The organism is uncultured Bacteroides sp., assembly GCF_958445495.1.
Classification (GTDB): Bacteria; Bacteroidota; Bacteroidia; order Bacteroidales; family Bacteroidaceae; genus Bacteroides.
The window spans coordinates 1-56,090 of sequence record NZ_CAUCSQ010000027.1 but is presented as its reverse complement, the minus strand read 5'-3'; the positions used below and the strand labels follow the sequence as shown (position 1 = coordinate 56,090).

Below are 56,090 nucleotides of genomic sequence, written 5' to 3'. Positions count from 1 at the left end.
CGAATCGCAAGTACTACCGATAGATTACGAATTCCCTTAAGACGAATCGCAAGTATTACAGATAAATTACAAATCCCCTTAGGATGAATTCCAAGTACTCCTGATAGATTACAAATTCTTTAAGACGAATCACAAGTACTACAGATAGACTACAAATCCCTTAAGACGAATCGCAAGCACTCCTGATAAATTGCAAATTCCCTTAGGACGAATCGCAAGTACTACCGATAGATTACGAATTCCCTTAAGACGAATCGCAAGTACTCCTGATAGATTACAAATTCTTTAAGACGAATCACAAGTACTATAAATAGACTACAAATTCCTTAAGACGAATCGTAAATACTACAGATAGATTGCAAATTCTCTTAGGACGAATCGCAAACCCTCCGTAATAAACCGCAAATTTTCCTGTTACAAATTGTAAACTACCCCTGCGGCGTTTTAATCCGAAACAATCTCCTCGCCTTTCAGCGTAGCCGAGCTGGCCTCCGTGATACGCACGTTCACCAAATCACCGACACGATGCGTTCCCCGGTCGAACACCACCACCCGGTTCTGCTCGGTACGCCCGAACAACTGGTCACGCGAACGTTTGGAGACACCCTCCGCAAGCACCTCGTAAGTCTTTCCGATGCAGCGCCGGTTGGATTCGGCGGACAAGCGGTTCTGCAAAGCGATAATCTCATTGAGCCGGCGGACCTTCACCTCTTCGGGCACATTATCTTCCAGATGCTTGGAAGCATACGTCCCCGGACGTTCGGAATACTTGAACATGAAAGCGGCATCATACCCGCATTCCTCCATCAGGGAAAGTGACAAAGCGTGGTCCTCTTCCGTCTCGGAATGGAAGCCGGAGAAAATATCGGTAGTCAGCCCGCAATCGGGGATGATGCGCCTGATGGCAGCCACCCTGTCCAGATACCACTCGCGGGTATATTTGCGGTTCATCAGTTTCAGGATGCGGGAACTTCCGCTCTGTACGGGCAAATGAATGTGCTTGCATACGTTGGGAACCTGCGCAATCACCTCCAGCGTCTCGTCGCTCATATCCTTCGGATGGGAAGTCGTGAAGCGGACACGCATGCCCGGAGCAGCTTCCGCTACGGTGCGCAGCAACATCGGAAAAGTCACCACCTCGCCTGTCGGTTTCTCGAAACGGTAGGAATTGACATTCTGCCCCAGCAGAGTCACCTCCTTATAGCCTTTCGCCGCCAGGTCGGACACCTCGTTCAGAATGCTTTCCACGTCACGGCTGCGCTCGCGCCCGCGGGTATAAGGCACGATGCAATAGGTACAGAAATTATTGCATCCGCGCATGATAGATACGAAACCCGAAATATGGTTGCCGCAGATACGCGACGGAATCACATCCCGATAGGTCTCGGTGGTGGAAAGCTCCACATTAATCGCCTTCTCACCGGCCTCCACGGCGGCAATCAGGTCGGGCAGCGTCAGATAAGCGTCGGGCCCCACCACAAGGTCAACGTGATGGTTCGTAATCAAATCGTCTTTCACCCGCTCAGCCATGCAGCCCAGCACCCCTACAATCAGATGCTTCTTCTTTTTCTTCAACGAATGGAAGAACTCCAGGCGGTTCAGGATTTTCTGCTCCGCATTGTCGCGGATGGAACAGGTGTTCATAAACACGGCGTCCGCCTCTTCAAGCGTCCCGGCTACGGAATAGCCCGCCATTTGCATCACCGAAGCTATCACCTCGCTGTCTGCCACATTCATCTGGCAGCCGTAAGTTTCGATAAACAACTTCTTGTTGTCGTCAGCAGTTGCGGATTTAAAGTCCGCTCCCGTCAATTCGTTCATCATAAATAATTATTTAATGTATTTTTTATACCCGTGCGCCGATTCACCTGCCGGCGCGCCATTTCCCCGCAAAGATACGGCTTCGGTTTCAATAAGCGGCAAATTGATACGAAAATAACACAAAAACAGGCGCTTCGGCAAGCTATTCTGTAATTAATGTTAATGCCATAAACATTTCAAAGCAGATTCCTTGGCAATTTTAAATTTATTTTTCACATTTGTGCAATGAAAGAAACATTAGATTTTTTCATAGTTAAGGTTTAGGTTAAAAAAATTAAGGGGAGCTGTGAAGCTGCCCTTTTTTCATAGCCGGATACCAGCTTTTCATAAGCAAATGTTAGCTTAAACCGGATAAAATGCTTACCTTTGGCGGACAACTATTTAGAAGTGAAGCGTAATGGAAGATTATTTGAAATTTCTCTTGATAGCAGGCGCCATCCTGGTGGGAATATTCAAAGAGGTGAACAAAAGCGGCAAATCGAAAAAAGCCGGTAACAAACATCGCACCCCGCCGATGACGTCTCCGGACGAGGTATTTCCCGAAAACATTCCCATGCCCGAAGCGTGGACACCCAGGCCTTCGGGCGAGCCGTTCAACCCGATTCCCATCGAACCTCCGGCACGCAAAAAACCTTCCCGGCAGCAGGCGCCGGAAACATCCGGACAGGCGCCGAAGAGAAAAAAAGAAGAAATCTCCGTAGCCGCCTCCATTGCCAACAGCGCCGCACAGGACAGGCGGAACAGCCGGCAAGATTCCCATTACGCGGCTTCCGCCCCCCATGAATCGCCCGACCAAGGAGAAGACTTTGAAATCCGCTCGGTAGAAGAGGCGCGCCGCGCCATTGTCTGGGGAGAGATACTCCGACGGAAGTACTGACATGAAGACGAACACATTGAGCAAATCATTAATATCATTAAATATCAACTGTATTTAACACGAAATTTACTATTTATGTCATTCAATCGTATTTCGGCAGCAGAAGCTGCAAGCCTGATTAAACATGGCTACAATATCGGCCTCAGCGGGTTTACCCCCGCCGGAACGGCAAAAGCCGTTACAGCCGAACTCGCAAAGATAGCAGAAGCGGAACATGCCAAAGGAAACCCTTTCCAGGTGGGTATCTTCACGGGCGCATCGACCGGCGAATCCTGTGACGGCGTGCTGTCACGCGCAAAAGCCATCCGTTATCGTGCCCCTTACACAACCAACAGCGATTTCCGCAAAGCAGTGAACAACGGAGAAATTGCCTACAATGACATACATCTCTCGCAAATGGCTCAGGAAGTCCGCTACGGCTTCATGGGCAAGGTAGACATCGCCATCATCGAAGCGTGCGAGGTGACTCCGGACGGGAAAATCTACCTGACCGCCGCCGGCGGTATCTCGCCGACCATCTGCCGCCTTGCCGACCGGATTATCGTGGAGCTGAACAGTGCGCACAGCAAATCCGGCATGGGCATGCACGACGTGTACGAGCCGCTCGACCCGCCATACCGCCGCGAAATACCTATCTACAAGCCGAGTGACCGCATCGGACTGCCCTACGTGCAGGTAGACCCGCAAAAGATTGCCGGCATCGTGGAAACCGACTGGCCGGACGAAGCCCGTTCTTTCGCTGCCGCCGACCCGCTGACCGACAAAATCGGGCAGAATGTCGCCGACTTCCTTGCCGCCGACATGAAACGCGGCATCATCCCGTCTACCTTCCTTCCTTTGCAGTCGGGTGTGGGGAACATCGCCAACGCCGTACTCGGCGCACTGGGACGTGACAAAACGATTCCCCCGTTTGAAATGTACACCGAAGTGATACAGAACTCCGTCATCGGCCTGATTCGCGAAGGACGCATCAAATTCGGCAGTGCCTGTTCGCTGACTGTCACCAATGACTGTCTGGAAGGTATTTACAACGATATGGATTTCTTCCGCGACAAGCTGGTACTCCGTCCTTCGGAAATATCCAACAGTCCCGAAGTAGTCCGCCGTCTGGGAATCATCTCCATCAACACCGCCATCGAAGCCGACATTTACGGGAATGTAAACTCCACCCACATCGGCGGGACCAAAATGATGAACGGTATCGGCGGTTCGGGAGATTTCACCCGCAACGCCTACATCTCTATCTTCACTTGTCCGTCAGTGGCAAAAGAGGGGAAAATCAGTGCTATCGTACCGATGGTGTCCCATCTCGACCACAGCGAGCATTCCGTAAACATCATCATCACCGAACAAGGCGTAGCCGACCTTCGCGGCAAGAGCCCGAAAGAACGTGCACAAGCCATCATCGAGAACTGCGCGCACCCCGACTATAAACAGCTTCTTTGGGATTACCTCAAACTGGCAGGCGACAAGGCACAGACTCCGCACGCCATACAAGCTGCGCTCGGCATGCATGCAGAACTAGCCAAGAGCGGCGATATGAGAAATACGAATTGGGCTGAATATGCTAAATAATAAATAAAATTATTCTCAAGCAAATAGAATCATTTACAGCATTCCGATTCAAAATTGCAATTGTATTCTTTGACAGACAGAAATACAGGGATTCTGTCTAGCGGAGAATACAATTGCGTTTTTATAGAGAGACCGATAGAGGATATTCAGCAAATTCCGTATTTTTGAAACTTAGTGAAAAGCAAATGTACCCTTTCCACAAACATTGACTCTTCATTTTTATATAATGAATATCTCTCAATAAACGGCTTCCAAAAACTATACACAAGAAACGTTTCAAGAACCACACACAAGAAACGTTTGCAAGAAACACTCACAAGAAACGTTTGCAAGAAACACTCACAAGAAACATTTACAAGAACTACACACAAGAAACGTTTGCAAGAACCACTCACAAGAAATATTTGCAAAGAACTACACACAAAAAACGTTTACAAGAACCACACACAAAAAACATTTGCAAGAATCACTCACAAGAAACATTTGCAAGAACTAATCACAAGAAATATTTGCAAGAACTAACCACAAGAAACGTTTGCAAAAACTACACACAAAAAACGTTTACAAGAACCACACACAAGAAATATTTGCAAGAACTAATCACAAGAAACGATTACAAAAACTACTCACAAAAAACATTTACAATAAAAAACCACCTGCCCCATTTCCGAACTGCAAAGCATGAATCCACCCATCCTTCCCCAAACGGATTCCGCTCCGGATGAAACCTCCCATTCCGGGACGGACTAGCCTACCGTCCGATAATCACCTCGCAAACCTTATCCTGAAACGCCCTTGCTTTGGCAGCCGAAAGTACATTCTGATTCATGATGGCAAATGCAACTTCATGGCCGTTTTTCATTTTCAGATAACCCGCAAGCGCATTAATAGCTGTAAAGGAACCCGTCTTGGCGTGTACATTCCTAAACGCAGGAGTCCCTTTCATCCTGAATTTCAATGTCCCGTCCACTCCGCCGACGGGAAGAGCCTTATATAAACTCCTGAAAATATCCGTCCGGGAATACGCATACTTCAAGAAATCGACCAGTAGGGCAGGAGAGAGGTAGTTATAATTGGAAAGCCCGCAACCGTCGGCAATCTTATAGTCTTTCGGGTCATGCCCCAACTGACGGACCAACTTCATGATTTCGACAATGCCGTCTTCGGCGGCAACCTGTTTCTTCCCCGTAGCCTGCGCCCCCAACCGGCATAAAAACGCTTCCCCGTTGAGGTTGTCACTCTCTTTCATCAGTTGGTCCAACACTTTCTGTACGGGAGTGTTCCAACAAGCCATCCGCTCCGTCTTCACGCTGTCGCGGGGCAGTTCGGCAAACCCATACGGCTGGGAGACAACGATTCCTCTCCCGCGGAGACGCTCCAGGAAAGTATGCATAAAGAAACGGGGAGAATCGTAAATATTGATATCGTCTTTCCGAATCGAAGTGACATTGCCCGAAACGACGAGATGGTTCCCATTCGTCAGCCAATCCCTCGTCAAAGAAAATTTTCCGGCGAAAGGGGTGCGTGTCTGCGTCCGGTTCGCCACTGTATAATAAGAAGATACAGGCCGGCAGGAGACACTCGCCGTATCGCCCCGCACCGTAGAGGGGACTACGGAAACCTGCACAGTCCCTTTGCAGAACATCAGCGGGGACAAATAAGGCTGATAGCCCGCCGGCGTATCGTCCCACGCCCATCCGCTGCCCCAGTAAAGGGAATCCTTCATCGAAACATCGCCATATACCCGCCCGCTAATCACCGAAAAAGGGAAAGCCGCCACCTCTTCTATCAATGAATCCATCGCCTGGCTGTCAAACTCCGGGTCAAATCCGCCTACCACATACAAGTTGCCTTGCAATGTATCACGCTCTATCACACCGTCATGCCATACCTCCGTACGGAAAGGCTCGCGGGCTTCGGGGCGGGAAAGGGCGGTAATCGCCGTCAGCAGCTTCATGGTAGAGGCGGGACGGGAAAGTTTCTCCGCACGGTAGCTGTAAAGCGTTTTTTTAGCCGTCAAATCGTAGACGGATATGCCGACCTCCGATGCTTCGGGAAGCATCCTCCCGATAAGCGAATCTATCCGGGAAAGAGTTGCCTGCCCCCGTAACGGGAGAAAACAGACAGACAAAACAACCAATATAAAAACGTTCCTCATATCACAGGACTTACAATATCACAGGATTTATAAATTGAACCACGCCCGCAAAGATAAGACATTTCCCCGTCCGGACATCGGAATCATCCGAAAACAACAGAAAACAAAGAAAAACAGGAAAAGAGAAGAGAGAACGAAGAAAACAAAAGAAAGAACAGGAAAAACCAAGAGAGAACGAAAGAAGACAAAAGAGAAAACAAGAAAAACCAAGAGAGAACGAAAGAAAACAAAAGAGAGAACAGGAAAAACCAAGAGAGAATGAAAGAAGACAAAAGAGAGAACAGGAAAAGCCAAGAGAGAACGAAAGAAGACAAAAGAGAAAACAGAAAAAGCCAAGAAAGAACGAAAGAGAACCGGTTAACAAATAGTCAGTATTTAAAGGATATCGGCGACAACGGAAACTTAAAAAGCAGAAAAACCACAAAAAAATTTATTCAATAAAAGGAAATACGTACTTTTGCGTCTTTCAGTGAAGGGAAAACCTCCATAAAACGACGGCCCTGCCGGAGTTCATGGCGGAAAAACAGCAAATTGAATGGCAATACCTCAAGAAAACAACAAAAACAATATTGACAAGCTGGCAGCAAACGGAATAAACAGCAAGAAGGAGTTCGATTTATTTTTTAAAAAGTACTATACCTTATTCCTGTCTTTTGCCTGCCGGTATCATCTGGATACGGAAGAAGCGCGCGATATTGTGCAGGAGGTCTTCATCGCCTTTTGGGAACAACGCGGGAATTTCTCCTCCATCGTAACCATCAAAGCCTTCTTCTACCGTTCTATCGCCAACCGCTGCCTCAACTTCCTGAAACATGAGGACGTGAAAAACCGCTATGCCGAGAGCCAGTTACAGAAGATGCAAAGCGAAGAGTTCATCCACGAGAACATCATCCGCGAAGAAATCTCTTTCATCGTGCGGAAGAAAATCAAACAACTCACCCCGCGGGAACAGGAAATCATCATCCTGTCGCTTCAAAACAAATCCAACCAGGAAATAGCGGATTTGCTGTCACTCTCGGTCACCACCGTGAAAACACATAAGATGCACGCCTACGCCCGCCTTCGTGCCGAACTGGAAGAATTAAGATTTTTACTGCTTATTTTATAAAAAAACGGTTTTCGTATCATACCATCCCTCAATCATGTTGTTTTAGTTCATGAAACAACATTGATTCTGGCCGATATGACAAACCGTAAAATAGAAGAGAGCCTCCTGATAGCCGAAGAACTGGCAAAGGAAATCTGCACGGGAGAGCCCTCCGCCTCCTCCCTGGTCCGGAACTGGAAAAAAGAAAATCCCGGTCTGAACGGAGAAATACAGAAACAGGAAAACCTCCTGCAGGAAATCCGCTTCCACGATTCGATTGATACGGAAAAAGAGCTGGAGGCAGTCAACAGGCGAATCGCCCCTCCCGCCGGCAAATCCGGCAGGCGCATCCTGTATCGCATCAGCATCGCAGCTTCCCTCCTGTTGGTTCTCGGAACGGCAAGCATCCGGCTATGGATGGAAAACAGGAAAGAGAGCGCTGTCGAATGGGCCGCCTCCGTCCCCGTCGCCCCCAGAACCTCCATCATCGCGCAAAGCGACAAACCGGTGGAACTGGCGGAAAACAACCTGGCGGTAAAAGGCAACCGGCTGACCGGCAATACGCCGGACGGCAAGAAGAACGTCGCCATCGACCTGAATCCCGACAACCGGTTCAACAAACTGTCCGTCCCGGCAGGCGGCGGATACCGGCTGACCCTGGAAGACGGGACGACGATTCAACTGAACGCAGCTTCAGAACTGCTTTTCCCCACCCATTTTAAAAAGCACATACGGCAAGTGAAGCTGAAAGGAGAGGCCTGCTTCAAGGTAAAATCCAATCCGGAAAGCCCGTTCTACGTATTATTGGGAATGCTGAACGTAGAGGTGACAGGAACCACTTTCAATATCAAAGCCTACGAAACAGGAGAGACCACGCGCATCACCCTGCTCGAAGGCAGGGTCAACGTGCGCAAAGGGCAGGAGATACTCGCCACACTGTCGCCCGGAGAACAGTTCGTCTACCGGCAAACATCGCACACATACGGCATAACCCTGGCAAACCTGCCGGCAACCACCGGCTGGACGGAAGAGAAGTTCGTTTTCCGCAACGAGACAATAAGCAATATCATGGACGAGCTATCCCGGTGGTATAACGTGGAAATCAACGTAAGCGAAGACATCAGGAACATACGTTACAGCGGCATACTATCGCGCAAACAGCCACTCGCAGGCATCCTGAACATACTCCGCCTGACCGGCGAGCTCGATTTCAAGATTCACCGGGACAGGAAAGTGGATGCCGTGGAGAAAAAAGACTGACAGTTAAATCTAATATTATAAACCTGACGTAGTTATGACAAACAAGTTTATTTCCAAAGGACTCATGACAGGCATCGCCTTCATCCTGTCCTGTACCGCCCCGCTGGCATACGCACAGACAGGCCGCCCGGAAAAAATGACGATTGCGGTTGCCGGGAAACCGCTGGAAAATGTGTTGGAGAAGCTAAGTAAACAGTATGATTACCAGTTTTTCTATAACGCCTCCCTGCTGAAAGGAATCAGCGTGTCCGTATCCTTACAGGAAGCGGACATCCATGAAATCATGAAAAAACTGCTGGCGGGAACCGGGCTGCAATACTCCCTGAAAGAAAGGACGATTGTCATCACCGCCATCCCCAAAAAAGCCATCATCCGGACATTGCTGAACGGGCGTGTCACCGACAGCGACGGCAACGTACTGCCGGGCGTCGCCATCTTCACACAAGATAAAAGCCAGGGAACCGTCACCGACATCGACGGGCATTTCTCCTTCCCCAGACCGCTGGCTTACGGGACGGTACTCAACTTTTCTTCCGTAGGCATGAAATCCCATGACGTGGTCTACAGCGGCGAAGGGCTCCTGCAAGTAGTCATGGTAGAAAACGTGCACCAACTGGACGCAGTCATCGTCACCGGCTTCCAAACGATTTCACGCGAACGGTCAACGGGCGCGGCCACCATCGTAAAAAGCGGTTACCTCGACAAGATTCAAGGCATGAACCTGGGAAGCAAGCTCGAAGGCAGCACTCCGGGACTGACTACCTACAACGGAAAGACAAGCATCCGCGGCACTTCTTCATTCGCCATCAACTCGACGCCGCTCCTGGTGCTGGACGGACAGCCCGTCACAGGCGTCAGCCTCAACGAGCTGAACCCCGACGACATTGAAACAATCACCGTGCTGAAAGACGCCGCAGCCACTTCCCTATACGGAGTACGCGCCTCAAACGGCGTCATCGTAGCCAGCACCAAACGCGGGACAAGCAGAAAGGCGAACATCAACATCTCGGCCAACTACTACCTGAATCCGCTGCCGTCTCTCGACTACCAGCACTATGCGTCTACAAGCGACATCATCGGCTACGAACAGGCTTACCTGCTGAACCACCCGACCTACCGGAACAACCCGCTCGACTATTTCGAGAGCCGGAATGAACTCAGGTCTCCCCAATATGTCACCAGCGTAGACAGGCTCTACTACCGCCTGGCAAAAGGCGAGATTACGGAAAACCAACTGAACAGCTCTCTGGACATCCTGCGCAAAAACGATTACCGCAAAGCCTACCGGGAAGCGTTGCAACAGATGAACTTCACACAAGACTACAACGTTTCCATCTCGAAAGGCAGCGACAAGTCGAGCCTTTTCTTCTCCGCACGCTACGAGAACCAGACCACCTACAACAAACACGACAGTTGGGACAGATACACATTCTACCTGAAAAACGAACTGGACCTGGCCAAATGGTTCAAACTGACGCTTGGCGCCAATGTCGCCGTCACCGGCAGCGATTACTCGCAGGCGGAATACCAGGGCGCGACACAGGCAATGCCCTACGACGCGCTCTATAACGAAGACGGAAGCTATGCCTACGTCTATCCGTACAACTACTACCATGCACAAACCCTGAACGAAACCGAAGGTCTGCAATTCATGGGATACAACGCGGCGGAAGAGGCCTCCAAGAATATGCAAAAGACCAGTGACATGTACTGGAAGCTATTCACCCACGCAGACTTCAAGATTGCCAAAGGGCTGGACTTCGGCGTCAAATTCCAGTATGAGAACCGCATATCGGACACGGAACAATACGACGAGGCAGATTCCTACCTCATGCGATACATGATTAACCGGTTCGCTTCCGTCAATCCCAAAGGCGGATTCATTTACAACATCCCGGAAGGAGGAAGGCTGGCGAACTCGAACGCGCGGTATTCATACCTGAACCTGAGAGGGCAGCTCAACTACCAGACCATGATTGCCGGCAAGCACGACATCACCGCCCTGCTGGGAGGGGAAATCCGTGAAGACAAATACCGCGGCAAAAACGGCGAACGGTACGGATACGACGATTTGAAACTGACGAACCAGATGGTAGACTGGGCGACATTACAGAAAGACGGCGTGCTCGGACAACTGAACAGCAACGCCGCCAACAAGACCGAATCCGTCGGAGTCTACGATTCCCACCACCGCTATGTTTCAGCCTATTTCAACGCAGGCTACACGTATGACACGCGCTATGCCCTGAACGCCAGCGTCCGGGTGGAACAGGCCGACCTGTTCGGTTCGGACCCCAAATACCGTTACCGCCCTCTATGGTCGGCAGGCGCCAGTTGGAACATCTCGAACGAAGCGTTCATGAAAGGAACAGAATGGATCGACATGCTCAAACTGCGTGCCACCTACGGCATCACCGGCAACGTAGACCAAAGCTCTTCGCCCTACCTGCTGGGCACTTATCTGGTTTCGCCCTACAGCGGCGCCAACCTGACAGACATCATGGCGCCTCCCAACAAACTGCTCCGTTGGGAAAAGACATCGACCGTCAATATCGGCCTGGACTTCGCCTTTTTCCACCGGCTGAACGGCAGCATCGATTTCTACAACCGCTACAGTTCGGACCTGCTCGCCCGAAAGAGCCTCGACCCCTCCTCAGGCTTCGAGAACGCCAAATTCAACAACGGGGCGATGCGCAACAGAGGGCTTGAGCTGAACCTGTCCTATGACTGGCTCAAAAGCAGGGACTGGTCGCTCAACACCGGTTTCACAGCCGCCTTCAACAGCAACAAAATCAAAAAGACGGGATACCTGCCGACAGACGCGGTTGTCATGATGCAATCGCCCACGAGCAATTACCTGCAAGGGGACACGTACAATTCGGTCTATGCCTACCGTTACGCCGGGCTGACAGCCGAAGGAAACCCTTCCGTGTACAATGCCGAAGGAACCGCCGTGTCACTGGAAGGAGTGCGCGACATCAACGCCCTGGTATGCATGGGGCAGCTCGACCCGAAATGGAACGGCGCCCTCGACATCAGCCTGCAATGGAAAGAGCTCAGGCTTTTTACCAAAATCGTGTATTACACCGGACATACCCTGCGTACGGACGCCACTCCCCTCTATAACGGAATCAATTACGACAGCAGCAAGCAGGTAGGCAATATGCACGAAGACATCGCCAACCGTTGGACGCCGGAACATACGGACACGGACATACCGTCCATGAACGTCTACGGGACGCAAGGCGAAAGGGGCTACCACTGGAAATACGCCGACTACAACACGGCAAGCGCCTCCTTCGCCAAAGTACGCAACATCGGGCTTTCCTACAGCCTGCCGCAACAATGGATCGGCAAAGCGGGATTCAAGGCAATCAGCCTGCACGCACAAGTCAACAATCCCTGCTACTGGGCGGCCAACAAGCGGGATATCGACCCGGAAGCCTTCAACGCCAATGACGGGACACGCGCATCCGAGCAGGCCGCCAGCTACATATTCGGCATTCATATCAACTTCTAAAAACCATTCATCATGAAACGGAACAACATCATAAGCAGCCTGGCGGCAATCATGCTCATGCTCACCGCCTGCGACAATTACCTGGACCTGGTTCCCAAAGGGGAATCGGTCCTCAACGAAACGAGCGACTACCTGGGGCTGCTCGAAGACATATACGGCTATCCCCTAAGCAACGAATGGTATCTCTGCGGAGAACATGCGCCGGCTTATGTGGATAATATAAAAAACTATGCGGACCCGCTCATGTCGGCCTGTTTCTTCTGGGACGAAGCGTTCAACCGCGCTCCTTACATGACTGCCACGGGAAGCGGCGACCTGTACACCATGTGCTACAACAAAATAGCCAAGTACAACATCATCATCCAGAACATAGACGACTCGAAAGGAAACGGGACGGAGAAAGCGGAGGGTAAAGCGCAGGCAAAGATATTGCGCGCCTACAACTATTTCTACCTCATCAACACCTACGCCAAGCCTTATGACCCGTCGACAGCCGGGCAAGAACGGGGAATCATCCTCCGCGACGAGTTCATCCTCGAATCGGAAGGCGTACAGAAAACGGTGGCCGACGCTTATGCGCTGATTCAGCAGGACATAGAAGACGCCCTGCCCGGACTGCCGCACCAGGCGTTGAACGCTTTCCGCCCCGACAAATCATTCGGTTATGCCCTGAAAGCCAAAGTACACCTGTTCAAAAGGGAAACCGACCAGGCGTTAGAGGCCGCCCTTGCCTGTATCAAAGAAGCGGAAGGAGCAGGAAACCACAAGCTATGGGATATGAACGCGGAATACCAGAGCGGGCTGGAACAATTTAAAACGACCATGGGAATGACAACGATGCCGGACATGATGTTCGAATACGGCGGAATGATGTACACCTCTTTCCGTCAAATGGGCTCCATGATGTATTTCAGCCACCCGTATGAAGATGCCGAGAACCTGTTCTACCAGAACGGCCTCAATTATATGTCCCCGCAGGCCGCCCTCGTCCGCAAGCCGGTCCTGGACTTGTTCGACAAAAAGACAGACCTGCGGTACACTTTCTGCATAGGTACGTCCGGCAAGCAGCCTGTCACCGCGGAATCCGGCAGCGAGATGTTCAACAATATGTTCTTCCGGTGGAACTGTGCAGGCATCAAACTCTTCGAAGCCTATCTGACGGTTGCCGAATGCTATGCCCGCAAAGGCGACAAGGACAACGCCGTCAAATACGTCAACGACCTGCGCAAGAACCGCCACATCCGGAAATATTATACCGACCTGGCGGCCGCCGACGCAACCGAAGCCATGAAAATCGTGCGCGAAGAGCGCAAGCGCGAACTGCTGTTCACCAGCAACGGCTTTTTCGATATGCGCCGTTTCTGCACCGAGTTCAACGAGACGCTGACACGCGAATTCGAAGACAAGACCTATACGCTGACACCGGCGTCGCATCTGCTCACGTTCCCGTTCCCCGTCGTTGCCATGCAAAACAGTCATCTGATACAAAACAGCAAGTAATGAAAACATTCACCTTACTTATAGCCGCGCTCCTCTGCACGCTTACTTATGCAAAGGAATTCGCCTCACCTTCCGGCAACCGGGACGCACACGTCAGTTTCGCGGCGGAAACCGGCGGAAAGAGCATCTATTTCCAAAGCGAGAGCGACACCGTCTACGGTTACCGGGAAGTGAAACCGGGCGAAACCGCCGCGCTCCGGCTGGAAAAGCCCGCCTATTACTATTACATGGCGTCCGATAACCGGACGTACACCGTTTTCGTCACTCCCGGTTCCGCCAGCCGCATCACGGAGAAAAACGGGCAGGTATCTTTTGAAGGAGACAATGCGGAAATCAACCGGTTCATCCTGCAACATCCGGCTTTCGCCAAAGTCCCGGAAAACATCGCCATGTATTCCGAAGACTGGCTGGAACTTCAACACCGGAGGGTGGAAGAGTCTGTCGAAGCATTGAAAACATCGGGATTGCCCGCCGGTTTCATACGCATACACGAGTCTTATTACAGGTACTCGTTCCTCCGCCAATTGCTCACCGGGCCGGCGATGGCACGCCTGTTTACGGCCGAACGCCCGGAACTGCCCGCCGGTTATTACGACGATGTGAAAAAGAACCGTTACGAAGACGCCGCGCTGCTGTACTATCCGAAATGGTTCACCGTCATGCGCGAGTCGATGGAGACATTGGAGAAAGCCGGGGAATGGGAAGCGCACCCGACCCGGTTCCTTGCCCAGTATGCCGCCAGAATATCCGACAACGAAGTAAAAGCGGCTTTCCTGGCCCGCTACCTGCAACAAATCCTGAAAACAGGATATTCCGACGATTTCCCGGTATATCTGTCCGTCGCAAAATCATCCGTACCGGGGCATGACGAAGCATTCCTGCAACAACTGGCACGGCTGGAGAAACAATACAGGCAGATAAAAGAACAATACGCCGGCATCACCCGCGGAAACACGGCGCCAGCTTTCACCGCCAACGATACGGAGGGGAAAAGCTATTCTTCCGCCGACTATGCGGGAACAGTGATGGTGCTCGATTTCTGGTTCAGCGGCTGTATTCCCTGCAAAGCGGAACTGCCTTACATGGAAGAGCTGGCAGAGAAGATGAAAGGAAAAAACATCCGATTCTTCACGTTGTCGCTGGACACCGGCGACCAACTGCTCCAGGCATGGAAAACGCTCGTGAAAGGCAAAAACGGGGCAACCCTGCAACTCAATGTCCCCGAAGGGTTCAAGTCCGGGCTGGCAAAACACTACGGCATCCGCTCCGTACCGCGCATTGTCGTCATCGACCGGCAGGGAAAAATCGCAGACGCCTTTGCCAGGCGCCCTTCCGACCCAAAGCTCTACCGGCAACTGGTACAACTGCTGGAGGAGACAGATGAAGCGGAAGCCGGAGAAGCACACGGAAAGCTGACTAAAGAGAAGGTATCCGCCGCCATGACGGCGCTGATGCACGCCGAAACCGCGGGACAGAAAGAAGAGATGCTAAAGGAGCTCATAAAAGAAGTGAAGAAAGAGAAAGCGGATTTCGCCTACCCGATGCTGGACATGATGACGTCATTCACCATACAAGCCCTCTATGCCGAAGGTAAACGGGAGAAAGCAGAGGAATATTTGTCGCACATCGCCGACTCTCCGTTCAAACGCGACATACTGGCTATCTCCGGAAGCAAATGCCTTGAGAACGGCCGTTTCGACACGGCAACGGAGCTGTTGGATAAAGCGGTGCAAATGACGCTTGGCGGGAAAAAAGCCAAAGAACTCGGCAAAGAAGAGAAGGGTAAATATTATCTGATTCTCGGATGGTACGTAGAAGGACTGATAAAAAGCAACCGTATCCGGGAAGCCGCCCCCTATGCCGGGCAGATATACGAATCCGGCGATAAAAAGGATTTCCCCACCATCGACCATTACGTCACGACACTGGTTTTCGAAAAGAAATTCAACGAGGCGGTCCCCATGCTGGAAGAACTGGTACGTACCGGAAAGGCGGCCTCACGGCATATCGGCTGGCTGCGGCAGGCATATATCCGGAACAACAAGGAAGAAAAAGGTTTTGACGCCTATATGGACGGACTGAAAACGGACTACCGCAAGTCCCTGCAAGAGAAACTCGCACAAATCATGGTGAACGAACCCGCTCCCTTATTTACGCTCCGCAACCTGGACGGAAAAGAGGTGTCGCTGGGCAGCCTGAAAGGGAAGGTGGTGGTGCTTGATTTTTGGGCTACGTGGTGCGGCCCTTGCAAAGCCTCTTTCCCCGCCATGCAGAAAACGGCCGGCCGGTATGCCGGCAATAAAGACGTCGTATTCCTCTTCATCCACACGCTGGAAAACAAAAAAGGCATGCGGGAGTCCGTCCGCAACTACCTGAAAGAGAAGGGATATGCATTCAACGTGCTGTTCGACATCCCAGACCCGGATACCAAAGAATATCCGGTCATGAAGAGCTACCGGGCCAAAGGGATTCCCGCCAAGTTCATCATAGACAGGGCCGGCAACATACGGTTCAAACCCGTGGGATTCTCCGGTTCGGACGAAGAAACGGCGGAAGAACTCTCGGCAATGCTGGAGGCGGTGCTATGAGCGCCCTCTGCATCCCCCTGCCACATCGTATCATCCAATCATTAAACTGCTGATAATTATGAAAACAAGAAAGAACCTATTACCCGCCATACTCGGCCTGGCTACCGTTTTCCTGTCGGTATCCTGCAAAGAGGACGCCCGGAACGCCTTCTCAGTCTTTGACATCGACGCCGCACAACTGGAACAAGTCATGGACCATACCCCCAACACCATCGAAATCCCCGTCAACACGACATTCACCGGTTCGGAATGGCGGGTGGAATCGACCGGCAAATGGCTGAAAGCGGAAAAAGGCACTGCTGCCGGCGACCCGTCCGTCAACGCTTCCGCAGAAGAAAATCCCTCCGGCGAGGCACGCACGGCACAGATAAAAGTATATTCTCCCCTCAGGGACTACGTGATTACCGTCCGCCAGCTCGGAGTGTACGGCTTTGCGGTGGAAGAAGACATACAGATAAAGCCGACGGGCGGGGCGGCCGACCAGTTCCAGCCGGGATACGGCATCGAGAAGACATGGGACGACACGTTTTCGTCCGGCTCATCCTATTCCTGCTATTACAGCCCTTTCTCCGGAGAGGCGACCCGTTTTCCCGTCACATTGGAGTATTATTTCAAAGGGGAGGAAAACATCGACTACCTTGTCTACTACCCTCATCAAGGAAACGGATACTGCGGGGAAGCAGAGGTTTATGCCGCTTCCCTGCCGGACAGGAGCGACTACGTCCTGCAAGGCAGCTACGACTTGAACATGAAAAATGCCCCTTCCAAGATATTTTTCCCCAAAGGGATAAAGGCCACCGGCATCAAATTCGTTGTCCGCAGCGGATTGAACGGGCTCCTGAGCTGCGACGAAATGCACTTCTTCCAGACCCGGACAGACAACACGCAGGAGGCGGAGCTGCTGAAAGTATTTAAAGACATCACATGCACGGAACTCAAAGAAGGCGTCACCGAACAAGACATTCAGGGATTGTCCGACAGGTTCTTCATCGACCTTGCCGAAGTAATCAAAAACAACGCATACGGCGACTGGGAGAAGGATTTCCGCATCCGCGAATACAAGGCGTACAGCGACCCCGCCACCTGGGCGAAGAAGCTGCTTACCAAACGTTACGGAAGCCTGGACAACCTGACGGGAATCGCGGTAGAGGAGAACGACGAAATCATCGTCCTCGTGGGAGACACGCACGGGCAGAATGTCTCACTGCAATGCATCGGGGAAGAGACCGCGACGAAAGACGGAAAGGAGTATCTGCAGACAGCGGCGTCGGGAACCCACTACCAGTTGAGGAGCGGCGTCAACAAATTGAAGATGGAAAGCAGGGGCCAGTTGTTTGTCATGTATAACTGCGACCTGGCTTCCCGTCCGGAACCGGTCAAGATACACATCCCGGCGGGCAGCGGGAAGGTGACCGGCTTCTTCGACCTCGAAGAGCATAAGACGGATGTCAAATACGCCGGACTTCTCGCCAAAGCAAGCGACAAGTATTTCGGCATACGCGGCGAAAAGATTATTTTCTATTTCCACCGCGAACAGTTGCTCGAAGTGGCAAAAAACAAAATATTATCGGCCGTCCGCCTGTGGGACGACATTATCGGATGGCAACAGGAACTGGCGGGCATAGAGGAGATGCGGCCGGACCCTTTCAACAACCATATATTCGCCATTTCTCCCGAAGGCTCTTATATGTGGGCGGGAGACGACCGCATCGGTTTCGTCTACACCTCTTTTGAGAAAATACTCCTGCGGGACAGGGTGATGGAAGACAAGGACAACGCCTGGGGGCCCGGACATGAAATAGGGCACGTGCACCAGGGCGCCGTCAACTGGGCAAGCTGCACCGAATCGAGCAACAACATTTTTTCCAACTACGTATTGTACAAGCTCGGCAAGTATTGTTCGCGCGGGCTGGAAATCAGCAAGCTGGCAGCGTCTTACAGGTTGAAGAAGCCCTGGGTCCAACTGGGAGAGGAGAAGAATTATTACCAGAACGAGGATGCGGAACTGCACATGCGCATGCAATGGCAGCTATGGAACTATTTCCACCGCCTGGGCAATATGCCGGACTTCTTCCCCAAGCTTTTCAAAGAGTTGCGCGCACATCCTCTCACGGTTTCCAGTCCGGGAATGGCGCAACTGGAATATGCCAGGGCTGTCTGCAAAGTGGCCGACATGGACATGACCGAATTCTTCGACAGGTGGGGATTTTTCCGGACCGTAATGCTCCCGAACTACACGCAATACGGCACATACCCGTATCTCGTGCTCCAGCCGACGATAGACAACGCCAAAGCGGAAATGGCGAAATACACCAGGAAGGCGCCTCCCATCCATTATCTGGAAGACCGCAAGAACGGCGACGTAGGCATCGACGATTACCAGGTGGGCGACGTCGGGTATTACACCCTGTTCCGGGACAACGTGAAGATAAGCGCGCCTCCTACTTATGAATTGTCCGGAACCACCGTTACCATCAATAACGGCACGCAGGCGGTGGCGTTCGAGATACGGAAAGACAATGAAAACGGAGAGCTGCTGGACTTCTTCAACTTCCTTTCTTATTCGGTTCCTTCCACCGTACCCCTCGACGGCACAAGCAAATTCTACGCTGTGCAGGCGGACGGCAAAAGGATAGAAATGAAAAAAGAATGAGTCGCCTGACGGGCAACGGCACACCTCCCCGGCGCCAACCGAAGGAATCCGGTTCCGGATTCCGGAAGCGGCGTCCGGCGGATTGAAACCTCTGAAAAAAGAATCCCCTTCTTCCAGCCTTGATTGAACCGCCATCCGGTTCTCTGAAACCAAGGTTGAAATAAGGGGATTTCAAATGAATCTTCCGTATCGGAAAGCTATAATGCTTCCCTGAAAATCTCTCCTACCGTAGGATGCGGAAAAACAATCTTTTTCCACTGTTCCGCCGTCAATCCCAACTCGATGGCGGTTCCCGCAAGAGTGATTATCTCCGAAGCCGGATTGCCCAGCACATGCGCCCCGATAATCTTGTCCTGTTCGTCCAACAGCAATTTGCACGCCCCGTTCACTCCTTCATTCTCCGCCACAAAGCGGCCGGAATAAGCCATCGGAAGCTTTACGACACGGTATCCGGTTCCTTTCGCCGAAGCCGATTCTTCCGTCTCACCCACTCCGGCAATCTCCGGATTGGTATAGACCACTCCCGGAATGGCACGGTAACTCATAGCGTCGTCTTTTCCGAGAATGGAATGTACGGCGACTTCCGCTTCGCGGACAGCCGTATGCGCCAACAGGGAGAAACCGGTCAAATCGCCGCAGACGTACACGCCCGGCACGGAAGTCCGCATCTTCTCATCGACCTTGACAGCGCCGCGTTCCGTTTTCTCCAAATCCAGGTTTTCGAGCCCGAAGCCTTTCGTTGCCGGACGCCTGCCGACACTCATCAGCAGTTTTTCGGCCGTCACGCTGCCGGCGCCTTCCGCATTCTCATAAGAGACGGCAATCCCTTCTTCCGTCTGCGAAAGCCCGGACACTCTCGTGCCCAACAGGAATCTGACACCCCGCTTGGCGTATTCCGCACGCAACAGGGCGGAAAGCTCCTTATCCATACCGCCCAGGATTTCGTCCGTCATTTCAATGACCGTCACCCGTACCCCCAGGCTGTTAAAGAAAGAGGCGAATTCCATCCCGATGACTCCGCCCCCGGCAATAACCAAAGAGGCGGGCAGTTCTTTATTGTCCAGCGCGTCTTTGTGCGTCCAATAATCCACCGCACCGATTCCCGGAATGGGAGGGATGAATGTCTGGGAACCCGTACAGAGTATCAGGTTCTCGCCCTCATATATTTCTTCGCCGCAACGGACCGTATTTTTATCTACGACCCGCGCCTCTCCCGACACAACCGTGACCCCGCTTGAAGAGAGTTTCGCCTTGACTCCCAGCACGAGCTTACGCACGACTTTACTCTTGCGGGCTATTATCTTGGGCAAATCGAAAGAGGCTTCGGAGACAGTCACGGCATACTTCGACGCATGCTTCGCGCTGTCATAGGTTTTTGCCGAATACAGCAGCGTCTTCGTCGGAATACACCCCTCATTCAGGCAGACACCGCCCAGATTGTTTTTCTCGATGAGCAACACGCTCAGGCCGGCTTTGCCGGCAACTTCGGCAGCCGTATATCCCGCAGGGCCGCCGCCAATGATAATCACTTGATATTTCATAGTATATAACCAGTTAATCGTCTTATCTTCATTCATTAAGGACCGGCAGTTCCTCCTCTTGGGAACCTGCGGCTCCCGCCCCTTCCATCTTCTTTTCAGACATCCTTTTTCCGGACATCCTTTTCTCGGACATCTTCTTTTCAAGCAGCTCCACAAACTCCCGTTCTTTCACAGGCATCACGGAGGCGAATTTGCCTTCTCCGTACTCTATCAGGAGATAGTCGGTGACGGAAAAATTCCCGAACTTCATGGAACAGCATTTCCGGACAGCCGTGATTCCGGAAACGGGAACCAGCTTCCTGCGGATAAACCGTCCGCGCGATATCTCCAGGTTACCGTCTGCAGTCAGTATATAGGCGGTATGGATAATTTGCTCGATGATAACGATGAGCATGAGCATGAACAAGGCAGCCGGAAGGATGTATTTGCACCACAAGGCGCCGACGGCGTTTACAGTGAGCACCGCCAGTAGAAAATACTGGTACCAGGCGATACGGGCATGAAAGATTCGATTCATCTTGTAAGATTTTTGCGCGCAAGGTAGCAATTTTATGAATTAGTGACAACGAAAAGTACAACGAAGTGAGTTATTTTGTAGCTTTGCGGCGAGAAATAACAAGATTATGGTAAGAAAATTCGATTTCCTCGTCATCGGCTCCGGAATCGCCGGTATGAGTTTTGCGTTGAAAGTGGCGCACAAAGGTAAAGTTGCTCTTATCTGTAAGGCCGGCCTGGAAGAAGCCAACACTTTTTTTGCCCAAGGCGGCATTGCTTCCGTAACCAACCTGGCTGTAGATAATTTTGAAAAACACATTGAGGACACCATGATTGCCGGCGACTGGATTAGCGACCGTGCCGCCGTGGAGAAAGTCGTCCGCAACGCGCCCGGACAAATCCGGGAACTGATTAAATGGGGAGTGAAATTCGACAAGAAAGAAGACGGGGAATTCGACTTGCATAAGGAAGGCGGGCACTCGGAGTTCCGTATCCTCCACCACAAGGACAATACGGGAGCGGAAATCCAGGACAGCCTGATAGAAACGGTAAAAAAACATCCGAACATCACTATATTCGAGAATTTCTTCGCGGTAGAAATCATTACGCAGCATCATCTGGGGATTATCGTCACCCGCCACACACCGGGCATCAAATGTTACGGCGCTTATGTGCTGGACGAAGCCACGGGGGAAGTGGACACTTTCCTGTCCAAAGTGACAGTGATGGCGACAGGGGGATGTGAGGCTGTGTACCGGAACACCACCAACCCGCTGGTCGCTACCGGCGACGGCATCGCTATGGTCTACCGGGCCAAAGGCGCGGTGAAAGACATGGAGTTCATCCAGTTCCATCCCACCGCCCTCTTCAATCCGGGAGACCGGCCGGCTTTCCTCATCACCGAAGCCATGCGCGGATACGGCGCCGTACTCCGCACGCAAGACGGAAAGGAGTTCATGCAGAAGTACGACTCCCGCCTTTCACTGGCTCCGCGGGACATCGTGGCGCGCGCCATCGACAATGAAATGAAGCTGCGCGGCGAAGACCATGTTTTCCTGGACGTAACGCACAAAGACGCGGAAGAGACGAAGAAGCATTTCCCGAACATCTACAAGAAATGCCTCAGCCTGGGCATCGACATTACCAAAGACTATATTCCCGTGGCTCCCGCCGCACACTATCTCTGCGGAGGCATCACCGTCGATTTGGACGGGCAGTCCAGCATCCGACGCTTGTATGCATTGGGCGAATGCTCGTGCACGGGACTGCACGGAGGCAACCGCCTGGCTTCCAACTCTCTGATAGAAGCTGTCGTTTATGCCGACGCCGCTGCCCGGCATGCGCTCGGCGTACTCGAACGTTACGATTTCAACGAGGATGTGCCGGAATGGAACGACGAAGGGACGATTTCCAACGAAGAACGTATCCTGATTACCCAGAGCATGAAAGAGGTCAACCAAATCATGGAGGCATACGTGGGTATCGTGCGGAGCAACGTCCGCCTGGTACGCGCCTGGAACCGCTTGGATATCCTTTACGAAGAGACGGAAAAACTGTTCAAGAGCAGCAAGGCCACGCGCGAACTCTGCGAGCTGCGCAACATGATTAACGTAGGTTACCTGATTACGCGCCAGGCAATGGAACGCAAGGAGAGCCGGGGATTGCATTATACAATCGATTATCCGCACGCAAAGAAATAGGATTTACAGTATTATCCTTCTTAAAAATAAAGAAACAAGAGGCTTTCTCAAATTATATTTTTGAGTTCGGCCTCTTGTTTTTTTATCTTGATGCGTTTCTTTTTCACTCCTCCAAGAAACTATACTATACATTTATGAGAATATAATACACTTCATCACAGAACTTATCCTTCTGTAAAACAGACATTTACACAATAACAGCATGCAAGCGCGAACCTCTCTGTGCATTCCGGAATCATCCCCGAATATCATTCTCTTAAAAACATGTTCTTGAGCATGTGTACACTTCTTTGAGAATATAGTAAACGCTTTCCTGTCTTTCATCTCATACTTTTGTTCACAGAAATAATCACTAATCGAAATATTATGGATATAGCTAAAAGATGTGAGCAGAACCCCCTACTGGCTCCAAAAGATTTAAAAGCGGGAATCAACGGAATGGAAATTACATGTTTGTTAAATCCCGGAGTTTTCAAATATCAAGGCAAAATTTGGTTACTTTTGCGCGTTGCGGAAAGACCTATACAGAAAGAAGGAGTTATCAGTTTTCCTATATATAATGAAAAAGGGAAAATAGAAGTTGTTTCGTTTTCAAAGAATGACCCTGATTTGGATGCGTCAGACCCTCGCGTAATCGGTTACAAAGGGAAGAATTATCTGACTACGATGTCTTATTTGCGATTGGTTTCGAGTACCGACGGCATTCACTTCAAAGACGAACCGGAATTTCCACCTATTTTCGGAAAAGGAGAGCTGGAGGCATTCGGCATCGAAGATTGCCGTGTCGCAACAACCGAAGACGGCTTTTACCTTACTTTCACAGAAGTATCGTCAGTTGCCGTAGGGGTCGGACTGATTCATACCGACGACTGGAAAAACTATACACGGCATGGGATGATATTCCCGCCGCATAACAAAGACTGTGCCTTGTTCGAACAGAAGATAGGCGGCAAGTATTTCGCCCTTCATCGTCCCAGCAGCCCCGAACTCGGCGGCAATTACATATGGCTGGCGGAATCGCCCGACCGCCTGCACTGGGGAAACCACAAATGTGTGGCAACCACCCGCGACGGAATGTGGGATTGTGCGCGTGTAGGGGCAGGAGCGGCTCCCATAAAAACAGAAGAAGGCTGGCTGGAGATTTATCACGGAGCCGATTTTAACCACCGTTATTGCCTGGGAGCTTTGCTGCTCGATTTAAACGAGCCGTCGAAAGTGATTGCAAGAAGTGAAGAACCGATTATGGAGCCTGTCGCGGCTTATGAGCAAACCGGGTTCTTCGGAAATGTCATTTTCACGAACGGCCATATTGTAGACGGCGATACGATAACCCTGTATTACGGAGCAAGCGATGAAGTGATTTGCAAGGCAGAGCTTTCCATTTCAGAGATATTGAATGTATTAAAACAGACACAAGGGAAGTTATGAATAAACTGAAAAAAGAATATCTGTTCTTTAAGCAACAGGAACCCAACATGAGAATTCTGCTGGTTACCAATATGCTTTATGCATTGGTGCTGCCGATAGTGGAAATCTTTGTGGGAGCCTATATCATGAGGAATACAAGTGATCCGGTGATGGTTGCTTTTTATCAGTTGGCAATGTATATAGGCATCATCACCACCTCTCTTGTTAATGGTTATCTGTTAAAGAAATACAGTGTGAAGACACTGTATTCCGTAGGAATCCTGGTAAGCGGCATTTCCATGTTCGGTATGATGACTATCCGGTCACTCGGCTTCGTCGAACTGGGTCTGGCGGGTTTTTTAATGGGGGCAGCCTCAGGTTTCTTCTGGACGAACCGATACTTATTGGCCCTCTATAACACCAACGACAACAGCCGCAATTATTTCTTCGGACTGGAATCTTTCTTCTTTTCCATCAGCTCCATCGGGGTTCCTTTAATTATCGGTGCATTTATCAGCCAGATAGACGGAAAAGAAGTTTTCGGTTTCCTCTTCAACATCAATACTTCTTACTGTGTGGTTACTATAGCGGCAGTCATCATTACCGTCATCGCCTGTATGACACTGTGGAAGGGGAAATTCGAGAACCCCAAAGAAACGGACTTCCTCTATTTCCGCTTCAACATTCTCTGGAAAAAGATGCTTTGGCTAGCCGCATTGAAAGGGATGGTACAAGGTTTCTTAGTAACGGCCCCGGCCATATTAGTGTTGAAGCTGGTAGGAAATGAAGGAGCTTTGGGACTGATACAGGGAGTCAGCGGGGCACTGACTGCTGTCCTGGTGTATGTATTAGGACGTATGGCCCGCCCGGAAGACCGTTTGAAGATTTTCGTAGGAGGATTAATCGTATTCTTTGTCGGTACGCTATTCAACGGCATTCTCTTCTCTGCCACAGGAGTGATTCTTTTCGTGCTTTGCAAAGTGATATTCCAGCCTTTGTTCGACTTGGCTTATTTTCCCATTATGATGAGGACCATCGATGCGGTTGCAAAGATTGAGAACAGAAACGAGTATGCCTATATCCTGAGTCACGAGTTCGGCCTTTTCCTCGGAAGAGCTTTCGGCCTGTTACTGTTTATCTTCCTCGCTTATTGCGTGTCGCAGGATTTTGCATTGAAATATGCGTTGGTTATCGTTGCAGGATTACAACTGGCAGCATATCCCTTAGCTAAAAATATTACTAATCAAACTGATACTATCGAACATGAAAATGACAAGTAAAGGTGTTTTTGTACTTATCACCGTTTGTTCTCTGGCTTCTTGCTCAGGCAACGGAAACAACTTCGGTGAAAGGGTAGAGCAGGTTTCCATCCGTCGGGTAGACTCTATGCCCGATATGCCTGAAACTTATAAAATGCTGGACTGGAAACAAAAAGCCAGAATGTATGACCGGTTTGTTTTTGACTGGAATAATAAAAGCGAAGCCGGACCGTTAATCTGGCTGGATGATGCCCGCAGAAATATAGACCAGACTACATTCGGCCTATACACCGCCATTAAAGATATCCGTCAGGGGAAGGAGGCCAATAACGGAGAGTTCCATGAAAGCCTGAATTCACTGGCGGCTATTCTCGGTGCCGGCCTTGTAGGGATTGACAAGACGAATCAGGACGGATATAACTACGTAAAAATGGTGCAGAACTATTTCAATTCCGATAACGGATGGAATATAGTGATGAACAATACGAATCCGTCAGTAGCCCTTTTGGGAGGAGGTTATGGCCGTGACTGGTGGTATGATGTACTGCCCAATGCTTTATATTATGCGATATGTGATGTTTTCCCCGGTGTAGACGGGGCAGAGAAGATACAAAGAAGCATTGCGGAACAGTTTGTCAAAGCAGATTCGGTATTGAACGGAAATTACGATTACTCTTATTTCGATTATGCGCAAATGAAAGGAATGGTCAATCATATTCCGTTGCAACAAGACGCCGCCGGCGGTCATGCCTATGTATTGCTGTGCGCTTATCATAAGTTTGGCGACCCACGTTATCTGCAACATAGCAAGAGTGCCGTCGAAGCCCTCCTTGCCCAAAAAGAAAGTCGTTTTTACGAGGCTCTTTTACCACTCGGAGTTTATACGGCAGCCTATTTGAATGCGGTAGAGGGAGCCGGCTATGATGTATCCAAACTTCTTGATTGGGTATTTGACGGATGTAAAAGCCCTACGGGAAGAACCGGTTGGGGAATTATTGTAGGAAAATGGGGTGAATATGATGTAAGCGGCCTGCAAGGAAGCATCACGGACGGTGGAGGATATGCATTCCTCATGAACAGCATCAAACCCGCCTGGCCTTTCATTCCGATGGTGAAATACCAACCTCAATACGCAAAGGCTATCGGCAAATGGATGCTGAACAATGCAAGCGCGTGCCGTCTGTTCTATCCGGGGGAAATAGATGAAACACATCAATGGGCTCCGGAATTGAAGGACATTACGCATGACAATGTTTCCTATGAAGGTTTACGAAAGGCGGATGACTACGGGAAAGCGTCATTGAAAGGGGTCAGCCCGGTGGCAATCGGTGATGGTCCCAAATGGATAAAAGGGAATCCGACGGAAAGTATGTTCAGCGTTTACAGCTCTTCTCCCGTCGGCATCCTGGGCGCCATTGTCTGTCAGACGGATGTGGAAGGTATTCTCCGGCTGGATTGCAATGTCACAGACTTCTATGTGGAGAAGCCTTATCCGGTCTATCTCTATTACAACCCTCATAAGGAGGCCAAGACCATTACTTATCAGGCTGCCCAGCCATGTGACTTGTTTGATATCGTCGCCAAAGAATATATAGCAAAAAATATAAAGGCAGACGGTCCGGTAGAGATTCCGGCCAACGACGCAAGAGTCATTGTGGAACTTCCCGCCGGAACAGAATTAGAACTGAAAGACGGTAAGATTATTGCGAATAAACAAAATATCATTTCATATAATTAAATCTAAGTATAAACTATGAGTAAGCATTTATTATTACTGATTCTTATTCTTGCTGTTTGCACAAACGGCTTTGCACAGCAAACCAAGAGTATTTCGGGTGTGGTATATGACGGTAATACCGGAGAGGCTTTAATCGGGGTCTCTGTTCTTGAAGTGGGAACGACCAATGGCACTATCACGGATTTTGACGGCAAATATACGTTGAAAGTATCGTCGGATAAAGTTTCATTCTCATACGTAGGTTTTAAAACTGAAATTGTAAATGTGACAAACAGCGGAACGTACGATGTGAATCTATTGTCCGACAATAAATTGGACGAGGTGGTAGTTATCGGTTACGGTACTCAAAGAAAGAGTGACCTTACCGGTGCTCTGGCTTCCATAAGCAGCAAGGATATCAAGAACTATGCAGTGTCCAATGCCTCCGAACTGCTTACAGGTAAGGCAGCCGGCGTATTTGTTGCCGCCAGTTCCGGCCAGCCGGGTTCGGATGCGGTTATCCGCGTGAGAGGTTTAGGGACCGTCAATGACAACAATCCATTGTACGTAGTTGACGGCCAGTTCATGGATAACATCAGCAGTCTGAATCCCTCCGACATTGAACGTATGGAAGTATTAAAAGATGCGTCGGCTTGCGCTATTTACGGTTCGAGAGGCTCCAACGGAGTAATCCTCATCACGACGAAAGGAGGGGTGAAAGGCGAGACGACCGTAACATTGGACGCTTATGTAGGGGTGAAAAACAGTTATAGAGCATTGAACATGATGAACAGCGACCAATATTACAACTTCATCATGAAAGCATACGAAAACGATGAAAGTTTCCAAAATTCAATGAAGGACAAGTTCACCAACCAGTATCGGAAGGGGTATAATACCAACTGGTGGAACGAAGTAACCCGTACAGCCTTCAACCAGAACTATAACCTGAGTATCCGTAAAGGAACAGATAATTCGAGATCAGCTTTCAGTTTAGGCTATGTAGACGACCAGGGCGCAATCATCACGACTGAATTCAAGAGACTTTCACTCAAGGCGAATCTTGAATATGATATCAACAAATTTATCACGGTTGGCACCAATGTCAATCTGGCAAAGATAAGAAAGCGTGATGCAGGAGCAATTCCTTCATTCGATTTCATTCAAAAAGCTGATCCTTTTACTCCTGTTATCAGCCCGTTGGTAGATCCGTCTTCTGAAAATTACGAATATAACAAATATGCTCCTACCGAGTGGTCTTATGACCCTAATCCGGTAGCCATGCTCGAACTTCCTAACAGATACAATGACATATTCAATGTATTTGGTAATGTGTTTACCCAAATCAAATTGTATAAAGGATTGAGCTATCGGGTACAGTATAGCTTCGAAAGATACCATGATACTTTCAAAGACTTCCGTCCTGTCTATTCATCTACTTTTTCGGAGGACAATTTAGCGAATCAGGAAAGTAAATATAATACAGAAACTCAATTGAATAATAATAGCGCTGTAACTTCTAATTATCTGGTGGAACAACGCCTTAACTACAACACTACAATAGGCAGACATAAACTGGATGCAATGGTTGCCATGACCTATGAGAAGAACAGCAGCGAAGGTATTAATGCATTTAAGAGAAAGGCTTTAGGTAACGATGAAATCTATCAGATACTTGATGCACAAACAGCTGGAGATAACACCTCGGGAGGTAAAGAAACATCTTCTATGTTGTCGTACTTGGGACGTATCAACTATGTATATGATGACAGATACCTTGCTACAGTCAATTTCCGTGCCGACGGTTCTTCAAGATTTGCCAAACGTAACCGTTGGGGCTATTTCCCATCAGTTTCATTAGGTTGGAGAGTGAGCAATGAAGAATTCTTTAAGAACCTGAACATTGAAAATACAATTTCCAATTTAAAACTGCGTGTAGGTTGGGGACAGAATGGTAACCAACGAATCGACAGAGACGCACCTCTTACGTTAATTGGTACCAATAATGAAAATCAATGGTACTTTGGAAACGGGTACTCACAAGGTTACGTCCCGACTTATGTGGGAAATGCAGATATTAAATGGGAAACCAGCCAGCAAACCAATGTCGGTTTAGATATGTCTTTCTTTAAAAACAGCCTTGATGTTAGCATGGACTTTTATGTAAAGAAAACAAGTGACATGTTGCTGAATATGCCTATTCCTTCTTTTGGCGCCTTCCCTAACAGCCCCTTCTTCAATGCAGGAGACTTGAAGAATACCGGTTTCGAAATAGTAGTCAACTACCGTAACCAGATAGGAAAAGACTTTAATTACAATGTAGGGCTGAACATGTCTACTTATAAGACAGAAGTAACCAAACTTACATCGGAATATTTGAGTGGAAATACTAGCCGTACGTATGTAGGAGGTCCTATCGGACGTTTCTGGGGATACAAACAAATAGGAATATTCCAGAATCAGGAAGAGATAGACAATTATGTGGATAAAAATGGTACCAAGATTCAGCCTAATGCACAACCGGGTGATTTTAAGTTTGCCAAATTAGGAGAATCAGGCGAATTGAACGATGATGATGACCGTACTTTTATCGGTGATCCTAATCCGGACCTCATTTATGGTTTCAACTTAGGATTCAGTTATAAGAACTTTGATGTAAGTATGGCATTCCAGGGAACTATTGGAAATGACATCTGGAACGTTGCTAAAGGAAGCCTTGCTTCAGCAGGACGCCAGAATGCGTTGGCGGATGCTTACACAAAAGCATGGACAAAAGACGGGGATTTGGATGCTGTATATCCACGCATAACCAACTCTGACTCTAACAATAATATGAGAGGTTCTTCTTTCTATGTGGAGAACGGTTCTTACCTGCGTTTGCAGAATATGCAAATAGGTTATACACTGCCGAGTCACATTTGCCAGAAGAGCAAACTGTTTTCAAGTTGTAGATTCTATGTGAGCGGTCAGAATATATTTACTTTAACCGGTTATTCCGGACTTGATCCGGAACTGGGTATCAATAACCCATTGGATATGGGAGTGGATACTACACGTTATCCGTCTTCACGTACATTCACTTTTGGAGTTAATTTGCAATTTTAAATCTAGCTAAAAAGACATTACATTATGAGAAAAATATTATTTATAATATGCTGGGCTCTTGCCGGAGTGGGGTTGTATAGCTGCTCTCTCGACGAACCAAGTTATGGTAAAACCACAAGCGATAATTATTATCAGAAGGAAAGCGATATTGAACAAGCCTTGACAGGAGCTTATCTTCAATTACGTACAACTTGGAATGAATATGCATTAAATCATTATTTTGTAGGTGATTGTAGCACTGATGATGCCCTAAAAGGAGGAGGTAATGACGGTGACCGTGCCGAAGTACGCGACTTGTCCGACTTTACTGTCTACACAACCAATGGCGAAGTGGGCCGTCGTTGGGAAATCCTGTACAGATTAATCAATCGCTGTAACGATGTGATTTATTATGCCCCTGATGCGATAGGAAACGAAGAGCTATTGGAACGTTATGCAAACGAGGCAAAAGCATTGAGGGCATTCGGGTATTATTGCCTGGTCACCACGTTCGGAGAAGTGCCTCTAATCACTACGCCGATGCAACCCGCTGAAATACTGCAAATACCCCGCTCCCCATTGGAGAAGGTATATGAATGTATTGTAAATGATTTAACTGATGCCTCCGCACTTCCTGCAAAAGGAGATTACTCTGAAGATGATGCTTATCGTGCAACACGTGGCTTTGCTAAAACAATGCTTGCTAAAACATACATGTTCAAAGGTGATTTTACCTCTGCCGAAACGGTACTTCATGATATTATTGAAGTAGACAAAGACTATACATTGTTGAGTGATTACGGCATGAACTGGCGCACTGAATATGAAAACAGTTCGGAATCAGTATTTGAGATTGCCAACAAAGTATATGACAAAAACATAGCCACAGGTACCAATGTCCCTCACTTCTTCACAAGCAGACGCATCTCCGGTTATCAAGGATATGGATTTCACGTACCAACCCAAGATCTCCATGATGCCTTTGACGCAGATGACCCACGTATTACTTATGTATTCACACAAACCGGTGATAGATATAAAGGTGATACTGAAGCGCAGGACAATGCTGAATCTCCAAGCGGTTATCATGATTACAAGATGACTGTGCCAGCAGTAGAAAAAACAGGTTTCGACGTCTGGATGATTAGTTACAACATTCGTTTGATCCGTTATTCCGATGTTCTCTTGATGTATGCCGAAGTATTAAACGAAAATGGAAAACCAGGGCTTGCACTTCCTTACCTGAATGATGTAAGAGAAAGAGCCCGCAAAACTAATCCGATAGATCCGAGAAGAGATCAACAGACGTATGTTCCTGCTACAACAGCTAATACCCTGCCCGACATAACAGAAACGAACCCAGAACGTCTAAAAGAAATCATTTGGAAGGAGCGTCGCTGCGAATTGGCTATGGAAGGCTGGAGACGGGATGACCTAATGAGGCAAAAACGTTTCGGAACCGTGATGCGTGCTTATGCAACAAAATATAATACATCGAAAGGTGCCAATTTTAGGGACGACAGAGATTATCTGTTTCCTATACCACAAGGTGAAAGGGATAAGAGTAACAATATTCTTTCCCAAAATCCGGGTTATTAATATGAAAATGAGGGGGCGGGTTATAAAATCCGCCCTCTTTTAACAACCAACTGACCATGAAAAAGACATTATTATTTCTCGTGAATGAATGCTGAACCTAGCAAACGCCTATTGATTATTGATTGGTTGTTGACGATGAAATCATAGACTATCGTTACCGATAAAAATATGCGTGGAATAAAATAAATTCCTTATATTTGCTATCATCCTAACCGTATCAACAACATTCATTTACATGAGAAACATCTTATACGTACAAACAATTTTTATTCTGATTATTGCATTTGCCACTCCCATAAAGTCGTATGCATTCAATGTGGCAAAACACATCTCAAATGTTAACGGACTGACAAATAACTCGGTAAACTGTATTCTGGAAGATGAGGAACATACAATCTGGATTGGGACATGGGATGGACTAAATGCGTATAATGGAAGAGAAATCACAACATTCAGATATAGCAAAAACAATCCCAATTCCATAAGCAATAACGTGATCCGACAGATTATCGAATGCAAGGGCAGTTTATGGATAGCAACAGATAATGGAGTCAACCGGTTAGACAAACGAACCCGCCAGATAACAAGGTATTATCTGAGAACAGACAATAAAGTGCCTAATCAGGAAAAGTCTTTTATTTTAGGAAAGAGTGCGGCAGGAGATATCATCTGCCTTATAAAAGGGCTCGGTTTCTTTGTCTATAATGATTCTGAGGATGAGTTTAATCCGATTCACACGGACTTTGCCAGTCATGTAAAGGATTATTCCGTGAATGATTCCGATTGTATGCTTTTTCTTCTGAATAACGGAAGCACTGCGTATCTGAGTTATCACCTACTCGTGAACGGAGGAAAGCAGGATGATTTACGCCCGGTCGGCATACAGACCCCTGTGGATAAGATATTTCTGTCGAAAGGCAGATTTATCCTGAATAAAGACAACAGGATTTTCCTTTTGAATCCCGACTTTACAGTTTCCCGATGCATCGGACTGGATAACAACAAACCCGTATCGCAAGCTATTTTAGCAGGGGACAACATGTTCGTCAGCTTCATAGAAGGCGGCTGTATTCATTATGATTTGAGAAAGAATACTTTTACCTATCTGAACGGACTTTCCAGCCAGTTGTCTGTTTTCACTCTTTATTCCGGCAGCCAGAATATCTTGTGGATAGGTACGGACGGGCAAGGACTAATCCAGCTTTACCATTATGATTCTTTGTTTGAAACCGTTCACACCAGCCACCCTGTGAGATGTTTTTGCGAGGATGGAGACGGCAATATTCTGATAGGCACAAAAGGAAGCGGAATAAAGCTGTTGAATCCTGAGACCAAAGAGTTGGCAGATTATCTGGATGAGGGTAAAGGACTGATATCCAACTCCGTCTATGCATTGAAAAGAAATAAGGCCAATGATATTTTTATCGGAACGGAAGGAACCGGAATCAATATATTGAATGCCGCTACAGGACGATTGGAAAAACTAGAGATACCCGATAAATACCCGCCCTTCAAGGCTGTGTACAACATTTATTTTACGAATAACGATTCTCTTTTATGGGTCGGTACATCAGGGTATGGCTTAATCAAAATAAATATTTCCAGAGAACAGGGCCGCTACCGCGTCAAAGGGTTCCGGCAATACAACTCGTCAGATAAGAATATCTCATTGAATAACGATGTCGTTTATGCCATCACATCCGGCCCGGAAGACCATACGTTATGGTTCGGCACACGTGGCGGAGGCTTAAACTGCATTAACATCGAAAACAACGGCATAAAATCATTGGAGGATATAGACAGCCGGATTTTACTCACCAACAATGATGTATTGTGTTTGCTGCGTGACGATACCGGTATATGGATAGGGACAAGTTATGGACTGAACGAATTGAAAAAGGAGGAGAATGATTTTCACCTGATACAATATGCCGACGAGAAATTGAATAATAAAACGATTCACGGAATATTAAAAGACCATGAAGGGAATATATGGCTCAGTACCAATCAGGGGTTGTCCTGCTTGAATATAAAAAGCAACAAAACAGACAACTATACGTTGAATGACGGATTGCAGAACGATGAATTCTCTGATGGGGCTTTCTTCAAGGATAAACGTGATTTCCTTTATTTCGGAGGAGTAAGCGGGTTCAGTTATTTCAATCCCCGCAATATACGGTTGCGCAAGTTCAATCCCCCGCTTGCATTAAGTAGCTTGAAGATATATAATACGGTGCAGGATATGAATGAACGAATCAGAAAAGGAGTGTTGAAACTCAGCTACGAAGAACGGTTCATGACTTTCAATTTCATAGCCAAAGACTTTATCAACAATGAAAACTGCGAATATGCCTACCGCTTGAAGAACCATTCGGATGATTGGGTGGAAATGGGCAATAATCCGAATATTATCTTTACCCAGCTTCCTCCGGGTGAGTATCAGCTCGAAGTGAAGAGCACGAACGGCGACAAGGTATGGGGAGACAACATCTATCACTTAACCATAAAGGTAGGTTATCCGTGGTGGCTTAGTGTCCCGGCCTTGATTATCTATGCCATATTATGCGTTATTATCTTCTATATTACAAGGTCTGTCATCAAAAACCGCATACGGCTAAGCCGCCAGATTCTTATAGCCCAGGTAGAGAAACGGCATGAACGGAAGATATACGAATCCCGGCTTAACTTTTTCACGAATGTGGCACATGAGTTCTTCACTCCGCTGACTTTGATTTATACACCCGCCCAACACTTGTTGGAACAGAACGGGCTGGATAGCAACACCAAGAAGTATCTCCAAATAATAAAGAATAATGCCGAAAGGATGCAGAAGCTGATTAGTGAGCTGATGGAGTTCCGTAAAACCAAATCGGGCAATATGAATTTGCATCCCGAAAATGTGAACGTGAAAACATTGATGGAGTATGCTTCCAATAATTACGTGGATATACTGAAAGAGAATAAAATAGACTTCAAGGTGGAGACGCATGATACGTCAGAGATATATTCCGACCGCAATGTTTTGGAGAAAATCATATTCAACCTGCTGTCGAATGCTTTCAAATATACTCCCCGTTACGGATATATTCACGTCGAACTATCTCAGAATGAAGCCGATAAAACCTTGTATCTGATTGTAAGGAATTCAGGCAAGGGATTAACAGAGCAACAGATGGCAGAGATATTTGACAAGTATAAGATATTCGATACTCCCAAATTGGGCAACTCCGTAAGCAATGGCATAGGTTTGAACCTGACAAAGAGCCTGGTCGAATTGTTAGGCGGGCAGATAAGCGTAAGCAGTGAGCTGGGAAAGAATGTAGAATTTTCAGTTGTAGTTCCTCCTCTGCCATCCGGGCATTCACTTGTTGCGACAGATGAAAAGGATTCGTTGCAGAAAGAAAAAAACGAGCAGGACGACTCATCCCCCCGCAAAGACACTGTCATACTGATAGTGGAAGATGAGAAGAATATCAGGAACCTGCTGAAAGATGTCCTCTCCGACTATGTGATACATGAAGCCAAAGACGGGACGGAGGCTTTGAAAGAGATAGAGCACAACCATCCGGATATTATTATAAGTGATATTGTCATGCCCAATATGGACGGTTTAAGTCTAATTCATAAGTTGAAATCCGATTTGAAAACAAGCTATATTCCAATTATAGGAATATCGGCAAAAGCGTCCGTAGAAGACCAGATTAATGCCTTTAATCATGGTGCGGATGCGTATATCGTCAAACCATTTCACCCGAGGCAAGTGATATCCGCCATAGAGAATCTGCTGTCGAGGCAGATGCTTTTAAAGGACTACTTCAATTCCAGCATGTCTTCCGTGAAAGTAAAAGACGGGATTGTGCTTCATCCGGAAGACGAAGAGCTGATACAGAATGTAACGGATTTCATCAAGAATAATATAGATGATGAGTTATTAAGCCCTTCTTCTATTGCCGAGTTCGTAGGAGTGAGTAAAGCTACTTTATACCGGAAGTTCAAAGAAATAATAGACAAAACTCCGAGTGAGTTTGTACGGGGCATCAGACTGGAACATGCAGCCAAACTACTAAGGACAACCAAGTTGACCGTATCCGAGATTATGTTCAAGTGCGGATTCTCCAACAAATCTTATTTCTATCGGGAATTCCTAAAGCAATACGGCGTATCTCCCAAAGATTACCGGAATCAATAGATAAAGGATAACCGGATAACTCTTGTTTAAATACCCAAAAGACTATCCGAAAAATAAGTAAGTCCTACCAATCTGTCATTCACTTTGTTCAAAACATAGTCAGAACGTAGTGAAGCATCTTTTCTTTGATTAATAGAAAGGACAAATCCTTCTACAAACAGGATGAGAGAGTAAAATGATAGCAATTTGTTTTTTCGGTGACGAAAAATGCCGCTTGCATATTACTGTAAGCGGCATTTTCTTTATCTAAATCATCCAAGATTTATCTATTCATCTATTGATTAATAGTTTTCTTTCTTCACCTCGAAATAAGCCTGCGGATGCAAACAGGCCGGGCAAACTTCAGGAGCTTCCTTACCTACAGTGATATAACCGCAGTTACGGCATTGCCATACCACTTCGCCTTCTTTAGCGAACACAGTCATATTTTCGATGTTGTTCACGAAAGCAAGGTATCTTTCTTCGTGGCCTTTCTCGGCAACTGCAATGTTGCGGTACATAGCGGCAATCATCGGAAAACCTTCCTGTTCGGCCACATCTGCAAAATGAGGATAATCCAAAGCCCATTCTTCATGTTCGCCGGCAGCGGCGGCACGAAGATTTTCAAGCGTAGTGCCTATTACGCCCGCCGGATAACTGGCGGTGATTTCCACCATGCCGCCTTCCAGGTATTTAAACATCCGTTTTGCATGTTCCTTTTCCTGGTCCGCCGTTTCCGTAAAAATCGCGGCAACCTGTTCGTAGCCTTCTTTTTTTGCCACACTGGCGAAATAAGTGTAACGCATTCTTGCCTGTGATTCTCCGGCGAATGAAGTCAGCAGGTTCTTTTCTGTCTGAGTTCCCTTGATACTTTTAGTCATAATTCTTAATCTATTTTAAATGGGTAATTGCCAAAACGTAACTTGTCGTACTATAACAACACAAATATACGCCATTTGTTTGTAATAACCCTCCTTTTCCCTATGAATAAAAACTATCGGACCATCGATAAAACCTATTAACAAGCAAATAGTATGCCGGATAACATATTTATTCCGATTATTTTATCTAATTTTGCAACCTCTGCTTTACAAAAAGAACAGGACATACGTATAACAACATCTAAAAATGAAGCTATTTGAATTCAAACCCAAACTGGTTTCCTGCCTGAAAAACTACTCGAAAGAAACGTTTACGGCAGACCTCATGGCCGGCATCATCGTAGGTATCGTCGCGCTCCCGCTAGCCATAGCCTTCGGTATCGCTTCGGGAGTATCGCCGGAAAAAGGTATCATCACCGCCATCATCGCCGGGTTCATCATCTCCCTGATGGGAGGGAGCAAGGTGCAAATCGGCGGCCCCACAGGAGCATTCATCGTCATTATTTACGGCATCATCCAGCAATACGGCGAAGCGGGCCTGATTGTGGCGACCCTCATGGCAGGCATACTCCTTATATTATTAGGGGTATTCAAGCTCGGAGCGGTAATCAAGTTCATCCCTTACCCCATCATCGTAGGTTTCACCAGCGGTATCGCCGTCACCATCTTCACCACGCAAATCGCGGACATCTTCGGACTGTCTTTCGGGGAAGAGAAGGTTCCGGGCGACTTCATCGGGAAATGGATGATTTACTTCCGCCATTTCGATACAGTGAACTGGTGGAACACCGTCACCAGCATTATCAGTATCGTCATCATCGCCGTCACCCCGAAGTTCTCGAAGAAAATCCCCGGCTCGCTGGTTGCAATCATCATCGTCACCGCCGCCGTTTACCTGATGAAGACTTTCGGAGGAATCGACTGTATCCAGACCATCGGCGACCGTTTCACCATCAAATCGGAACTGCCCGGCGCCGTGGTTCCCGCCCTGGACTGGGAAGCTGTCAGAGAGCTGTTCCCGGTGGCTGTCACCATCGCCGTGCTGGGAGCCATCGAGTCTTTACTGTCCGCTACCGTGGCGGACGGAGTGATAAGCGACCGCCATGACTCCAATACGGAACTTATCGCACAGGGAGCGGCAAACATCATAACCCCGCTATTCGGAGGCATTCCCGCCACCGGAGCCATCGCCCGCACCATGACGAATATCAACAACGGGGGCAAGACACCGGTAGCCGGCATCATCCATGCGGTGATACTGCTGCTAATCCTGCTTTTCCTGATGCCGCTCGCACAATACATTCCGATGGCGTGCCTGGCAGGCGTGCTGGTTATCGTTTCTTACAACATGAGCGGCTGGAGGGTGTTCAAGGCTCTGCTGAAAAACCCGAAATCGGATGTCACCGTATTGCTCATCACTTTCTTCCTTACCGTTATCTTCGACTTGACCGTCGCCATCGAGATAGGGCTGGTGATTGCCTGCGTGCTCTTTATGAAACGTGTCATGGAGACGACCGAAATCTCTGTCATCACGGACGAAATCGACCCTAACAAAGAATCGGACATCGCCGTGCACGAAGAAAACCTCATCGTCCCCAAAGGGGTGGAAGTGTATGAAATCAACGGCCCTTACTTTTTCGGCATCGCCACGAAATTCGAAGAAACGATGGCGCAACTGGGAGACCGCCCGAAAGTACGCATCATCCGCATGCGTAAAGTACCTTTCATCGACTCCACGGGCATCCACAACCTGGCGACGCTTTGCGAAATGTCACAAAAGGAGAAGATTACCGTTATCCTCTCCGGGGTAAACGGCAAAGTGCACAAGGTACTGGAGAAATCCGGTTTCTACGAACTGCTGGGAAAAGACAACATCTGTCCGAACATCAACGTAGCGCTGGACAGGGCGAGAGACATCGTAGAATGATAGCATTCTGCGGTGTTTCCGGCAACAGGCCGGCAGGTACGGAAAACAGACGCCGGATGCCGGCATCCGGAAAACCATTGCCTTTGTGAAAGATATTCCTTGAAATACATTCCTTTAAACGATACATATTATGAAAAAACTTTGCTCTCTTATTCTCTGCACCCTGTTTTCGCTTTCGGCTTCACCGGCCGGAAATGCGGATTACACTCAGGGGCTTTCCATTTGGTTCGATACTCCCAACAACCTCGACGGACGGGCTGTCTGGTTGCGCGCTTCCGGGCGGGGAACCAATCCGGACCAGGCATGGGAAAGCCGTTCCTTGCCCATCGGCAACGGCAGCCTGGGGGCGAATATCATGGGGTCGGTATCTGCCGAACGCATCACCCTCAATGAAAAGACATTGTGGAAGGGAGGGCCGAATACCGCCAAAGGAGCCGGATACTACTGGAACGTAAACAAACAGTCGGCAAATGTCCTGAAAGAAATCCGGCAGGCTTTCCTGGACGGGGACAAAGAAAAGGCCGCTTCCCTTACCAGGGAGAATTTCAACGGGCTGGCCGCCTATGACGAACCTGAGACTCCGTTCCGTTTCGGCTCGTTTACCACGATGGGAGAGCTTTACGTGGAAACCGGGCTCAGCGAAATCAACATGGGCAACTACCGCCGCATCCTGTCACTGGACTCTGCAATGGCCGTAGTCCAGTTCGATAAAGACGGAACGCGGTATCAACGGAAATATTTCATCTCGTATCCGGACAGCGTGATGGTTATGAAATTCACGGCCGACCGGGGAGGGAAGCAGAATCTCGTACTCAGCTATTGCCCGAACAGCGAAGCCGAAAGCCGGCTGGAAACGGACGGCGCCGACGGGCTGCTGTACACCGGAATCCTTAAAAACAACCGCATGAAGTTCGCTCTCCGCATCAAGGCGCTTCATAAAGGAGGGACGCTGGAAACCGGAAACGGCCGGATTACGGTAAAAGACGCCGACGAGGTGATATTCCTGCTGACGGCCGACACCGACTATAAGATGAATTTCGACCCGGATTTCAACGACCCGGAAACCTACGTCGGCAACGACCCGGTACTGACAACACGCTCCATGATGGACAAAGCCCTGCAGAAGGGGTATGAGGAGCTGTGCCGCAACCACAAAGCGGACTACACCGCCTTATTCAACCGCGTGCATCTCCGGCTGAACCCGGAAACGGGCGCCCCCGACCTGCCGACGGACAAACGTCTGGCAAACTACAGGAAAGGAACGCCGGACTACCAACTGGAACAGTTGTACTACCAGTTCGGACGTTACCTGCTCATCGCCAGCTCACGGCCCGGCAATATGCCTGCCAACCTGCAGGGGATATGGCACAACAACACGGACGGCCCGTGGCGGGTGGACTACCACAACAACATCAACGTACAAATGAATTACTGGCCCGCCTGCTCCACCAACCTGGCGGAATGCGCATGGCCTCTGATAGATTTCATACGCAGCCTGGTGAAACCCGGCGAGCAGACGGCGCAGGCTTATTTCAACGCCCGCGGATGGACCGCCTCCATCTCCGCCAACATTTTCGGATTTACGGCGCCTCTGTCCAGCACGTCTATGGAATGGAACCTGAATCCCACCGCCGGTCCCTGGCTCGCCACGCATATCTGGGAATATTACGACTACACCCGCGACAGGAAATTCCTGAAAGAAATCGGTTACGGGCTTATCAAGAGCAGCGCCCGGTTCACGGTGGACCATCTGTGGCGCAAGCCCGACGGCAGTTATACCGCCGCCCCTTCCACCTCTCCCGAACACGGCCCGGTAGACGAGGGGGTGACTTTCGCGCATGCCGTCGTGCGTGAAATATTGTCAGACGCCATCCAGGCGAGCAAAGTGCTCGGAGTGGACGCCAAAGAACGCAGGCAATGGGAGAATGTGCTGGAGAAACTCGCCCCGTACCGCATAGGACGGTACGGCCAGTTATTGGAATGGTCGACGGACATAGACGACCCGAAAGACAAACACCGCCACGTCAACCATTTGTTCGGGTTGCATCCGGGACATACGATTTCCCCCGTCACGACTCCCGAACTCGCACAGGCGGCCAAGGTCGTACTGGAACACCGCGGAGACGGCGCGACGGGATGGAGCATGGGCTGGAAGCTCAACCAATGGGCGCGGCTCCAGGACGGGAACCATGCATACAAATTATATGCCAACCTGTTAAAGAACGGCACGCTGGATAACTTATGGGATACCCACCCGCCTTTCCAAATCGACGGGAATTTCGGAGGCACGGCAGGAATCACCGAGATGCTGCTGCAAAGCCATATGGGATTTATCCAACTGCTTCCCGCCTTGCCGGACGTCTGGAAAAACGGGTCGGTCGGCGGTATCTGTGCCAAAGGGAACTTTGAGGTCGCTATCTCGTGGAAAGAAGGGGAGCTGGAGAAAGCGACCGTTCTCTCCAAATCGGGAGTCCCCTGCACGTTGAGGTATAAAGACAGCACACTGGCGTTCAAAACGGAGAAAGGGAAAAAATACGAGGTAACTCTGGCGGAGAACCGCTTGAAGCTCGGCAAATAAGAACCGGTACGGGGGAGTGTCAAAACCTGATTTTGAAAGAAACGGGCTTCTCATCTGAAGCCTGGCACTCTTCACCGCAATAAAAAGACCGTATCCGACTTACTACATGTAAACGTTCTTCAAAATTGTGATGTCTATACATAATGCCCCCCAAAAGTTTTGTGTCTAACTTTTGGGGGGCATTTCAGAGTAATGATACGGTTTTTCCATGTCTATCCGTTATCATCCGTAACTGTTCCGGATGTTCCTCTCTGTTCGGACACATTCCCCTTTTCCATGCCGTCACAACATCATCACGATATTGAAAAGATAATCTTTCAGCCCGGTACGCAACAATTTCAAGGCTTGCTGGATGCGGTAGGCCACCGTCTTAGGAGATATGCCGAGCGCATCGCCTATCTCCTGATAGGTCATTTCCTGAAAACGGTGCATCTTAAACACTTCCCGGTAAAGAGGGGGCAAGGCACGGATGGCTTCCCTGACAAGCCGTGTCAGCTCTTCCATCTGATAATAATCCGTCTCCTCCAGACGTTTCTGCATCTTCTGGAAAAAAACATTCTCGGCGCGTTGCTTGACTTCGTGCGATGCGATACGGTCTAACGCCCGGTGATACACCATACGGAAAAAATACTGTACAGGCGACTCTATAAGAAATCCCGTCTCTCTGCTCTCCCAGACCCACACCAGGCAATCCTGCACAATCTCTTCGGCGTCTTCAAGCGAAACCAACTTATGGCAATAGGCGCAAAGCATGGGATAGAAAGCCTGAAACAGGTTGTCAAAGGCTCTTTTATCACCCATCCGGATAGATGATAACCACAAAAGCGTCTTCTCGTTTAAAGAGTCATTCATTTTAACCTGAAAGTAATTTAAAGACAAAAGTATAGTTTTATTAAGAAAAAACACTAAAAACATGCAAAAAAAAGCGTTTTTCGTTTAGACAACTCTTTTTCCCGCCCGTCTTAATATAAAAGAAAACATCAGAAAATGGTACAACCGGACGAATACGGAACAATAGAAGAGATGCTCCCCGAATATTTCGAGGGAACACTGACAGCCAAGAACAAGGCTATCGTGGAGCAATGGATAGCCGCCTCAGAGGAAAACGAACAGGCGGCATGGCAGTTTTATTCCCTCTACATGGCCATAGACACGGCTTCGGTCATGGAACGGGTAGACACGGTACAGGCGTTGAAAACCGTAAACAGGCGCCTGCAACGCAAAGCCTTCTACTCAAAAACCGTCTTGTGGCTCCAACGCACGGCGGCAATCCTTTTCATACCGGTAGTGGCATGCGCTTTCTATTTCTACACGGAAAGCCTGGGAGCTTCGAAAAACACGGTGCAAATGATGAGTTTCTCGACCGGACCGGGGGTAACCTCATCGGTCTTGCTGCCCGACAGCACGCAAGTGTACCTGAACTCGGAATCCACATTGCGTTATCCTTCCGCATTCAACGGCGACAAGCGTGAAATCGAACTGGAGGGAGAGGCTTACTTCGCCGTAACCAAAAACACCGGACAGCCTTTCATCGTCAGCATGCCTCATGAAACCAAAATCCGCGTACTGGGCACGTCTTTCAACGTGAACGCCTACGCCGACCAGGAAGAAATAACCACTACGCTGATAGAAGGCAAGCTGGGATTTGTCTTCCGGGACGAACAGAAACACAAACAAACCATCCTGAAACCGTATGAGAAGCTGACTTACCACACCACCGGCAAACGGCAACTGGAACTGCAAAAGACCGACGGAGAGGTGGAGACATCCTGGAAGGAAGGGAAAATCATCTTCAACAACACTCCTTTCAAAGAGGCTGTCCGGATGCTGGAGAAACGCTATGCGGTGGTGTTTGACATAAAGAATCCCGAACTTTACCGGCATGCTTTCACCGGCACGTTCACCAACCAGCGCGTAGAACGCATCCTGGAGTTTTTCAGGCTCTCGTCACACGTGCACTGGAAATACGTGAACATGGAAAAATTCAATGACGAAAGAAGCATTATCGAGTTATATTAACCATTCATCAACCTCAATCACCCTACGGATATGAAAAAGAGAGCTCCCTGAGAAACGACTAATATGCAGGACAGGATATCCATTCCGCGCCGAGACAAGCATGCACTCTCCGCCGGATGGTTTATCAACCGTTTTTTTCAAATACATGTTTAACCCTAAATTTATAAAAAAAATGACACATAGACATCCTGTTATCCCTTTATCACGGATAATAAAGCCGTCCTTACCTGCTTTCAAGAAAGCGTTGCCCGCTTTCAGGAAGACATCGCTAATTATCATGCTGTTAGGCTGCTCCGCCGGATTCACGCATGCTTCCCCGTTCGCGCAGAGAGCGGACGAGGAGATGAAAGTATCCGTCCAGACCGTGGGCAACATCCTGCAGAAGCTGGAACAGGAAAGCGGATACAACTTTTTCTACAACAACAACCAGATAGATTTGAAGCGCCGCGTATCGGTAAACACCGAGAGCGGAAACATCTTCAAGATTCTGGAACAGATTTTCGAAGGCACGGGGGTCAATTATAAAGTGATGGACAACAAAATCATATTGTCCACCGAGGTGCAATCTCCCAACCAAAACAAAAAGATAACCGTCACCGGCAAGGTCATCGACGCGAAAGGCGAACCGATTATCGGTGCCAATGTGACCGAGCTGAACGGGCGGAACGGTACGGTGACCGACATCAACGGCAATTTCACCGTCAGGGTCAGCGCCGGCGCAGACAAACTCAAAGTTTCCTACATCGGCTTCAAGACGGCCGAAGTAAAGATACACAAGGGAAAGAAGCTTACCGTTTATCTGGAAGAAGACGCCCAGAGCCTGAATGAAGTGATGGTGGTGGCCTTCGGCAAGCAAACGCGCGAGTCGTTCACCGGTTCGGCAGGTATCATCAAAGCCGACGATATCGCCAAGCAACAGGTCAGCAACCCGATTTCCGCATTGAAAGGAAAGGTGGCGGGCGTGCAGATGATTGAAGGCAGCTCGCCTACCGCCACGCCGACCATCCGTATCCGCGGCCTTAGCTCCATCAACGCCAGCAACGACCCGCTGATTGTATTGGACGGACTGCCTTACAACGGTTACTGGAGTGACATCAATCCTTCCGACGTAGAGTCTATCACGGTATTGAAAGACGCCGCTTCGAACGCGCTATACGGGGCAAAAGGCGCTAACGGGGTAATCATGATAACCACCAAGACAGCCAAGAAAGGAAAGGCGACTTTCCAGTTCGACTCCAAATGGGGAGCCAACATAGACGCCAAAGTGGACTATGACTACATCACGGAACCCGGCGAATATTACGAGGCTTATTACCGGGCGCTCTACAACTATTTCAAACGCGGCAAGGGGCAGAGTGCTTACGACGCGCACGTCAACGCCAACAACACATTGGGCAAGAGCGGAAGCGAAGGAGGATTGGGATACATCGTATATAACGTTCCCGAAAACCAATACCTGATAGGGGAGAACGGCAAGCTGAATCCCCAGGCGACACTCGGCAACATCGTGAACTACAACGGGCAGGATTACTTAATCCGCCCCGACGACTGGCGCGAAGAGGGTTTGCGCAACGGCCTGCGCCAGGAATACAACCTGAGCGTAAACGGCGGTACGGACAAGTTCGCCTTCTACGGCAGCGTGGGTTATATGAAAAACGAAGGAATCTGTTACGGTTCGGACTACCAGCGTTATTCAGCCCGTATGAAAGCGGATTACCAAGCCAGAAGCTGGCTGAAAATCGGCGGGAACATGTCGTATTCACACAGTGATTTCAACTATATGGAAGGCGCTTTCGGGCCCGCCCATGAAATCGCCCCCATCTACCCGGTATATATCCGCGACGGAGAGGGACGTATCATGACCGATGCCAACGGCAAATTGTATGACTACGGCGACGGCGGCAACGCAGGGCTGAACCGTCCGGTCTACAAGAAAGGGAACGCCATCCAGTCCGACCTGCTGGACGGCAGCAGCAACAACAGCAACGGGTTCAACGTCCAGGGATATGCCGACATCAGTTTCCTGAAAGATTTCAAGCTGACGTTAAACGCCAGTGTATATGACACGGAAAACCGGACGATGACCGCCACCAACTCGTTCTACGGTTACAACACTTCCCAGGGAGGAGCGGTGACGGCTTACCATTACCGCACTCTGGCGGTAAACCTGCAACAACTGTTGAATTACAGCAAGAGTTTCGGCAAGCACAATCTCAACCTGTTGTTCGGACACGAATACAACCGCTATACCCAAACCAGTACGGGAGGAAGCAAAAGCAAGATGTTCTCTTACTACGGCAACCAGGAACTGGACGGAGCCATCATCAAGGGAGGAATCACCGGCAATTCCAGTTTGAGCAACAACGAAGGATATATGTTCAGAGGGCAATATGACTATGACGGGCGTTATTTCCTGTCGGGTTCGTTCCGCCGGGACGGTTCGTCTACCTTCCATCCGGACCACCGCTGGGGAAATTTCTGGTCACTGGGAGGAGCCTGGATTGTCAGCAAGGAAAACTGGTACAACATAGACTGGCTGAACATGCTGAAAGTAAAGGCTTCTTACGGCGAGCAGGGTAACGACGGCATCGGCAGCTATTATTACGTCGATACTTATTACATCGAAAGTTCGAGCGACGAACTGTCTTTGACGTTCTCCAACAAAGGAAATGAAAACATCACCTGGGAAACCAACGGCAACTTCAACGCCGGTATCGAATTCGAAGCTTTCAAGAGCCGTTTCAGCGGCAGCATCGAATATTTCCACCGCAAAACCAGCGATATGCTATTCTACTTTTCCGTGCCTCTTTCACTGGGCTACAGCGGCTATTACGACAACGTGGGCGACATGGTGAACCAAGGGGTGGAAGCCGACTTCAACGTGGACGTCATCAAGACGAAAGACCTCCTGTGGTCCGTCAACCTCAACCTTACCCATTACAAGAACAAGGTGACGTATCTTCCCGAAGACAAAAAGACGTATGAACAGGAAGGCAAGACGGGTTACCTCAACGGCAACTACTTCGTATCCGAAGGAATGCCGTATTACACATGGAGGTTGAAGAAATACGCCGGCGTCTCTTCCCAGGGCGAGTCCATGTGGTATTATACGGACGACCAGGGACAGTTGCAGAAAACGACCACTTACGACGAAGCGGACTATTACCTGTGCGGTTCCGCCATGCCGGACGTTTACGGCGGTTTCGGCACGACGTTCTCTTTCCGGGGATTCGATTTGAGCGCCAGCTTCCTTTATTCCATAGGCGGGAAAGCATACGATTCCGGATATGCCGGCCTGATGACCTCGCCTTATACGGACGCTACGGGCAGGAACATCCACAAGGATATCTATAACGCATGGTCTGAAGAGAATCCCAACTCCAACATTCCCCGTTGGCAATATAACGATTTATCGTCCGCTTATTCTTCCGACCGCTGGCTGACAGACGCAAGCTCTTTGACATTCCAGACGCTTACACTGGGTTACACCGTGCCGAAATCATGGCTGAAGAAAATGAAGCTGGAAAAGTTGCGCCTTTTCGTCACCTGTGACAACGTGGCTTACTGGTCCAAACGCAAAGGACTCGACCCCCGTTCCAGTTTCGACGGTTCTACCAGCGCGACGGGATACTCGCAGACCCGGACCATATCCGGCGGATTCAACCTATCCTTTTAACAGAGAGAGAACAGTATAAACCCCAAACGAACGGCCGTTTCCGACAACCTCCGTTCGATACATGAAAATAAAACTGAATAAATATGAAGATATTTGCAAAATCCATCCTGGCACTCTGCTTAGCTGTGCCTACATTGACCGGTTGCCTGGAAGAAACTTTTCCTGCCAGCAGTACCGCCACCAGCGACCAGGTAGGAATGTCAGACCTGGCTCTGGGCGCCCTGAACAACTCGATTATTTCCAGCATGACTAAATGGGGCAGCGACAATACCGCCTTCGGTTATGCCGGCCTGATGATGTGGCGTGACGTGATGCTGCAAGACATGCCTGTTTACGAAACGGCCTACGACTATTTCAACTACGGCATGGGAACCACCACTTTCCTGGGCGATTATACCATACAATATGACTTCTGGAACTTTTACTATTCCCTGATACACCAGTGTAACCTGCTGATAGAAGCGGTCAACGTGGAGAACCTCTCGTCAACGGGCAAGCATTACCTGGGCAACGCCTATGCTTTCCGCGCAATGGCGTACATGGACTGCATGCGCCTTTATGAGTTCAAGCACACAGGCACGGAGCTGGACGCCAAAGCGGAAGCGCGCGGTATCATGAAAATAACGGTTCCCATCGTCACCGAGAACACCACGGAGGAGGAAGGGCGCAAGAATCCGCGCGCTCCTTTCTACCAGATGTACCGGTTCGTATATAACGACCTGGAACGGGCAAGCGAATACCTGGCGGACTATACGCGGGGCGACAGCAAAAACTACGTGGACATCACGGTCATAAACGGCATGAAGGCGCGGTTCTGGATGGAGCTCGGCTCACGCTTCGAACTTTATCCCGAAGATTTGCAGACACAGGTGTCGTATGAAAACGACGAGAGTCTCGCCCAATACGCCAAATTGGGTATTTCCACAGCCAAAGAGTGTTACGCCAACGCCCAGAGTTGCGCCCGCAAGGCTATCGACGAGGGAGGTTATTCGCCGGTAACGGAATCGCAGTGGTTTGAAACGACTACCGGTTTCAACTCCGTCAACCAGGCGTGGATGTTCGCCATCATGATGGGGGCCAACGACCCTACCAGCACGTGGAAGTGTTATGTCGGGCAGATGAGCCCGGAACAGCAGTACGGTACGACCCAATACGGGGCATGGCGCATGATTGGGGCGAGCCTGTACAATAAAATAGCGGACGCCGACTGGCGAAAAACGACCTGGATAGACCCGGAAGATGCGGGAAAGACTTCCGTACCGGCAAAATACAAGACGTTGCTCAGCGGCGAAGAGTGGGCCAAACGTCCGGCTTACACCGGTTTCAAGATACGTCCGAACGAAGGGAACATGACCGAGTACCTGACGGGAACGGTTGTCGACATCCCGCTGATGCGTATGGAGGAGATGCTTTTCATCGAAGCGGAAGCCGCCGCACATACGGAAGGGGTATCGTCGGCCGTCTCAAAACTGGAAAACTTCATGAACACTTACCGTTACAAGGACGGCAGCTACCGGTGCAACGCTACGGACCTGGACGGATTCATCGACGAGCTGCTGGTACAGAAACGAATCGAGTTCTGGGGCGAAGGCATATTGTTGTGGGATTACAAACGGCTTGAGAAGGCGGTTATCAGGGGATACTCCGGGACAAACCTGCCTGAAACCCACCGTTTCAACTCTTACGAAGGTTATGTGGCTCCCTGGATGACTGTTTACATAACTTCCAGCGAATACCAATATAACACGATTCTCGAAGAGACGAACAATCCGGACCCGTCGGGAGTCATTCCCCAATGGGACGGACAATGACGGAGCTCCGTTTCTTATCAGTTTCTTATAAAAAAACAGTTGTGTAATCCATAAAAAAGAAAATACGATGAAGATTGCAAAATATATCCTTTTCCTGCTCCTGGGTGCGGGAGGCCTGACGACCGCTTGTTCCGACAACGACGACTACGCACCGGGAGAACCCGCGGCAGAGGGATGCCAGCAGGTTTATTTCTCCAAGGACAACCAATCTGAAACGACCTTGGCGGCAAGCAGCAAAGAACCCCGTTCCGTAACCCTGACCGTACTCCGCAAAGAGAGTTCTTCCGCCGTTACCGTACCGGTGAACACTTTGTCGAAGAGCGAAGGCATGGAAATCCCCGAATCAGTATCATTCGCGGCGGGACAGGTTGCGGCGGAACTGGAAATCAGCATTCCCGCCGACGCACAAACCGGCGATTCTTACAGTTACCATATCGAACTGGCAGGCGAGCATGTGAACCCTTATGCCGAACAGGAGGGAAGCATACAGTTTTTCGGGACAATCAAAGTGGCTGTCCTGATTGAAGCGACTTGTTATCTGGCCAACATTCCGGATAATACGTTCAAACTCGTCCTTGAGAAAACGGGAGAAAACGAATACAAAATAGACAACTTCCTGGAATCCGGCTATTATTTAAGCCTTTCCGTAGACCAGGAGACCGGCAACCTGACAGCAAGCAGCAACTACGGCTACCAATACGGCGATTACTGGTATCTCTACGACACCAATACGGCTTCTTACCTGCCGTTCTATACGGTTGTGAGTTATATCTCAGCGCTCTATAATGCTGCCGGATATTCATATTGGGACGAAGCCAACAAAAAAGCCTGCATTTATCTCTACAATGTTTATTACGAAAACGGCGACATGCAGGAATGGGACCAGATTATGATGAGCTGGGGAGACTGACCCGCGGGGTGATGTCTCCCGTTTCCCTGCAAAATACCTGAAAAGGGAATACCGGATTCCGGATGAGGCGGATTTTCTTGCTTTACGAACGGGTATATGCATCCGCAAGGGTGTAATTGTACTGCACAGTAAGCTTTTTAATCCGCCTCATCTTTCTTTATCCGGAAATTTAAAACGGTCACACCGGACGGAAGTAAAGGCAGGTATAAAAACAGCACATCACCAGGTCACAGCTACGCCAACCTGAAAAAATGCATATTCCGCCCGTCTTGTCTGCGATAAAACTTTCCCTCTCTCCGGTTACGGCAAAAAAACGTCTCTATTCCAGACCGGGAAATTCACTCTTATTCAAAATAAAAGCCATTATCAACCCAATTGCCACACATAGGGGCATCCATCAAGCATATTGACAGCATTCCTTTCGTTTTCATTCAATATTATCACTTGCAAACCGGCATCCGAAAAAGGCGAACCGGCTCCCCGAACGGCCCTTAAAATCCCGAATCCTGCTTCTTTAAAAGGAAAGCTCCGCTGGTTTTAAACAAAAGGACGGTTTGTTTAAAACCAACGGGTGCTTTGATATAACCAAACCACCCGTTTATCAATGCTATCATTTGCATATTTCAAGAGAAAAAATGCAATAAAGAGAGGGAAAGCGCATATTCTTGCAGTTTTTCATGCAACCCATTCCCTATTTTCTCTTTTTTCATTCTCCCGCTTTCCATCAGAATCTTAAAAATAGGACAGATTCACGAACTTTGTCTTACCGTAAAGCATACGGTTACCATTACGACGGCGGGATGATTTGCGGTTAGCGGTTTTCCGTGTCTTTCATGCAGCGTACGGAAAATGCATGAGAACGCCCGGCCGAATGTGTCCAAGTCTTATCTGCAGATTTATAATACATCGCACTGCCGCCTTGATCTTTATCATTCCCATAATTAGTAGCAGGCGAATTCGACCAATAACAGGCAGATGTATTAGAATTAGTAGTAGTGCGATCTGAAGGATTAGACCCCCAACGGGCCCCGCCTAACGGCCAATAAGCATAATTCGTGCCATCATAACAATATTTTATAACTCCTATATTCGACAACTTCACATATTCCCCACTGCGCTCTACTTCCGCCAATACCCCCGGAGATACGACACGATAACCTTTCGGACAAGGATCATAGATGGATTTGTGCCCGTCGGAAGGATTATTATACGTATTCGATTCATTCGGATTCCCCCAGAAATCATCTTTACGGTCGGTACGCGCACCTGTCCATGCTCCCAAATACCAGTCAGACTTTGTGTTATCCACTGTTGCGGTATAAAGCAAATAACGGGGATTTTCAATGGAGAAACGGACATTTGTGGCCTCAGTCGGCATAGAATAGTAACCATTCGCTCCCCATCCGAATGGAGTCGGACGGCCCCATTGAAAATAAACTCCATTCGTTTTCCAGTTATCTTCTACTGTATATGTGCCTAAATTACGATCTTGAACAATATATCCGGTATTTCCATATACATGTTCTGCCGGAGTAGGAGTCATCCATACAATAAAACTCCACAAAACGGTCGATTGATTTTCCCCGTAAATCGCCACCTGTCCGCAACCGCCATTATATCCATTTGAAACTTTATAAGAATTTATCGTAATGCTATAATCATCGTTTACAGGAGAAATATCTGTAGTGGAACCGTTGACACCTACCATTTTATGTCCATTATTCAAATCACAATTAAAAATTGTCCGGGCATATCTCGGCTCTTCCACCTCCATAAAGTTACCGCGCGCTTTTACACTGATTGTATTGTTTACTCCGGATGAAGAAGCAGTAGTCATAATACAATTTGCCTCTCCATAAGCCCAACCTCCAACCAACAAACGTGTCTCTACCGGTTCGTACCATTCACATGAATTGTCCGAAAGTTTTAAATCATTGATAACAATAACATTGACAGCGTCAGCTTTCAATAACTTACCTTCTTGAAGGATGGGAATCGTAACTGTCGTCTGATTATCTCCCTCTAAAGTAACAACGACATAAATGTGCTTACCGGTCAGGTCTGCCGGATAAGCAGTCAAATACACTTCCTGCGTAACAGCCAACAATTCCGGCGTAGTCAAAGAGACGGTCGCATAGGGATTGCTTTCCGATTCGAAAGTTAATTCCTCCGTATCCAAATTAGCCGTAAATGTACCGGAAAGAGGTGTTTTCGTCTCTTTATCATACAAAGAAACACTTTTCAACTTATAAGTAGAAAGTTCCTGTGAAGAAATACAGAATTTCACATAAGCCATTGCATGCTTCAAAGAGAATTTTGCGGATTTACTGGTACTATTTACCGTTGTCTTTGCATAAGCGAATCCATATTTACCAATATGATTACTGTCACCGGATTTACTCTGTTCCTGCTCAGCAGCAAGAGAAGCGGTAATCTTATTACCATTGTCAGCCAGTTTTGCATCCATTTTATAAGGGTAATAAATAAGAATCTCTGTTTCCCCTTCTTTTGCCGGACTTACACTTTCTGCTGTAAAAACTCCGGAATTTTTTCCGACAGACTCACCGCTCAATAAAGCTTGCACATTCTCTATATCCGCACCTTCTGTACGGGAAAAAAGTCCTAATGCATCTCCGTCGCTCCAAAGTACCGGATAAATGTCACCCGTCTTATCGCCAATAGAGGTACGTGTTTGAACAGAAGTCAATCCAATCAATGTAAATGCCGTACCTTCTCCTGCCGGTTCTTTACCCTTGTCAGATGAGAATATTTCATCTTGCGTACAACCCGCCATTGCAAAGATTATTACAAAGGCTGCCAATAACATATTCTTCATATCCATAATATCTTTTTTGAATTACACCATCTTTACCACTCGTTTTCTTCCAGTTCGCCTGCAGAATTGTCATCGCTCCACATGCCTTCCGTTCCAGAAGCTTTCCAGGTCTGGAATGCGGAACATACGGCACGTCCTTCGGCATTATAAGCTATAATAGCACTGATATAATTAACTCCAGGTTTCAATCCTTCCTCTATTCTATGAACATAAGGAAGAGATACGGGAACCCCATTTTCCTCAACAAATTTCACAAGCTTGACTTCCACATTATAGTCAAAACCCATATCAGCCACCGGATAAAAATCAATAACTTTCGCACCGACTGTAGTTCCGGTTTTCTGCTCGGCAGTAATCAAAGCCCTATTATCTGCAATTTCCGAAACGGTCAGGGTCATGGTAGGAATAATACGCGGACTTGAGTCATCCTTATCCGAACAGGAGGCAAACATCAGCGCCAATGCAAAGACAATTGCCATATTGAATTGTAAGTATCTCATAATTATGTATATTAGTTTTATTTCTGTAAGTTCTTATACCGTAACAATGCTTCTAAAAAGTAATAATCGGCATACGTCAAGGGAACATCCACCTCACTTCCGTCCGGAAGTGCACCGACACTATGTTTTAATATGAAATTTCCATTTGTGCCCAGTTCAGCGAGATATTTTTCCGAAGCAAGCGTACGAAGTTGTTTTTCTGCCATAGCAAGATAGGATTCCTTCGTCTCCATTCCGGAAATATAACGGCTCAACTCTATGAAAGCAGAAGCCATAATAGCCGCAGCAGAAGCATCCCGATAAGCCTTATCATCCATAGGGGCATCAAAATCCCAGTAAGGAATGCCGTCGGCAGGTAAACGACGGAGCAAAGTTTCGGCAATACGCCCGGCCTGTAAAAGATAATTCTGGTAGCCGGTCAAACGAAACATCATTGTATAACTATACAGAGCCCATGCTTGTCCACGGCTCCAAGAAGATTCGTCCGAGAATCCCTGTACAGTTTGCCTGCTACGCACTTGCCCCGTTTCAGAGTCATAATCCACCAAATGATAAGTGGAATAATCATCACGGAAGTGATTCTGGATAGTAGTATTGGCATGTGTACAGGCTATATTCTGCAAAGAATCATCGGCATAAGCTTTCGACATGGATAACAGCAATTCCAGATTCATCATATTGTCAATAATCACCGGGAACTTCCAATCACAACCTTTGCGCACAAAGTCCCAACTACGAATCGCTCCGACAGACGGATTAAAACGGGTAGACAAGGATTTCGCCCCCCGATAAAGCACTTGTTTATAAGTTTCATCCCCCGTCAGGCGATAAGCATTGCCATAACTGCAGTTTAATTGAAAACTTACATCATGGTCTTTAGTCACATATTGCACAGAATCGAGCTTCAACGTATTTTTCTCGGCAAGTGCTTTTATCTCGTCATTTCCGGTATATTCATAAATATACCAAAGTGAACCAGGATAAAAACCACTGCACCACCAATAAATATTTGAAGATACAAATTTACCGTCAGCAGAAAACGTACGGGGAAGCGTCTTTTCTGTCAGGCGAGCATCCATATCCATGTATTGCTGCTCCGCAACGGTAAACACACGGTCAATCAATGCCTCCATCGGTTCTTGGCCAGAACAGGATAACAATACGGGGAAAATAAATATAGATAATAATATTCTCATACAATCTGTCAATTTTGCTTTGGGGTTAGAGTGGTTGTGAATGAAGCTGTCTGATTAGCTGTAACAGTTGCTTCGAAACCAACCATATAAGTACCCGGATTAGCCTGGTCATAAGAATTCTCACTGGTGGTACTCCATGTTTTGTAGGTAGGCTTCACGGTTCCGCTGGCTGTGAGATACATCACCTTATTTCCATTTGCCAGCACAATCCGGTTGCTTTCTACCGTCGGGACGGCAGGAGTCACCATGCACCAGCGTACTTTGGCCGACTTATCGGTCCTCGCTTTAATTTCATCTATCACTACCAGTTTTTCATCATCCACAATCTTTACAGTACGAATAGCCGAAGCAGCCTGGTCAGACACGACATCTGTCAAATCGAAAGTCGCCCCCAGTTCGGTAGCCGTATTAATCGTAGTAGTTAAAGTTGCCATCCCGTCTACACGGTGGCGGGCATCATTAATTGATATGGTACTATGATTCAGATTGTTTAACCGGAAAACATCCCAACGCATTGAATTCTGTCCCATATCCCAAAGATTTCCCCCCAAAGCAGCCAAAGCCGATTCAAGTGTCGTATAACTCTGCAAACCGAAATCCATCGACCAACGTACTCCATACGCATCATATACGAACGAACCGGCATCCATGTGACCGTGGCTTGAACCGGCTTTTCCTCCTTTGATACCGAGATATTTATCCGTATCCGAATACGTCCAATCAGTATGCACCATAACCACAGGCGTCTCCCCTTTTCCACTCCAAAGTTTATCTGCCGGAGCTGAAATCGCATCCAGATTCAAATTATTGGCAAAGGCCATAATCATCGGCAGTAAACGATTCTCGGAACATGAAGCATATTCGCCATTCTTCAACATTTGTAATTCATTATATAACAGCGACGGGTTGTTATATTTGTCGGCAAACCACCAGGAAGCCAATGCGGCAGTAGAAGAAGGGGCACAATCCGAATAATTAAAAAATTTGCTGTTTAATCCTGTCATATACAACATATATTCCGCCGTTTCAGAGAATCCCGGCGTATCGGAAAGTCCGTTATCCGTTCCGAGAGTGCTATCAAGGGCAGCGAGCATTAGTACCTGATAAAGCGTGCCGTAACACCAGTAACCGCTCCCCTCCGGATAGTTGCCGTCGGGGGAGTACATCACTTCCAATGCAGGTTTATTGGATTCTAAAGCTTTTTCAATCATGTCCTTTGCTTCGGAAGGATTGTTTTCATAAGAGGCCAGTGCCGCACAGACCAGTCCGCCGTTACACACCTGGTTCCAGTTGTTGGTCGCTTCATAAAAATTCAGGTTCCAGTTTTTGTTCTGTGCCTGTTGGAAAGCAAACTTCAGCAATGCATCGGCTGCTTTCGTACGGGTAGCTTCACTTAGTTCATTATAAAGCCAATCATAGCCGAAAGCAACAGCGGTAGCCATTTCGCCGACATCCAGAAAGTGACGTTTGGAATTCCAATCTGGAAAATTGCAGACAGCATTCATGTCGGTCTCCGCTTTGGTTAAGTATTTGGTATCACCTGTCATGCGATAAGCATAAGCACAGGTGAAAATACGCAACAAGGCATCACGGGATACATCAAGAATCCGTTTGTTGCTGGCATCCAATTTATAAGTCAATGCTGTCGAATTCATCCCTTTGCTGTTACATACACTCATAATGGTGTTATGAAGCAAGGTCAGATTGGCACTCGTATTTGCATCCACTTTGGCTTTCAATGCAGTGA

The 56,090-nt window shown here is 48.4% G+C and carries 32 protein-coding genes; 22 read left to right on the top strand and 10 right to left on the bottom strand.

Features of this window, described 5'->3' with window-relative positions; genetic code table 11:
• Positions 1-444: 444 nt before the first annotated feature.
• On the bottom strand, positions 445-1,821 hold the full coding sequence (gene miaB, locus Q5076_RS10770; RefSeq protein ID WP_303013091.1) for a tRNA (N6-isopentenyl adenosine(37)-C2)-methylthiotransferase MiaB: 1,377 nt from the start codon (positions 1,819-1,821) through the stop codon (positions 445-447).
• Between the two features lie 397 nt (positions 1,822-2,218).
• On the opposite strand from miaB, the gene Q5076_RS10765 reads away from it, so the two are divergent.
• Positions 2,219-2,698, top strand: a complete 480-nt coding sequence (locus Q5076_RS10765; RefSeq protein WP_303013090.1) for a ferrichrome ABC transporter substrate-binding protein — start codon at positions 2,219-2,221, stop codon at positions 2,696-2,698.
• 75 nt (positions 2,699-2,773) lie between these two features.
• Entirely contained in the window at positions 2,774-4,273 is a 1,500-nt protein-coding gene (locus Q5076_RS10760; RefSeq protein WP_303013089.1) for an acetyl-CoA hydrolase/transferase family protein, read from the top strand.
• A gap of 751 nt (positions 4,274-5,024) precedes the next feature.
• Here Q5076_RS10760 and dacB read toward each other — a convergent pair.
• Positions 5,025-6,431, bottom strand: a complete 1,407-nt coding sequence (gene dacB, locus Q5076_RS10755; RefSeq protein ID WP_303013088.1) for a D-alanyl-D-alanine carboxypeptidase/D-alanyl-D-alanine-endopeptidase — start codon at positions 6,429-6,431, stop codon at positions 5,025-5,027.
• Between the two features lie 258 nt (positions 6,432-6,689).
• On the opposite strand from dacB, the gene Q5076_RS10750 reads away from it, so the two are divergent.
• The 7 genes from Q5076_RS10750 to Q5076_RS10720 all read left to right on the top strand — a co-directional run bounded on the left by Q5076_RS10750 (position 6,690) and on the right by Q5076_RS10720 (position 19,039).
• Positions 6,690-6,872, top strand: coding sequence for a hypothetical protein (locus Q5076_RS10750; protein WP_303013086.1), 183 nt, complete (start codon positions 6,690-6,692; stop codon positions 6,870-6,872).
• Positions 6,873-6,966: 94 nt separating this feature from the next.
• The gene (locus Q5076_RS10745; RefSeq protein WP_303013085.1) at positions 6,967-7,539 is read left to right on the top strand and encodes an RNA polymerase sigma-70 factor; all 573 of its coding nucleotides are present in this window, start codon (positions 6,967-6,969) and stop codon (positions 7,537-7,539) included.
• A 75-nt stretch (positions 7,540-7,614) separates the two neighbouring features.
• Positions 7,615-8,778, top strand: a complete 1,164-nt coding sequence (locus Q5076_RS10740; RefSeq protein ID WP_303013084.1) for a FecR family protein — start codon at positions 7,615-7,617, stop codon at positions 8,776-8,778.
• A gap of 34 nt (positions 8,779-8,812) precedes the next feature.
• Positions 8,813-12,298, top strand: a complete 3,486-nt coding sequence (locus Q5076_RS10735) for a SusC/RagA family TonB-linked outer membrane protein (RefSeq protein ID WP_303013083.1) — start codon at positions 8,813-8,815, stop codon at positions 12,296-12,298.
• Positions 12,299-12,310: 12 nt separating this feature from the next.
• Entirely contained in the window at positions 12,311-13,798 is a 1,488-nt protein-coding gene (locus Q5076_RS10730; RefSeq protein WP_303013081.1) for a RagB/SusD family nutrient uptake outer membrane protein, read from the top strand.
• On the top strand, positions 13,798-16,386 hold the full coding sequence (locus Q5076_RS10725; RefSeq protein ID WP_303013080.1) for a TlpA disulfide reductase family protein: 2,589 nt from the start codon (positions 13,798-13,800) through the stop codon (positions 16,384-16,386). The genes Q5076_RS10730 and Q5076_RS10725 overlap by 1 nt, the downstream gene beginning before the upstream one ends.
• Positions 16,387-16,444: 58 nt before the next feature.
• Positions 16,445-19,039 carry a M60 family metallopeptidase gene (locus tag Q5076_RS10720; RefSeq protein ID WP_303013079.1) on the top strand — a complete coding sequence of 865 codons (2,595 nt, stop codon included), beginning with the start codon at positions 16,445-16,447 and terminating at the stop codon, positions 19,037-19,039.
• A gap of 197 nt (positions 19,040-19,236) precedes the next feature.
• On the opposite strand, the gene lpdA is transcribed toward Q5076_RS10720, so the two are convergent.
• Positions 19,237-20,580 carry a dihydrolipoyl dehydrogenase gene (gene lpdA, locus Q5076_RS10715; RefSeq protein ID WP_303013078.1) on the bottom strand — a complete coding sequence of 448 codons (1,344 nt, stop codon included), beginning with the start codon at positions 20,578-20,580 and terminating at the stop codon, positions 19,237-19,239.
• A gap of 28 nt (positions 20,581-20,608) precedes the next feature.
• Entirely contained in the window at positions 20,609-21,097 is a 489-nt protein-coding gene (locus Q5076_RS10710; protein WP_303013077.1) for a PH domain-containing protein, read from the bottom strand.
• A gap of 106 nt (positions 21,098-21,203) precedes the next feature.
• Here Q5076_RS10710 and nadB point away from each other — a divergent pair, with 106 nt between their 5' ends.
• From nadB to Q5076_RS10675, 7 genes are all read left to right on the top strand, one after another.
• Positions 21,204-22,775: an L-aspartate oxidase gene (gene nadB / locus Q5076_RS10705; RefSeq protein WP_303013075.1), complete on the top strand. Its 1,572-nt coding sequence runs from the start codon at positions 21,204-21,206 to the stop codon at positions 22,773-22,775.
• Between the two features lie 366 nt (positions 22,776-23,141).
• Entirely contained in the window at positions 23,142-24,203 is a 1,062-nt protein-coding gene (locus tag Q5076_RS10700; RefSeq protein WP_303013074.1) for a glycoside hydrolase family 130 protein, read from the top strand.
• A complete protein-coding gene (locus Q5076_RS10695) occupies positions 24,200-25,462 on the top strand; it encodes an MFS transporter (RefSeq protein WP_303013072.1) in 1,263 nt (420 codons plus the stop codon). The genes Q5076_RS10700 and Q5076_RS10695 overlap by 4 nt, the downstream gene beginning before the upstream one ends.
• Positions 25,446-27,179 carry a hypothetical protein gene (locus tag Q5076_RS10690; RefSeq protein WP_303013071.1) on the top strand — a complete coding sequence of 578 codons (1,734 nt, stop codon included), beginning with the start codon at positions 25,446-25,448 and terminating at the stop codon, positions 27,177-27,179. Before Q5076_RS10695 ends, Q5076_RS10690 begins: the two co-directional genes overlap by 17 nt.
• A 15-nt stretch (positions 27,180-27,194) precedes the next feature.
• On the top strand, positions 27,195-30,263 hold the full coding sequence (locus Q5076_RS10685) for a TonB-dependent receptor (RefSeq protein ID WP_303013070.1): 3,069 nt from the start codon (positions 27,195-27,197) through the stop codon (positions 30,261-30,263).
• Between the two features lie 24 nt (positions 30,264-30,287).
• Positions 30,288-31,841, top strand: a complete 1,554-nt coding sequence (locus tag Q5076_RS10680) for a RagB/SusD family nutrient uptake outer membrane protein (protein ID WP_303013069.1) — start codon at positions 30,288-30,290, stop codon at positions 31,839-31,841.
• Positions 31,842-32,076: 235 nt separating this feature from the next.
• Positions 32,077-36,030: a two-component regulator propeller domain-containing protein gene (locus Q5076_RS10675; RefSeq protein WP_303013068.1), complete on the top strand. Its 3,954-nt coding sequence runs from the start codon at positions 32,077-32,079 to the stop codon at positions 36,028-36,030.
• Positions 36,031-36,311: 281 nt separating this feature from the next.
• On the opposite strand, the gene rbr is transcribed toward Q5076_RS10675, so the two are convergent.
• Positions 36,312-36,890, bottom strand: a complete 579-nt coding sequence (gene rbr / locus Q5076_RS10670) for a rubrerythrin (protein ID WP_303013066.1) — start codon at positions 36,888-36,890, stop codon at positions 36,312-36,314.
• Positions 36,891-37,137: 247 nt separating this feature from the next.
• On the opposite strand from rbr, the gene Q5076_RS10665 reads away from it, so the two are divergent.
• Together Q5076_RS10665 and Q5076_RS10660 are read left to right on the top strand one after the other, a co-directional pair.
• A complete protein-coding gene (locus Q5076_RS10665) occupies positions 37,138-38,817 on the top strand; it encodes a SulP family inorganic anion transporter (RefSeq protein ID WP_303013064.1) in 1,680 nt (559 codons plus the stop codon).
• 130 nt (positions 38,818-38,947) lie between these two features.
• Positions 38,948-41,395, top strand: a complete 2,448-nt coding sequence (locus Q5076_RS10660) for a glycoside hydrolase N-terminal domain-containing protein (protein ID WP_303013063.1) — start codon at positions 38,948-38,950, stop codon at positions 41,393-41,395.
• A gap of 282 nt (positions 41,396-41,677) precedes the next feature.
• On the opposite strand, the gene Q5076_RS10655 is transcribed toward Q5076_RS10660, so the two are convergent.
• On the bottom strand, positions 41,678-42,247 hold the full coding sequence (locus tag Q5076_RS10655) for an RNA polymerase sigma-70 factor (protein ID WP_303013061.1): 570 nt from the start codon (positions 42,245-42,247) through the stop codon (positions 41,678-41,680).
• Positions 42,248-42,382: 135 nt separating this feature from the next.
• Between Q5076_RS10655 and Q5076_RS10650 the strand changes: the two genes are divergently transcribed.
• The 4 genes from Q5076_RS10650 (at position 42,383) to Q5076_RS10635 (ending at position 49,811) form a co-directional block, all read left to right on the top strand.
• The gene (locus tag Q5076_RS10650; RefSeq protein WP_303013060.1) at positions 42,383-43,414 is read left to right on the top strand and encodes a FecR family protein; all 1,032 of its coding nucleotides are present in this window, start codon (positions 42,383-42,385) and stop codon (positions 43,412-43,414) included.
• 172 nt (positions 43,415-43,586) lie between these two features.
• Entirely contained in the window at positions 43,587-47,090 is a 3,504-nt protein-coding gene (locus Q5076_RS10645; RefSeq protein ID WP_303013059.1) for a TonB-dependent receptor, read from the top strand.
• A gap of 83 nt (positions 47,091-47,173) precedes the next feature.
• Positions 47,174-48,901 carry a RagB/SusD family nutrient uptake outer membrane protein gene (locus Q5076_RS10640; protein WP_303013058.1) on the top strand — a complete coding sequence of 576 codons (1,728 nt, stop codon included), beginning with the start codon at positions 47,174-47,176 and terminating at the stop codon, positions 48,899-48,901.
• Positions 48,902-48,968: 67 nt separating this feature from the next.
• Positions 48,969-49,811: a hypothetical protein gene (locus tag Q5076_RS10635; RefSeq protein ID WP_303013056.1), complete on the top strand. Its 843-nt coding sequence runs from the start codon at positions 48,969-48,971 to the stop codon at positions 49,809-49,811.
• 811 nt (positions 49,812-50,622) lie between these two features.
• On the opposite strand, the gene Q5076_RS10630 is transcribed toward Q5076_RS10635, so the two are convergent.
• The 4 genes from Q5076_RS10630 to Q5076_RS10615 all read right to left on the bottom strand — a co-directional run.
• Positions 50,623-52,647 (bottom strand): fimbrillin family protein, encoded by a 2,025-nt coding sequence (locus Q5076_RS10630; RefSeq protein WP_303013054.1) that lies wholly within the window; start codon positions 52,645-52,647, stop codon positions 50,623-50,625.
• A gap of 32 nt (positions 52,648-52,679) precedes the next feature.
• Positions 52,680-53,153, bottom strand: a complete 474-nt coding sequence (locus tag Q5076_RS10625) for a hypothetical protein (RefSeq protein ID WP_368389382.1) — start codon at positions 53,151-53,153, stop codon at positions 52,680-52,682.
• Positions 53,154-53,164: 11 nt separating this feature from the next.
• A complete protein-coding gene (locus Q5076_RS10620) occupies positions 53,165-54,343 on the bottom strand; it encodes a glycoside hydrolase family 88 protein (protein WP_303013052.1) in 1,179 nt (392 codons plus the stop codon).
• 8 nt (positions 54,344-54,351) lie between these two features.
• Positions 54,352-56,090, bottom strand: a 1,739-nt coding sequence (locus Q5076_RS10615) for a heparinase II/III family protein (RefSeq protein ID WP_303013050.1), incomplete at its 5' end; no start/stop codon positions are given.

Excerpts from the sequence above, each read along its gene's own strand:
- miaB (WP_303013091.1), bottom strand. The coding sequence starts at position 1,821 with ATGAACGAATTGACGGGAGCGGACTTTAAATCCGCAACTGCTGACGAC.
- Q5076_RS10765 (WP_303013090.1), top strand. The coding sequence starts at position 2,219 with ATGGAAGATTATTTGAAATTTCTCTTGATAGCAGGCGCCATCCTGGTG.
- Q5076_RS10760 (WP_303013089.1), top strand. The coding sequence starts at position 2,774 with ATGTCATTCAATCGTATTTCGGCAGCAGAAGCTGCAAGCCTGATTAAA.
- dacB (WP_303013088.1), bottom strand. The coding sequence starts at position 6,431 with ATGAGGAACGTTTTTATATTGGTTGTTTTGTCTGTCTGTTTTCTCCCG.
- Q5076_RS10750 (WP_303013086.1), top strand. The coding sequence starts at position 6,690 with ATGAAAGAAGACAAAAGAGAGAACAGGAAAAGCCAAGAGAGAACGAAA.
- Q5076_RS10745 (WP_303013085.1), top strand. The coding sequence starts at position 6,967 with ATGGCAATACCTCAAGAAAACAACAAAAACAATATTGACAAGCTGGCA.
- Q5076_RS10740 (WP_303013084.1), top strand. The coding sequence starts at position 7,615 with ATGACAAACCGTAAAATAGAAGAGAGCCTCCTGATAGCCGAAGAACTG.
- Q5076_RS10735 (WP_303013083.1), top strand. The coding sequence starts at position 8,813 with ATGACAAACAAGTTTATTTCCAAAGGACTCATGACAGGCATCGCCTTC.
- Q5076_RS10730 (WP_303013081.1), top strand. The coding sequence starts at position 12,311 with ATGAAACGGAACAACATCATAAGCAGCCTGGCGGCAATCATGCTCATG.
- Q5076_RS10725 (WP_303013080.1), top strand. The coding sequence starts at position 13,798 with ATGAAAACATTCACCTTACTTATAGCCGCGCTCCTCTGCACGCTTACT.
- Q5076_RS10720 (WP_303013079.1), top strand. The coding sequence starts at position 16,445 with ATGAAAACAAGAAAGAACCTATTACCCGCCATACTCGGCCTGGCTACC.
- lpdA (WP_303013078.1), bottom strand. The coding sequence starts at position 20,580 with ATGAAATATCAAGTGATTATCATTGGCGGCGGCCCTGCGGGATATACG.
- Q5076_RS10710 (WP_303013077.1), bottom strand. The coding sequence starts at position 21,097 with ATGAATCGAATCTTTCATGCCCGTATCGCCTGGTACCAGTATTTTCTA.
- nadB (WP_303013075.1), top strand. The coding sequence starts at position 21,204 with ATGGTAAGAAAATTCGATTTCCTCGTCATCGGCTCCGGAATCGCCGGT.
- Q5076_RS10700 (WP_303013074.1), top strand. The coding sequence starts at position 23,142 with ATGGATATAGCTAAAAGATGTGAGCAGAACCCCCTACTGGCTCCAAAA.
- Q5076_RS10695 (WP_303013072.1), top strand. The coding sequence starts at position 24,200 with ATGAATAAACTGAAAAAAGAATATCTGTTCTTTAAGCAACAGGAACCC.
- Q5076_RS10690 (WP_303013071.1), top strand. The coding sequence starts at position 25,446 with ATGAAAATGACAAGTAAAGGTGTTTTTGTACTTATCACCGTTTGTTCT.
- Q5076_RS10685 (WP_303013070.1), top strand. The coding sequence starts at position 27,195 with ATGAGTAAGCATTTATTATTACTGATTCTTATTCTTGCTGTTTGCACA.
- Q5076_RS10680 (WP_303013069.1), top strand. The coding sequence starts at position 30,288 with ATGAGAAAAATATTATTTATAATATGCTGGGCTCTTGCCGGAGTGGGG.
- Q5076_RS10675 (WP_303013068.1), top strand. The coding sequence starts at position 32,077 with ATGAGAAACATCTTATACGTACAAACAATTTTTATTCTGATTATTGCA.
- rbr (WP_303013066.1), bottom strand. The coding sequence starts at position 36,890 with ATGACTAAAAGTATCAAGGGAACTCAGACAGAAAAGAACCTGCTGACT.
- Q5076_RS10665 (WP_303013064.1), top strand. The coding sequence starts at position 37,138 with ATGAAGCTATTTGAATTCAAACCCAAACTGGTTTCCTGCCTGAAAAAC.
- Q5076_RS10660 (WP_303013063.1), top strand. The coding sequence starts at position 38,948 with ATGAAAAAACTTTGCTCTCTTATTCTCTGCACCCTGTTTTCGCTTTCG.
- Q5076_RS10655 (WP_303013061.1), bottom strand. The coding sequence starts at position 42,247 with ATGAATGACTCTTTAAACGAGAAGACGCTTTTGTGGTTATCATCTATC.
- Q5076_RS10650 (WP_303013060.1), top strand. The coding sequence starts at position 42,383 with ATGGTACAACCGGACGAATACGGAACAATAGAAGAGATGCTCCCCGAA.
- Q5076_RS10645 (WP_303013059.1), top strand. The coding sequence starts at position 43,587 with ATGACACATAGACATCCTGTTATCCCTTTATCACGGATAATAAAGCCG.
- Q5076_RS10640 (WP_303013058.1), top strand. The coding sequence starts at position 47,174 with ATGAAGATATTTGCAAAATCCATCCTGGCACTCTGCTTAGCTGTGCCT.
- Q5076_RS10635 (WP_303013056.1), top strand. The coding sequence starts at position 48,969 with ATGAAGATTGCAAAATATATCCTTTTCCTGCTCCTGGGTGCGGGAGGC.
- Q5076_RS10630 (WP_303013054.1), bottom strand. The coding sequence starts at position 52,647 with ATGAAGAATATGTTATTGGCAGCCTTTGTAATAATCTTTGCAATGGCG.
- Q5076_RS10620 (WP_303013052.1), bottom strand. The coding sequence starts at position 54,343 with ATGAGAATATTATTATCTATATTTATTTTCCCCGTATTGTTATCCTGT.